46 protein-coding genes and 1 pseudogene (2 of these 47 cut by a window edge) are annotated in these 57,671 nt (G+C 61.8%); 22 read left to right on the forward strand and 25 right to left on the reverse strand.

Features of this window, described 5'->3' with window-relative positions; translation table 11 throughout:
• The 3 genes from FXN63_RS24300 to FXN63_RS24310 form a co-directional block, all read right to left on the reverse strand.
• Positions 1-202: the beginning of a Tim44 domain-containing protein gene (locus FXN63_RS24300; RefSeq protein ID WP_148818086.1), read on the reverse strand. Its footprint begins 806 nt before the window's first position; 202 of the gene's 1,008 nt are visible here — the first part of the coding sequence; its start codon is at positions 200-202; the stop codon falls past the left edge of the window.
• 167 nt (positions 203-369) lie between these two features.
• Positions 370-1,158, reverse strand: a complete 789-nt coding sequence (ubiE, locus tag FXN63_RS24305; RefSeq protein WP_148818087.1) for a bifunctional demethylmenaquinone methyltransferase/2-methoxy-6-polyprenyl-1,4-benzoquinol methylase UbiE — start codon at positions 1,156-1,158, stop codon at positions 370-372.
• A complete protein-coding gene (locus tag FXN63_RS24310) occupies positions 1,158-1,589 on the reverse strand; it encodes a gamma-butyrobetaine hydroxylase family protein (protein ID WP_148818088.1) in 432 nt (143 codons plus the stop codon). The genes ubiE and FXN63_RS24310 overlap by 1 nt, the downstream gene beginning before the upstream one ends.
• A gap of 343 nt (positions 1,590-1,932) precedes the next feature.
• Between FXN63_RS24310 and FXN63_RS24315 the strand changes: the two genes are divergently transcribed.
• The 4 genes from FXN63_RS24315 (at position 1,933) to FXN63_RS24330 (ending at position 9,066) form a co-directional block, all read left to right on the forward strand.
• Complete coding sequence (locus FXN63_RS24315) at positions 1,933-4,260, forward strand: DUF6311 domain-containing protein (RefSeq protein WP_148818089.1); 2,328 nt, start codon at positions 1,933-1,935, stop codon at positions 4,258-4,260.
• Between the two features lie 320 nt (positions 4,261-4,580).
• A complete protein-coding gene (locus FXN63_RS24320) occupies positions 4,581-6,893 on the forward strand; it encodes a glycosyltransferase (RefSeq protein ID WP_148818090.1) in 2,313 nt (770 codons plus the stop codon).
• 5 nt (positions 6,894-6,898) lie between these two features.
• Complete coding sequence (locus FXN63_RS24325; protein WP_148818091.1) at positions 6,899-7,690, forward strand: ABC transporter permease; 792 nt, start codon at positions 6,899-6,901, stop codon at positions 7,688-7,690.
• A complete protein-coding gene (locus FXN63_RS24330; RefSeq protein ID WP_148818092.1) occupies positions 7,690-9,066 on the forward strand; it encodes an ABC transporter ATP-binding protein in 1,377 nt (458 codons plus the stop codon). The genes FXN63_RS24325 and FXN63_RS24330 overlap by 1 nt, the downstream gene beginning before the upstream one ends.
• Here the strand turns inward: FXN63_RS24330 and FXN63_RS24335 are convergent.
• From FXN63_RS24335 to FXN63_RS24345, 3 genes are all read right to left on the reverse strand, one after another.
• Positions 8,975-12,055, reverse strand: coding sequence for a glycosyltransferase family 4 protein (locus FXN63_RS24335; protein WP_148818093.1), 3,081 nt, complete (start codon positions 12,053-12,055; stop codon positions 8,975-8,977). The genes FXN63_RS24330 and FXN63_RS24335 overlap by 92 nt on opposite strands.
• Positions 12,056-12,305: 250 nt before the next feature.
• Positions 12,306-13,478 carry a hypothetical protein gene (locus tag FXN63_RS24340; RefSeq protein WP_246164961.1) on the reverse strand — a complete coding sequence of 391 codons (1,173 nt, stop codon included), beginning with the start codon at positions 13,476-13,478 and terminating at the stop codon, positions 12,306-12,308.
• Between the two features lie 234 nt (positions 13,479-13,712).
• A complete protein-coding gene (locus FXN63_RS24345; protein WP_148818094.1) occupies positions 13,713-14,654 on the reverse strand; it encodes a GTP cyclohydrolase I FolE2 in 942 nt (313 codons plus the stop codon).
• Positions 14,655-14,913: 259 nt separating this feature from the next.
• Between FXN63_RS24345 and zigA the strand changes: the two genes are divergently transcribed.
• Entirely contained in the window at positions 14,914-16,197 is a 1,284-nt protein-coding gene (zigA, locus tag FXN63_RS24350; RefSeq protein WP_148819790.1) for a zinc metallochaperone GTPase ZigA, read from the forward strand.
• Here the strand turns inward: zigA and FXN63_RS24355 are convergent.
• The gene (locus FXN63_RS24355; RefSeq protein WP_246164962.1) at positions 16,130-17,338 is read right to left on the reverse strand and encodes an HPP family protein; all 1,209 of its coding nucleotides are present in this window, start codon (positions 17,336-17,338) and stop codon (positions 16,130-16,132) included. The two genes, zigA and FXN63_RS24355, sit on opposite strands and share 68 nt — an antisense overlap.
• A 251-nt stretch (positions 17,339-17,589) precedes the next feature.
• Positions 17,590-17,715: a type B 50S ribosomal protein L36 gene (gene ykgO, locus FXN63_RS24360; RefSeq protein ID WP_148818096.1), complete on the reverse strand. Its 126-nt coding sequence runs from the start codon at positions 17,713-17,715 to the stop codon at positions 17,590-17,592.
• A 190-nt stretch (positions 17,716-17,905) separates the two neighbouring features.
• Between ykgO and FXN63_RS24365 the strand changes: the two genes are divergently transcribed.
• Entirely contained in the window at positions 17,906-19,801 is a 1,896-nt protein-coding gene (locus tag FXN63_RS24365; protein ID WP_148819792.1) for a S9 family peptidase, read from the forward strand.
• A 112-nt stretch (positions 19,802-19,913) separates the two neighbouring features.
• Here the strand turns inward: FXN63_RS24365 and FXN63_RS24370 are convergent, their stop codons facing one another.
• The 5 genes from FXN63_RS24370 to FXN63_RS24390 are packed head-to-tail and all read right to left on the reverse strand — an operon-like array spanning position 19,914 to position 24,444.
• Positions 19,914-20,729: an ABC transporter permease gene (locus FXN63_RS24370; RefSeq protein WP_148818097.1), complete on the reverse strand. Its 816-nt coding sequence runs from the start codon at positions 20,727-20,729 to the stop codon at positions 19,914-19,916.
• Positions 20,726-21,742 carry an ABC transporter permease gene (locus tag FXN63_RS24375; RefSeq protein ID WP_187395018.1) on the reverse strand — a complete coding sequence of 339 codons (1,017 nt, stop codon included), beginning with the start codon at positions 21,740-21,742 and terminating at the stop codon, positions 20,726-20,728. Before FXN63_RS24375 ends, FXN63_RS24370 begins: the two co-directional genes overlap by 4 nt.
• Positions 21,735-22,820, reverse strand: a complete 1,086-nt coding sequence (locus FXN63_RS24380; protein ID WP_246165293.1) for an ABC transporter ATP-binding protein — start codon at positions 22,818-22,820, stop codon at positions 21,735-21,737. The genes FXN63_RS24375 and FXN63_RS24380 overlap by 8 nt, the downstream gene beginning before the upstream one ends.
• Before the next feature lie 5 nt (positions 22,821-22,825).
• Positions 22,826-23,857, reverse strand: a complete 1,032-nt coding sequence (locus FXN63_RS24385; protein ID WP_148818100.1) for an extracellular solute-binding protein — start codon at positions 23,855-23,857, stop codon at positions 22,826-22,828.
• A gap of 26 nt (positions 23,858-23,883) precedes the next feature.
• Positions 23,884-24,444 carry a carboxymuconolactone decarboxylase family protein gene (locus FXN63_RS24390; RefSeq protein ID WP_148818101.1) on the reverse strand — a complete coding sequence of 187 codons (561 nt, stop codon included), beginning with the start codon at positions 24,442-24,444 and terminating at the stop codon, positions 23,884-23,886.
• A gap of 177 nt (positions 24,445-24,621) precedes the next feature.
• On the opposite strand from FXN63_RS24390, the gene FXN63_RS24395 reads away from it, so the two are divergent.
• Entirely contained in the window at positions 24,622-25,566 is a 945-nt protein-coding gene (locus tag FXN63_RS24395) for a LysR substrate-binding domain-containing protein (protein WP_148818102.1), read from the forward strand.
• A 220-nt stretch (positions 25,567-25,786) separates the two neighbouring features.
• Here FXN63_RS24395 and FXN63_RS24400 read toward each other — a convergent pair.
• Both FXN63_RS24400 and FXN63_RS24405 read right to left on the reverse strand, forming a co-directional pair.
• Positions 25,787-26,653: pseudogene (locus FXN63_RS24400) on the reverse strand (manganese catalase family protein); the annotation flags it as partial.
• Between the two features lie 136 nt (positions 26,654-26,789).
• Positions 26,790-27,683: a LysR substrate-binding domain-containing protein gene (locus FXN63_RS24405; RefSeq protein ID WP_148818104.1), complete on the reverse strand. Its 894-nt coding sequence runs from the start codon at positions 27,681-27,683 to the stop codon at positions 26,790-26,792.
• Positions 27,684-27,898: 215 nt separating this feature from the next.
• Between FXN63_RS24405 and FXN63_RS24410 the strand changes: the two genes are divergently transcribed.
• On the forward strand, positions 27,899-28,768 hold the full coding sequence (locus FXN63_RS24410) for a class II aldolase/adducin family protein (RefSeq protein WP_148818105.1): 870 nt from the start codon (positions 27,899-27,901) through the stop codon (positions 28,766-28,768).
• A 169-nt stretch (positions 28,769-28,937) separates the two neighbouring features.
• On the opposite strand, the gene FXN63_RS24415 is transcribed toward FXN63_RS24410, so the two are convergent.
• Complete coding sequence (locus FXN63_RS24415) at positions 28,938-29,414, reverse strand: hemerythrin domain-containing protein (protein ID WP_148818106.1); 477 nt, start codon at positions 29,412-29,414, stop codon at positions 28,938-28,940.
• 311 nt (positions 29,415-29,725) lie between these two features.
• Here FXN63_RS24415 and FXN63_RS24420 point away from each other — a divergent pair, with 311 nt between their 5' ends.
• From FXN63_RS24420 to FXN63_RS24460, 9 genes are all read left to right on the forward strand, one after another.
• Entirely contained in the window at positions 29,726-30,415 is a 690-nt protein-coding gene (locus FXN63_RS24420; protein WP_246164963.1) for a GntR family transcriptional regulator, read from the forward strand.
• A gap of 62 nt (positions 30,416-30,477) precedes the next feature.
• Entirely contained in the window at positions 30,478-31,272 is a 795-nt protein-coding gene (locus FXN63_RS24425; protein ID WP_148818108.1) for a phytanoyl-CoA dioxygenase family protein, read from the forward strand.
• Positions 31,273-31,700: 428 nt separating this feature from the next.
• Positions 31,701-32,720, forward strand: coding sequence for a TRAP transporter substrate-binding protein (locus FXN63_RS24430; protein ID WP_148818109.1), 1,020 nt, complete (start codon positions 31,701-31,703; stop codon positions 32,718-32,720).
• 405 nt (positions 32,721-33,125) lie between these two features.
• Complete coding sequence (locus FXN63_RS24435; protein ID WP_148818110.1) at positions 33,126-34,130, forward strand: TRAP transporter substrate-binding protein; 1,005 nt, start codon at positions 33,126-33,128, stop codon at positions 34,128-34,130.
• A gap of 71 nt (positions 34,131-34,201) precedes the next feature.
• Positions 34,202-35,563, forward strand: coding sequence for an MATE family efflux transporter (locus tag FXN63_RS24440; protein WP_148818111.1), 1,362 nt, complete (start codon positions 34,202-34,204; stop codon positions 35,561-35,563).
• 137 nt (positions 35,564-35,700) lie between these two features.
• Entirely contained in the window at positions 35,701-36,228 is a 528-nt protein-coding gene (locus FXN63_RS24445; protein WP_148818112.1) for a DUF421 domain-containing protein, read from the forward strand.
• Positions 36,229-36,423: 195 nt separating this feature from the next.
• Complete coding sequence (locus FXN63_RS24450) at positions 36,424-37,362, forward strand: helix-turn-helix transcriptional regulator (protein WP_148818113.1); 939 nt, start codon at positions 36,424-36,426, stop codon at positions 37,360-37,362.
• Positions 37,359-38,597 carry an acyltransferase family protein gene (locus FXN63_RS24455; protein WP_148818114.1) on the forward strand — a complete coding sequence of 413 codons (1,239 nt, stop codon included), beginning with the start codon at positions 37,359-37,361 and terminating at the stop codon, positions 38,595-38,597. Before FXN63_RS24450 ends, FXN63_RS24455 begins: the two co-directional genes overlap by 4 nt.
• Before the next feature lie 163 nt (positions 38,598-38,760).
• Positions 38,761-42,882, forward strand: a complete 4,122-nt coding sequence (locus FXN63_RS24460) for a CheR family methyltransferase (protein ID WP_148818115.1) — start codon at positions 38,761-38,763, stop codon at positions 42,880-42,882.
• Positions 42,883-42,988: 106 nt separating this feature from the next.
• Here the strand turns inward: FXN63_RS24460 and FXN63_RS24465 are convergent, their stop codons facing one another.
• The 3 genes from FXN63_RS24465 to FXN63_RS24475 all read right to left on the reverse strand — a co-directional run bounded on the left by FXN63_RS24465 (position 42,989) and on the right by FXN63_RS24475 (position 44,871).
• A complete protein-coding gene (locus FXN63_RS24465; RefSeq protein WP_148818116.1) occupies positions 42,989-43,273 on the reverse strand; it encodes a KGG domain-containing protein in 285 nt (94 codons plus the stop codon).
• Positions 43,274-43,445: 172 nt separating this feature from the next.
• The gene (nadE, locus tag FXN63_RS24470) at positions 43,446-44,369 is read right to left on the reverse strand and encodes an ammonia-dependent NAD(+) synthetase (protein ID WP_148818117.1); all 924 of its coding nucleotides are present in this window, start codon (positions 44,367-44,369) and stop codon (positions 43,446-43,448) included.
• Positions 44,350-44,871, reverse strand: coding sequence for a CinA family protein (locus tag FXN63_RS24475; protein WP_148818118.1), 522 nt, complete (start codon positions 44,869-44,871; stop codon positions 44,350-44,352). The genes nadE and FXN63_RS24475 overlap by 20 nt, the downstream gene beginning before the upstream one ends.
• Positions 44,872-45,112: 241 nt before the next feature.
• Here FXN63_RS24475 and FXN63_RS24480 point away from each other — a divergent pair, with 241 nt between their 5' ends.
• Positions 45,113-48,079, forward strand: coding sequence for a bifunctional diguanylate cyclase/phosphodiesterase (locus tag FXN63_RS24480; protein WP_187395019.1), 2,967 nt, complete (start codon positions 45,113-45,115; stop codon positions 48,077-48,079).
• Positions 48,080-48,119: 40 nt separating this feature from the next.
• Positions 48,120-48,752: an imm11 family protein gene (locus FXN63_RS24485; RefSeq protein WP_148818120.1), complete on the forward strand. Its 633-nt coding sequence runs from the start codon at positions 48,120-48,122 to the stop codon at positions 48,750-48,752.
• A gap of 51 nt (positions 48,753-48,803) precedes the next feature.
• Here the strand turns inward: FXN63_RS24485 and FXN63_RS24490 are convergent, their stop codons facing one another.
• The 3 genes from FXN63_RS24490 to FXN63_RS24500 all read right to left on the reverse strand — a co-directional run bounded on the left by FXN63_RS24490 (position 48,804) and on the right by FXN63_RS24500 (position 51,484).
• Positions 48,804-50,195, reverse strand: a complete 1,392-nt coding sequence (locus FXN63_RS24490; protein ID WP_148818121.1) for a M20/M25/M40 family metallo-hydrolase — start codon at positions 50,193-50,195, stop codon at positions 48,804-48,806.
• Positions 50,196-50,243: 48 nt separating this feature from the next.
• Positions 50,244-50,738, reverse strand: coding sequence for a nucleoside 2-deoxyribosyltransferase (locus FXN63_RS24495; protein ID WP_148818122.1), 495 nt, complete (start codon positions 50,736-50,738; stop codon positions 50,244-50,246).
• A 134-nt stretch (positions 50,739-50,872) separates the two neighbouring features.
• A complete protein-coding gene (locus tag FXN63_RS24500) occupies positions 50,873-51,484 on the reverse strand; it encodes a hypothetical protein (RefSeq protein ID WP_148818123.1) in 612 nt (203 codons plus the stop codon).
• A 280-nt stretch (positions 51,485-51,764) separates the two neighbouring features.
• Here FXN63_RS24500 and FXN63_RS24505 point away from each other — a divergent pair, with 280 nt between their 5' ends.
• Positions 51,765-52,247 (forward strand): hypothetical protein, encoded by a 483-nt coding sequence (locus FXN63_RS24505; RefSeq protein ID WP_246164964.1) that lies wholly within the window; start codon positions 51,765-51,767, stop codon positions 52,245-52,247.
• 89 nt (positions 52,248-52,336) lie between these two features.
• Here FXN63_RS24505 and FXN63_RS24510 read toward each other — a convergent pair whose 3' ends face one another.
• Positions 52,337-54,439 carry a DUF4214 domain-containing protein gene (locus FXN63_RS24510; protein ID WP_187395020.1) on the reverse strand — a complete coding sequence of 701 codons (2,103 nt, stop codon included), beginning with the start codon at positions 54,437-54,439 and terminating at the stop codon, positions 52,337-52,339.
• Positions 54,440-54,566: 127 nt separating this feature from the next.
• Here FXN63_RS24510 and FXN63_RS24515 point away from each other — a divergent pair, with 127 nt between their 5' ends.
• Positions 54,567-55,412: a hypothetical protein gene (locus FXN63_RS24515; protein WP_187395021.1), complete on the forward strand. Its 846-nt coding sequence runs from the start codon at positions 54,567-54,569 to the stop codon at positions 55,410-55,412.
• Positions 55,413-55,421: 9 nt separating this feature from the next.
• On the opposite strand, the gene FXN63_RS24520 is transcribed toward FXN63_RS24515, so the two are convergent.
• Together FXN63_RS24520 and FXN63_RS24525 are read right to left on the reverse strand one after the other, a co-directional pair.
• Positions 55,422-56,756 (reverse strand): M10 family metallopeptidase C-terminal domain-containing protein, encoded by a 1,335-nt coding sequence (locus FXN63_RS24520; protein ID WP_148818126.1) that lies wholly within the window; start codon positions 56,754-56,756, stop codon positions 55,422-55,424.
• Complete coding sequence (locus FXN63_RS24525; protein ID WP_148818127.1) at positions 56,722-57,168, reverse strand: hypothetical protein; 447 nt, start codon at positions 57,166-57,168, stop codon at positions 56,722-56,724. Before FXN63_RS24525 ends, FXN63_RS24520 begins: the two co-directional genes overlap by 35 nt.
• 445 nt (positions 57,169-57,613) lie before the next feature.
• On the opposite strand from FXN63_RS24525, the gene FXN63_RS24530 reads away from it, so the two are divergent.
• Positions 57,614-57,671, forward strand: partial view of a hypothetical protein gene (locus FXN63_RS24530; RefSeq protein WP_148818128.1) — the start only. It continues 1,190 nt past the right edge of the window; 58 of the gene's 1,248 nt are visible here — the first part of the coding sequence; its start codon is at positions 57,614-57,616; its stop codon lies off the right edge, out of view.

Here is a 57,671-nt window from a genome sequence, read left to right on the forward strand (position 1 = left end):
GAGCGGCCGCCGAGCTTGCCGCGCCCGGTGCGCCTGCAGGCGGTGTGGCCTGACGCTGCATCACGTTGCTGGATTGACGGCCCGAACTGCCGCCACCGCCCAGGCGCTTGGCCTGAGCGTCGTAAGACACTGCGGTCATTGCGAGCGTGCTGACCACGATCAGCGCTGCCGGCAAGACGCGAGAAAAGAATCCGCGTGACATAAAAGGGTATCTCCTTTGATTTGACGTAACCCTGTCGGGCACTGTCTTTCCGTGATCCGGCTTCGCCCCCGCAGACGTCACCGGCGGCCAGCACTGCCCGCCTTGCACACACCCGGCACATGCCAGGCGCTTCTTGCTGCACTGCGCAATGACGCAGTGCCCTATTGTCAGAGCCGCACGCCTTCGTGAAGTGCCACGACGCCTGCGCTCAGATTGAAATATTGGACACGGGAAAGTCCCGCTTGTTCCAGCATACCTGCCAAGGTGTCCTGGTCGGGATGCATGCGGATCGATTCGGCCAGATAACGGTAGCTCGCCTCGTCGCCTGCAACTTTCGCGCCCAGCCACGGCAGTATTTTGAAAGAATACCAATCATAGGCAGGCTTCAGGGGCTTGGCGACCTGGGAAAACTCCAGCACCAACAATTTTCCGCCTGGTTTCAGCACCCGCTTCATCTCGGCGAGCGCACGATCCTTGTGTGTCATGTTGCGCAAACCAAAAGCCACCGACACCCGATCGAAATATCGATCCGGGAACGGAAGCTTTTCGGCGTCGCAGACCGCCACCGGGTTCAGAATGCCCTGATCCGTCAGGCGATCGCGCCCGACACGCAGCATCGAATCGTTGATATCCGTCAGCCAGACTTCGCCCGTCGGGCCAACTTTTTTTGCAAATGCCTTCGCCAGATCGCCCGTGCCACCGGCGATATCCAGCACCTTCATGCCCGGGCGAATGTTCGCACGCCCGACCGTGAACGCCTTCCAGGCGCGATGCAGGCCGACCGACATCAGGTCGTTCATCACGTCATAACGGCTGGCGACCGAGTGGAACACCTCAGCAACCTTGCGCGCCTTGTCGCGCTCGGCCACCGTCTGGAAGCCGAAATGGGTCTGGTCTGCGGCACCCGCTGCCGACGAAGCCGCGCTTTCAGGCGCAGGCGGAGGAAGTTCACTCATCAATGACAGCCTTTGCGATGGATTTCGGTCGCCTGCAAGGCAGGCGCACCCGACACCGTCGCGTCACGCGAAGCGCCGGCATCGGCCAGCGCCTTCAGATAATCGGCCCACAGCGCGTCCTGACGGTCGCCCAGGTGGTACAGGTAATCCCAGGAGTAGATACCACTGCTGTGCCCGTCGGAAAAAACCGGCTGCACAGCGTAGTTGCCGACCTGATCCAGCGCCGTCACCGTTACATCACGCTTGCCGACCTGCAGCACTTCCTGGCCCGGGCCGTGCCCCTTGACCTCGGCCGACGGACTGTACACGCGCAGCAGCTCGAACGGCAGCCGGAAATTGCGGCCATTGGCGAACGACACTTCCAGTACCCGCGACTGGGTATGCACCACGATACCGGTGGGCAGCGGCGTATTCTTGTCCAGACCAGCCATAGTCCACTCTCTGTTGAACCGTCAATGGTACTGGAACGGCGCGCGCGGTGGGGGCGACGGCGGCAGCGCAACCCTATATAGGTGCTCCAGCGCGAGCAATAATCCCGCTATACCAGGTAAATGGCGGCGTCGTCTCAGTATTCAAGCGGATGATATCCCTGGCCCTGGCCGCCAGGTTTGCAGTGAGGCCGGCAGACTCAAATGCGCCAATCACACTGCACAAAGCCAATTTCGGCACGTATCGCTGGATATAGGCCGTGAAAGCAGCACCGATGGCACCGCACCATTAAGATACGTTCCCTCGTCCGGCCCGTTCATCCGCGACTCGATCAGGACACTCAAAGTGTCCGCACCCTTTGCCAGCATGTCCCTACCTGCCCATTCAACGCGTTCTATCCGCCCCATCGAGCATGTGCTCGCTGACTGCTCGCCACTGCTGGCCTACTCATTGGCGCTGCTGACCGGCCTGGCCGTGGTCTGGCGGCTGTTTCCGGCCACCTTCCTGGCCGGTCACGGGCAGATGTTCGACATCGGCGACGCCGCGCAGCACGTGTCGGGCTGGTGGTTCTATGTGAAAGACAGCTGGCATCTGCCACTGTTGCATACCAGCCGCCTGAGTTTCCCGGAAGGCGTCAGCATTGCGTTCACCGACAGCATTCCGTTGGCGGCGCTGCTGTTCAAACCCTTTGCCGCGTGGTTGCCGGCGCATTTTCATTACATCGGCCTGTGGCATGCGGTGGCCTTCGTCACCCAGGCATTGGCCGCTGTCTTCCTGATCCGCAGCCTGGGCGTTCGCCACGCCTGGGGTGCCGTGGTGGCGGCGATTTTCGCGCTGACCTGGCCGGCGCTGCTGTTCCGGCTGGGGCACACCTCGCTGCTGACGCATGCAGTTGTGTTGATGGCGCTTGGTTTTTATGTACGCGGGCGCAGTGGGCAATGGGAGTCGGCATTGCAGGGTTTGGCCCGGCAACCGCCCAGACAGTCGCTCACCCCGTCCTCCCAATGGTCCATGCGCTGGACGCTGGCCGCGTTCACCGTGCTCCATCTGATTGCGCTGCTGCTGCACCCCTACCTCCTGGCGATGGCGTTTGCGATCTTCACGGCCTGGGTGCTGGATTTGGCTCTGACGCAGTCGGCAAACGCATCAACGCCCTGGCCGCGTCGGATCGCAGCCGCGTTGGCAACCTTGATTGCCTCGGTCGCGGTTGTCGTCCTGGCGGCCATGGCGGTCGGTTACGGGGGCGGTTCCACCGTTGCGGTGGGATACGGCATCTATTCGATGAATCTGGCCGCGCCCTTCTGCGGCGGGCGTTTCCTGGACTGCGTGCCTGCTGCGCTGTCCAGCCAGCCGCTGGCGGCCTATCACTTTGTTGACGCCACCACCGGCCAGTACGAGGGTTACAACTATCTGGGTCTGGGACTGGGGCTGATCCTGCTGATCGCCCTGCCCTTGTACGCACGCAAGCTGCCAGGCTTGGTGCGCCGTTCGCCCGCGCTGTTCCTGATCTTGCTGGCGATGGCGGTGTATTCGCTGTCGAACCGGATCTATTGGCAGCAGACCGAACTGCTCAGTTTCGATCTGCCAGCAAGCCTGCGCCGTCTGGCTGACACCTTCCGTTCCAGCGGGCGCTTCTTCTGGCCGGTCGGGTATGCGGTGCTTTTCCTGGGGCTGGCAGCCCTGTTGCGCCGTCGCAGTGCCTGGGCGGTGGCGGTAGTCGCGGCGGCCACGCTGCTGCAATGGGCCGATACCGGCCCGCTGCGGGCACGCATCCAGCATGCTGTTGCCGCCCCCCCGGTGGACGATCTGTCGGCCTGGGCACCGTTGATGGCGGGCGTGGATACGATCCGGCTGTACCCGCCCTATGACTGCGACAGAACCGAAGCGGCCACTTACTTGCACTGGCAGCGTATGGCGGGTTTTTACGGCAAGACCATTGATACCGGGTACATTTCGCGGCCCAGCACGGCTTGCCGCCTGCGTGCTCATGAACTCGACCAGGCTCCGGCCGACAAGACGCTGTATGTCACGGCGGCGTCGCGGGTATTCGATATGCCCCAGGGCTTCATCACCGCCGCGCAGCAGGGTCAGTGCATTCAGAAAGACAAGGTGGTGGCTTGCGGTCCGGCTGTTGCGAAGCTGGCGCAGGCAGGTGCTGGAAATACCGGCGTTCAGTCCCTGGGGAGCCAGAACACAGCCGTTCAACTTACGGGCGATCAGCAAGCCCATGCGCAAGTGGCGGGTGCAAAGCCAGTCCCCACGCTACCGCTGTCTGACCGCCTGAACTGGCCAGCAACGGACCTTCCGACCCTGATCGGCGTGTTGCAAGGCGATGCGCTGGTGCCCAGAAATCCTGCGGTCGCGGGCTTCCTGAGCTTTGGCCCGTATGCCGCAGTGCCCACCGAATTACCGCCCACCAACGTGCGCATCGATCTGGACTATTCCAGCCAGGCACCCGCCGGGCAGGTAGTGGGGCATTGGGACGTGGTCCTCGGCTCGACGGTGCTGGCCGAGGGTGACCTGAGCGGTTCGAACGGAGAACGGCGAACGATTTCCCAGGTGGTTTCACTGGCAGACCGGCAGCCCGGCAGACTGGAAGTGCGCACTCGCTTCGACGCAAAAGGTGATCTGCGCTTGTACGGCATTGCCGCTGCACCAGATCGGGCGAAGTAAGCGCGACGTCAGCGCAAGCTGAGTACACTGCCGGCCGGGCATTCCCCCGGCTGGATTCGATCCAGGCTGGCGTGACGCCTGAGCCGAACCTGACTCAAGCTTGCGCCAGGATCGCTTGCGCCAGGATCGACTTCAGCCCCCACTCCAGACCAGCGCCACACATCGTCCGCAGCACGACTGCCCGTATCCGGCACCGTGTTTTTGTATCCGAAACTTTCGTGCAACAAACGCGCTCGTCCTCCGGTGAGCGGTACTTGCAGAGTGGGTTAGATCCCGCTGCCGACCTATAATGGTCGATTCCTTTGGCATCAAGATGGTTCATGGCCTTCCACGCCCTTAGACGTCGGCTTCGGCCGCGAACGCGCCTCAAACAGGCGATTTTTGCAGCAGCCGCTGCCGTCAAGCGGCGCCCCGAGCTGACGCGGCAAGTCATCCGCCTCGTCAGGCTGGTGCCGCCGCTCGATGCCCGCCTGCGCCGCATTCTGATGCGCCCGCCCGAGCCGATCACGCCGCCGCGTGCGCCCGGCCCGCATCCCCGCGAACTCGCCCGCATGGTCACGCGCCTGACGCTGGCCCGTGAAGTGGCCCGCCACAGTGCGCCGCAAGGTGCTGGCGTGGCGCGCCTGTCGAACGGCCGCCGTCCGCGCATGGCCTACGTGTCGCCGCTGCCGCCGCAAAAAAGCGGCATTGCCGATTACAGCGGCGTGTTGCTGCAATCGCTGCGCGAGTTCTACGACATCACGCTGATCAACCCCGATGCCAGCAATATCGACCCGTGGCTGACGGCTGATTTCCCGCTGCATGACAGCGAATGGCTGGTCCGCAACGGCTACGCCTTTGACCGGGTGATGTATCACTTCGGCAATTCGACCTTCCACACGCACATGCTGGACCTGCTCCAGAAGGTGCCCGGCGTGGTCGTGCAGCACGACTTCTACCTGAGTGGCCTGCGGCTGTGGCTCTACAACACCGACGAAGACCGCACCGGTTGGTACGACGCGCTGCGCTATTCGCACGGCTGGCAGGCGCTGTCCGATGCCGCCAAGCTGGGCAACGATGAAGCACGCGTGATCTATCCGTGCAGCAAGGATGTGATCGATGCCTCGATGGGTGTGCTGACGCACTCGCTGTATTCGAAGCGTCTGGCGGCCCACTGGTACAGCCAGGATCACGCCGACCGCATGACGATCGTGCCCTTTGCACAGACCCGACTGGTCGAAGACCAGACAGCAGAAGCACGGTCTGCCGTTCGCGAAGAGCTTGGCCTGGCAGACGATGAATTCGTGGTCGCCAGCTTCGGCCACATTGCCTACACCAAGCGCAACGACGCGCTGCTCGACGCCTGGGTAGGCAGCGAGCTGGCCGCCGATCCCAAGGCACGACTGGTGTTCGTGGGTCAGGCAAACGACGGTGACTACGGCCACGGTCTGATCAAACGCGTGAAAGCGCTTGGCCCGGACGCACGCGTCAGCATCACCGGTTATGCCGACACCAAGACCTACGACAAGTGGTTGCAAGCGGTCGACCTGGCGGTTCAGTTGCGCACGCAATCGCGCGGCGAAACCTCGGGCACCATTTTCGATTGCCTGACCCAGGCTGTGCCGGTGGTGGTCAACGCCCACGGCTGGGCGGCTGAACTGCCGCATCAGGCGGTGATCCGCCTCCCCGACGATTTCACCGTCGAACAATTGCGCAACGCCATCGTGCACGCACGCCAAGACCCGGCTGCCTTGCGTGAACAAGGCCAGGCCGGACGCAGCTTCGTCCACGCCCAGCACGTACCTGCGGTTGCCGGGCCGGCATACCGTGACGCCATCGAACGCAACTACGCAGCGTACGGCGACGTGCACCGCGAAATTCTGGCCAGCACCGCCGCCGTGCCGCACGTCAACGACGACGAGCTGCGGGAAATCGCGCTGGGCCTGCTCGACCTGGTGCCGCGTCTGAGCAAGCCGCAGTGGCTGCTGGACGTGACGGCGCTGAACGATTCGTCCATGTCTTCCGAGCGCGCCGCCCGCTTCCACGCGCTGGCAGACAGCATGATCGCCAACGCCCCGGACGGCTGGCGCATCGAGCCGGTGTATTTCGACGGTGCCTACTACCGCTACGCCAACCAGAGCACGATGAAGCGCCTGGGGCTGCCGGCCGTGCTGCCCGACGAGGCGGTGGACGTCCACGCAGGGGATCGCTACCTGAGCCTGGGTCTGAGCGATGTCACCAGCGATGGCATCAACCTGACGCTGACCGCATGGCAACGACGCGGCGTGTCGCTCAACTGGTTGTTGGTCGATGCTGCCCCCTTGTGGGCACCTGTGCCCCCGCCGCCTGCCGAGCATGTTCCCACCGACCTGTTCGAAGTGCGCCTGGCTACCTTGCTGCCGCTGGCTGACCGGATCATTGCCGACACGCCTGCATTGGCACAGACCTTGATGAACAAGCTCGACGCTACCGGCCTGGTACGCCCGCATCGCATGGCCGTCGAGGTCTGCGAACTGGATGCACAAGCGCTGACGGCCCGCCTGGCTGATGCACAGCCCACGCACATCTGGCCGCGTGGATATGTGGAAACGCGGGCGGTGGCATTGGCAACCGCGCCGTCGACAAGCACCGCAGCCAAACACCCGGAACTCTGATCGACATGAATTCTCTGCTAGCAATATGGCGATTCCGCGGGCTTGCCCGCGCAATCACCGAGCGCGAGTTGCGCACCCGTTATACCGGCTCGTCGCTCGGCCCCTTGTGGCTGGTGCTGCAGCCGCTGGCCATGGTGTTGGTCTACACCCTGGTGTTCTCGCAGCTGATGCGTGCACGCCTGCCTGGCATCGATTCCAGCTTCGCGTACAGCGTTTACCTGCTGACCGGGGTGATCAGCTGGAACCTGTTCCTGGAAATCATCCAGAAGAGCAAGAACCTGTTTGTCGAACACGGCAATCTGATCAAGAAAGTGTCCTTCCCGCGCCTGGTGCTGTATGTGCCGGTGGTGGCGGTGGCGGGCTTCAACTTCCTGATCATGACGATACTGTTCCTGATCTTCACACTGCTGGTGGGCATGTTCCCGGGCAAGCTGATTCTTGCCGCCATTCCAAGCCTGGTGCTGCTGACCCTGATGGCGGTTGCCATGGGCGTGCTGCTGTCCAGCCTGCAAGTGTTCTTCCGCGACATCGGCCAGGTGATCGACATCCTGCTGCAGCTGCTGTTCTGGGCCACGCCTATCGTCTACCCGTCCAGCATCCTGCCCGCTGCCATCTTGCGCGCCATTCAGTGGAATCCGCTGGTGCCGCTGTTCAGCAGTTTGCAGACCATCTTCCTGGAACACCGCCTGCCCGACTTCTCGACCCTGTGGTATCCGGCAGCGGTGACCGTGGTGTTCGGTTTGTTGGCGACCTACGCCTATCGTCGCCTGTACGGCGCCATCCTGGATGAACTGTGATGACTACGACTTTGCTGCATGAAACGCCTACTGCCGACATAGAGGCGCGGCGGCTCACCCCGGTATTGCGTGCCATCGACCTTGGCAAGGCGTATGCGCCCGGCCGTGGCAAACAGGTGGCGATGGACCGCCTGCTGGGTCGCCGTGGCCCGCCGCAGGAACCGCGCTGGGTGTTCCGCAACATCTCGTTCGACATTGCGCGCGGTGAAGCCATCGGCATCATCGGCACCAACGGCGCGGGCAAGAGCACGCTGCTGAAGCTGCTGACCTCGACCTCGCTGCCCAGCGAAGGCAGCGTCGAATGCAATGGCGAAATCGCCGCGCTGCTGGAACTCGGCATGGGTTTCCATCCTGACTTCACCGGCCGGCAAAACGCCTACCTGGCGGGTCAGACACAAGGCCGCACCTACGGTCAGATCAACGAGGTGATCGACCACATCCGCGAATTCGCGGAACTGGGTGACTACTTCGACCTGCCGCTGCGCACCTATTCCAGCGGCATGGCCGTGCGTCTGGCATTCTCGGTGGCCACCGCCTTCCGCCCCGACATTCTGGTGGTGGACGAAGCACTGGCCGTGGGCGACGCCTACTTCCAGCACAAGTCGTTTGCCCGCATTCGCCAGTTCCTGGACGAAGGCACCACGCTGCTGTTCGTGTCGCACGACCCCAGCTCGATCAAGAGCCTGTGCACCCGCGCACTGCTGATCGGCGACGGCAAGCTGCTGCTCGACAGCACGCCAGACGACGTGCTCGACTTCTACAACGCGATGATTGCCGAGCGCACGCTGGCCAACGAGAAGCAGACCGCGCCCGAGGACTTCAACGGCCGCTCGGGCAATGGCCGTGCGCGTTATGACGCCGTTGACCTGATCGCACCGCGCACGGGGCTGGTAAACCAGGGCATCTTCCGCGTCGGTGAACCGATGACGGTACGCCTGACCTACACCGCCCACGAGCAGCTCGATGAACTGGTGGCCGGTGTGCTGATCAAGAACCGCGTGGGTGCCGATGCCTTCGGCACCAACACCTGGTTCTTGAACATCAAGGACCTGGGCAACAAGCCGGGCGTGCCACGCACGCTCGACTTCGTGTTCGACCAGCTGAACCTGGGCCCGGGCAGCTACAGCATCGCAACCGCCCTGCACCGCGATCTGGATCACCTGGGCGAGAGCTACGACTGGTGGGAACGCGCCGCGATCTTCACGGTGGTGTTGCCCAGCGTGGCCACGCACTTCATCGGCACGGCCGCGCTGCCCCTCAAGGTGGTGTTGGATCCGCCGGGTGTTATTCCTGCGGTGCCTGCGCCTGCTGACCCTGCTGCTGCGCAGCCCCTGCCGCCGGCAGACCCTGCCAGCGCTGATCAAGCACCAGGCTGATCAGTTCACGGGTACTTGCCGCCCAGCTCTGGGCGGCAAGTCCGGTCGATGCGGGTGCATCGGCATGCTTCACCCAGTGCGCCAAGGCGCGCGTCAGATCGGGCAATGCAGCCCCTTCCTGCCCTGAACCGAAGTAGGCAGCATGGTCGCCAGCCACTTCACGGAACACCGGAATGTCGCGCACCAGCAGCGGCAGACCTTGGCGGGCGCCTTCGATCAAGGGCAGGCCAAAACCTTCCCCTTGTGAGGCCACCAGCAGCAGATCGGCACGGCGATAGGCCTCGGCCAACACCGCATCACTGGCATTTTCCAGCCACAACAAACGGCGTCCGGACTGCGAATGCTCGCGCAGCTTGGCCGACAACGCCTCGGTCTGCCAACCCGGCTGACCGATCACCACCCAATTGACGTCCACGCCATCGGCCCACAGGCGCTCGAACGAGGCCAGCGCTTCGTCATGTCCCTTGCGCGGCTCGATGGTGCCCACGCTGAGCACGGTCTTGCCTGCTGCCAAGCCATCCAGCGAGGCCAGCGCAGCCGGGTCGGCTTCAGTCGTCGGCAAACTGGCAGCCAGGTCAGCCCCCAGATGGAACCAGCCAATCGCCGGCTGCTTCTTGTTCACAGCAGCCGGGTGAGCGGCATACCAGGCACGCAATTCGTCGGCCACTGCATTGGATATCGCCACCAGCCCGTCGGCACGGCTGCCGATCACCGACAACCACTCAGCGCTCAGCGCGGTTACATGCGCCGGGAAGAATTGCGGTGCCAGCACCGGCAACAGGTCATAGACCACAAAGGCAACACGCACGCCCTTGGCGCGCCAGGCATCCAGGTGGGCCTGCCCATCGACCGTCAGCTGCGGCACCCAGTCCAAGCCCAGGAACTGGTCATCGGCGGCGGGCACCACCGGCTGGCCTTCACGGGTACGGATGGAATCCGGCAGCGGCAGATCGAGCCAGTCGGCCAGCAGCGCATCGGCATGCACGTAACCATGCAGACCGTGCGCACACACCGGGGCCAGTATCCAGCCAGCCGGCAATTGTTCGGGCAGCGCAGCCAGCACGCTGCGCACCACGCGTTGAATGCCGGTGCGCAGGTCGTGGCGCGCCAGCATGGTGATGTCGACATAGAAGTGGTTCGGACGCCAGACTTCAGCCGCCGGGCCAACCAGCGCAGGGCGCGGCTCCAGCGCATCCAGCACGGCGTCAACACCGACCAGCGGCAGCACCGGCACGGCAGCCGCTGCACGCGCACCGAACCAGGTGACCAGTTGCTGATGCAACGTATTGTCAGCCGCGAACAGCGCCGATGCGCCGCTGAGCTGGGGCAAGGTCAGGGGCAGAATGGCCGCAGCCGATGCCAGACCCTGCTTCTTGACCAGACGCGATGCACGCCAGCCATGCGCGCGGAACAAGGCTTCGAAGTCCGGCTTGTTGAGCGCCGGATCACCCAGCGACTGCAACACGACCGGACCGGGGCGGCGTGCCACCGCGTCGGCCATTGCCGTGGGCGTGTCGTCCGTGCCCATCAAGTGCAGCGTGCGCACGTAACGCGATGCGTGCGCGTCGGCCCAGGCCGGGCTGCGCACGTCGAAGCGGTCGGCCAGGGGCCGGCCAGCCGGGTAGTCGCCCACCAGTTCCACTTCATGACGGCTGCGCAAGCCTTCGACCAGCGGGGTCAGCAGGCTGTCGGCAACCGGCGTCCCCAGCATGACCGCCAGGCGTCGGTTGTCTGCAGGCACCACCACACGGGTGCTGGCTTCGAACTGCTCGCGCGCGTAGGCCATCTCGAAAGCATCGAGCGCACGGTCGGCCGAGATGTCCCACGAGAACTTGCGGGATTGAATCAGGCCGTGTTCACGCAGGCTGGCCAGCTTGGCCGGGTCGGACAAGGTGTTGGCAATCGCGTCGCGAATCGATTCCGTGCGCTTCGGGTCGAACAAGGCATCGGGGCGGCCCAGCACTTCCGGCAAGCTGCTGGTGTCGGCCGCGATCACCGGTGCGCCGCACAGCATGGCTTCCAGCACCGGCAGACCAAAGCCTTCATGCAAAGACGGGAACACAAACAGCGCGCAGGCCGCGTATAGACTGCGCAGATCCTGGTCGGGAACAAAGGCACCCGGCAACACCAGCTCGTCAGGCCCCATGCCCAGCGAGGATGCGTATTGCTGCAGTTCAAGGCGGCGCACGTCGGACAGACGGCATACGATCAGCAGATGATGGCGCGTGCGCAATTCCGCAGGCACGGCAGCCCAGCCTGCGATCAGGCCCTTCAGATTCTTGCGCTCGTCATCGCCACCCGTGTACATCACGTAGGGACGCGTCAACGCGTAGGTGGCGCGCAGGGCTTCCTGCTCGCCAGGTTGCCAATCGACCGGTTTGAAGATCGGATCGGCACCGCAGCTGATCGACACGATCCGTTCCGGGTCGAGTTCCAGCGCGTCGATGGCCTCGGTCCGGGCGTAGTCCGAGATCGCCAGCAACAGACCGGCACGCTTGAGCGACGCCACCTTGCGGTAGTACCAGGAGCGCACGTCCGGGTTGACCAGGTACGGGTCGGGACGCAGCAGGGGGATCAGGTCATACAGCGTGGCCGAGGTCAGCGGCTGCACCAGGTCAGGCACATGGCCAATAGACGTGCGCGCAGCATCGCTCAGGCCTTCGAACAGACTGCACACGTGCACCAGGTCGGCATCGACCTTGGCAATGGCACGCTCGCGCAGGCGTTCGCCGATCTGAGTCAGACCGAGCACGCCGAATTCGGGGTTGGTCGGGGCGTTGAACCAGTGGAATCGATCTGCAGGCAGCGGGGCCAGGGCCATGCGCAGTGACAACTGCACATCGGCATACGCCTCGTTCAGAACGATATGGATGTCGTGGTTGCGCGAGAAGCGGACCATGGACTGAACCAGGGCGAGCGAGGCTCGGCCAATCCCGCGCTGGCGGCTGCTGGGCGTCTGCGCCGCTTGTAGATCGATTGCGATTTTCATGCGGCATTTTAGACGCACGGCGCGGTCGCGACCACGCAGCGCGCCAGACCGTCGCGCCGATACGTCGGCAGTTGCCGACTGGCACAGGAAGAAGCTTGAACCTTGGGCTGGACTGGGCTGGTTCGGATTTGACGACGACAGGGAAGGCAGCAGGCCGCCAGCTTGGGACACGCGCGCCGCTCAGATCGACACAAGTCGGCAGATTGGCTCCGGCACTGGGACTGTTCATGGCTCGTTCGTGATTCTTCCCCTATCTGCCGGTCGTCGGAAACAGTACCGGCGCAGCCTCGGCCGAGGGGAATACGCAAGACACGTTGTGCGCGCAGCCGGGCACCACGGTCAGACTGCGCTTCTTCTGTGGCGATAGCATGTGCTGGTCGTAGGCCAGGTAAGCCAGCCCGCGCTGCAAACGATATGGACCTTGAAGCTGTGCGCCGCAGGTCTTGTCCAGCAGCCGATACGCCGTGCCGGGGCCGTCGCCCATGTCCAACGCGCCTTGAAGATAGGCGACGTCTGCCTGTGCATAACGCTGACGTGCCTCGCTGGCGGTGCGACCCAGGGTGGCGGGCATGTCCGCAATGCCGTATTTCCAGCTTGCATAGTCGGGGCACTGCTGCGGCGTGGCCGGTGCTGCAAACACGTAAGAACACGCGCTCTCGCCGCTGGTCTGCGTGCAACTGCGCCAGTCCACCGGCTGACCATTGCGCTGCGGAGCAGGACGCACGTCATCGAAGTACAGCCAGGAACTTGGGTCGGCAACCACATAACGTACCGACAAACCCGCAGGCGGATTGGCAAAGGCGATGTAGCGCTGGACGAACTGAGCACCCGCCGAAAAGCCGGTAACAGTCACGGTCTGCAAGCGAGGCCAGCGCCGCTTCAGGTCGGCCAGCAATTGGTCCAGCGCGGCAAATGAAGTCACGCTGCTGCCCTTGGCGGTACCGCCAGCCATCCAGGAACTGCATGTCCACAGGGCATCGCCGGGTTGGGCCGCAGGCACACCCGCCGACTGGCAACGCTCGCTGGCCGGGCTGGCGACTTGAAACAAGGGAGCGACGATCAGCGTATCGGCAACACGCCCGGCCTGCCTGGCGGCAAGCTCGCCCGCCGCCAGGGTTCTGCCTGCATCGCGCGGGTGGCCGTGGAAGGCGACCAGTGCCGATACTGCTGTGTCGTCAGAAGACCCAGGTGCCCTGCGCGAAACGAAGTAGTTGAGCGCGCCCGCTTTCGCACCCAGCGAGATGGCGTAGGCGTCGGCGATGTCATTCAACACGGGGGTGGCGGCCGGGGTGGCAGCATTCACGCTTGACGCTGCGCAAGCCAGCAGCAAGGCACCCGCGCCGCTGCGCAGCACAGCACCGAAAACACCGCGGGTGCCCAAGGCGTCTGCGTAAAGATCACGAAACTTGCGATTGCCTGGCATCGTTTCTACCTTTGTGGCGATCAAGGCGCAGTGTTCACGCGCTGGGGTGTCAAAGCAGTCGGGGAGTCATTGGCAGCGGCGATCCACCGACTCGCACACACAGTCTACGGATCTGCGCGACTTCAGGCAGGCGTAAGCCCAGGCGTTTTTCTTGCCGTATTTGCATTGATGTTCATACGCCTGTCGTTGTTCCTGCTCTTGCCCCAGTTATTGCCTCCGCCGCCGCCTTATTTTTCATGCCCACCCACTGGCCACCGCATCATGCGGATGCAGACTCTCCAGGTGCCTGACCGACACATGCACGTGCTGATACGCACCGTCCAAGCTCGCCAGAATGCGACGCGTGGCGTCTTCCACGTACATCAGATTCTGGCCGTTGCGCTGCGCAAAAGCTTGTTCATCGGCGCGCTTCACCGCTGTCTGCACCGCAGTTCCCAACGCGGCTTCGATGCGTGCGATCAAGGTTTCGATCCCCAGCGCATCACTCGCGGCACGTCCCATTTCCAGGGGGTCATCGTCGTGTGACCCCACCGCATCCTCTACCACGCCCAAGACATCCACCGACACCTGAGCCACACTGCGCTGGCTGTGCGGCGTAGCCAGGCTGCCGTGTTCGGCAAGCCACGCTGCCACCGCCTGCGGCGACAGATTTGTACCGCCCGCGAAGTCACGCAAGAAGGCATCTTGCAAGACCTGTCGCGACAAGGCTGCCGAGCACGGGCAGGTGGATGAATACGTCACCTCTACACCCAGACGCAAAGACATCGCACCGTCGCGCCATTGCGCGGTCAGCGTCACGGGGTAGGCTTGCCAGCCACTCAGGCCCGGCGTCACCAAGGCGGGGCGAGCACGCAGCAGTTTGATCCGCCACACAGCACGTGCCGCCGTCGTGCCACAGTCAGCGTGACTGTCCACCATGTCTTGCAGCAGCATCGCCAACAGCTCGGGCGTCAGCTCACGATGCTCGGCCACCTCGTTAAGCAGGCGATGCAGGCGCGACATGTGAATGCCTTTGACGTCCGCGCGGGGCAGGTCCACGGCAACGTCCACTGAGGCCGGAATACGCATCCCGCCCAGTTGAATCGGCAGATCGATGCCGTCCATGCCCACCCAATCCAGGGGCAGCGCAACAGCGGGAGACTCGGTGGTGGCGACGTCGGGTAAGGGCTGGATCATCGTGGTGCTGCCTGAGTGGTGAAGAGATGCGGGCAAGGAAGGTGGATGTGATGCGGTAGATGCGAAAAGCGGTGGCCGTGAAAAACAGCAGAAGTGAAAAACGGCAGAAATGAAAACGCAGGCCGATGCTGCCATTTTCGCCGCCACACCTTAACGCAACACTGTTGCATTATACTGCGTGACTCCGCACATCATCCTGCATCCCCGGCGGTGGGCGATTGCCCTGCCGCCGCGCCTGCGTTCTTTCGTCGAGGTCCGCATGAATCAGCCCTTGAATCCGTCTTCAAATCCGTCTGTGAATCTGCCCCACAAACTCCCCGTCACCGTCCTGTCCGGTTTTCTGGGGGCCGGCAAAACCACCCTGCTCAACCACATCCTGAACAACCGCGACGGCCTGCGTGTGGCGGTCATCGTCAACGACATGTCGGACGTCAACATCGACGCGGCGCTGGTGCGCGAAGGCGGCGCTGAACTGTCACGCACCGACGAGAAGCTGGTGGAAATGAGCAACGGCTGTATCTGCTGCACGCTGCGCGAAGACCTGCTGCTGGAAGTCAGCCGCCTGGCACGCGACGGACGCTTCGACCATCTGGTAATTGAATCCACCGGAATTTCAGAACCGCTGCCGGTTGCCGAGACCTTCACTTTCGAAGATGAACAGGGCCAGAGCCTGTCGCAAGTGGCACGGCTGGACACCATGGTGACCGTGGTCGATGCCTTCAACTTCCTGCGCGATTACGGCTCGGTCGACAGTCTGCGTCAGCGCGGTGAATCGCTGGGCGAGGACGACCAGCGCAACGTGGTCGACCTGCTGATCGAACAGGTGGAATTCTGCGACGTGATCGTGCTGAACAAGATCGACACCATCGACGATGCCGCCCGTGACCGCCTGGTGGCGATTCTTACCCGCCTGAACCCGCGCGCAAAAATCGAATTCGCGCAGTTTGGCCGCATACCACTGGACCGCGTACTGAACACAGGCCTGTTCGATTTCGACGCAGCGTCCGCCGCCCCCGGCTGGCTGAAAGAACTGCGCGGCCAGCACGTGCCCGAAACCGAGGAATACGGCATCACGAGTTTTGTCTATCGTGCCCGCAAGCCCTTCCACCCCCAACGCTTCTGGGACTTCGCGCAATCCGAGTGGCCCGGCGTGCTGCGCTCCAAAGGCTACTTCTGGCTGGCCAGCCAACCCCAGGTTGCCTGCAACTGGTCACAGGCCGGAGCCATCAGCCGCCACGCAGCATCAGGCCACTGGTGGGTGTCAGTCCCCAAGGCGCAATGGCCGACCGACCCGGAATACCTTGCGGCAATCAAGCAGGTGTGGGCACCCGATGTGGGCGACTGCCGTCAGGAACTGGTGCTGATCGGCATCGACATGGACGAGGCGCAATTACGCGCCCAGCTGGATGCCTGCCTGCTGAGCGACACCGAAGTCACAGCCTTGCTGCGCGGTGACTTCGAGGCCGACGACCCGTTCACGACGTACTGGAAGGCGGAAGCGGCGGCGTCGATGGCGAAGCAGCCGGAGACGGTGTTGGCATGATTGACGACGTGGTGGACGACGCCACAGAAGACATAGCGGCCGGCGCAGCCACCACCCCATACAACGCCGCCACCAGATCAGACTGCGTCACCGTACCCACCACCTGACGCGCCTCATTCAGCACCGGAATCTGGTGCAGGCCGCCGTCAGACAGAGGGCGGATCAGCGTGCTCAAGGGCGTCGATTCCGTCACCGTCACCACCTCACGTGTCATGCACTGGGCCACACGCAAGTCGCGCCATTGCACGCCTGCTTCCCGGCCACCCTGGTGGGTGATCACATCGCGCAGCGAGATCACCCCTGCCAGCGCGCCCTTGGCGTCCAGCACCGGCAAAGCTTGCAATCGATGTCGGCCCAGCAGACGCCATGCTTGCTCAAGCGGTTCGTGCTGACCGATGCACACCATGTCGCGCGACATGATGTCGCCACAACGCAGATCCGCAAACCGGCGTTCGCTCGCATGCCGTTGCGCCTCGGCAGCGATATGCGTCAGATCGTCCTCATCGATGTCCAGAAAATCGCCCTGCTCATCCAGCGCCTGTCGCACATCGTCGGCGCGCAGGCCGGTACGTGCGCTGGGTGGTGGATCACGGGTCAGATGCACATTGGCAGGTGCTTCCTGGCGACGCAGATAATTGCGCCGCAGGATCCCGTTGAACAGGATCGCCACCAGCACCAGCACCACGGAATTGAATGCCACCGGCGACAACACAAATCCGAAACCCAGACTGGTGACGGCCGGCCCGCCCAGCACGGCGGTCAAGGCCACCGCGCCGCCAGGCGGATGCAGGCAACGCAGCGCGAACATCATGCCGATGGCCACCGCCACTGCGACCGGCGCGGCATAACCGGCCGGCAGAAATTTGAAGCAACACACGCCCACGATGGCGGACACGATGTTGCCACCCACAATCGACCAGGGCTGCGCGAGCGGACTGGCCGGTGCGGCAAACAGCAGCACGGCAGATGCACCCATCGGTGCGATAAACCACGGATTGAATCCGCCCAGGGTCTGCCGCCCGACCCATTCCGTGCACAACAACCCGATCCATGCCCCCAGGCTGCCATACAGACGTTCACGCCAGCTTGCATGCACCGGCGCGGGCTTGAGCGCGCGCAACCATCCCAGAACCCCGACCACGGTGGCCCCCTTGCAAAGGCATCCCGCAACCGGCACAACGCACGCGACAGAACGCGATGCGCAGGTGAGCGCCCAGCAACGGGATGCAATCCTTGACGTCCCTGCGCAGACCGGGTCTACGCAAATCGCCAATGTATGTGTAAGGGGAGAATTCTGGCACGACGCGCGCCATGCTGCTTGCAGACGAGCGAAATGGCCCCGGATAACGAGGGCCATCCGATGGTCGGCGCAACGCACCGACCAGGTTCACATCAGCCCTGGCGGGCCTTGAAACGCGGGTTGGACTTGCAGATGACGTAGACGCGGCCACGACGGCGCACGACCTTGCAATCACGGTGACGCGTCTTGGCGTCTTTCAGCGATGCGAGAACTTTCATGGAGCAGCTCCTGTCGGATGAACCCATGCAGTGTAGCGTTAATTGCAACTCAATTGCATTAACAAATTTTGGCATTCGTCCTGATTTGCCAACGCGCTACCATCGATGACCGCTTACAGAGGAACCAGACCACGTGAATACTCCGGTGACGACTTCGACGAACTTCCCCTCCACTGCCTCTTTTGCGCAAGTGCTCGCCACCGCCGGCCTGTCCGGACTGCTGCTGGCTACCGCCGCAGCACAGACGCCGCCGCAGTATCCGGTCGAACATTTCTTCCGCAATCCCGAGCGTGGCTTCTTCCGCCTGGCCGATGACGGCAAGACCCTGGGATTCATGCAACCGGTCGCCGTCGACGGTCATCCGGCCCGGTTGAACATCTTCGTGCAAGCCCTGGAAGGCTCGACCCCGGTCGGCACGCCGCGTCGCCTGACCGGCGAAACCGAACGCGACATCAGCAACTTCTTCTGGAAAGGCGGGCGTACCGTGCTGTTCCAGAAAGACTTCGGTGGCGATGAGAACTTCCACGTGCTGGCGGTCGATACCACCACTGGCCGCGTGACCGACCTGACGCCGTTCGACGGCGCGCGTGCGTCCATCGAAGACGATCTGGAAGATGATCCCGACCATGTGCTGATCAGCCACAACCAGCGCAACCCGGAAGTCTTCGACGTGTTCCGCGTAAACGTGCACACCGGTGAATCGGTGCAGGTGGCGGAGAATCCCGGCAACATCGTTGGCTGGCAGACCGACCACGCAGGCCGCGTGCGCGCCGCGGTGTCCAGTGACGGCCTGAACAACACCCTGCTGTATCGCGACGACGAATCGCAGCCCTTCCGCGAACTGCTGACCACCGACTACCAGACTTCGGTCAGCCCCGCCTTCTTCACCTTCGATGACCGCAAGCTGTACGCGCTCAGCAATCGCGGCCGCGACAAGCTGGCACTGGTCATCCTGGACCCGGCCAACCCGGACAAAGAAGAACTGGTGTTCGAACCCAGCGACGTAGACCTGGGCGGCGTGGCGTATTCACGCCTGCGCAAAGTGCTGACGGTAGCCGGCTTCGAGACCGACAAACCCCAGCGCAAGTACTTCGATCCACAGACCGAAGCCCTGTACCAACACCTGCACCGCGCCCTGCCCGGCTACGAAGTGCTGCTGCAAGGTGCCACCCGCAACGAAGACAAGTTCATCGTCGCCGCCTACAACGAACGCACGCCGGGTTCGCGTTATCTGTTCGATGCCGCCACCAAGGAATTGTCCAAGCTGGCGGACATCAACCCGCTGCTGCCAGAAGACCAGATGGCCCCCACGGTGCCGGTCAGCTACCGCAGCCGCGACGGCCTGACCATCCACGGCTACCTGACCGTGCCGCTGGGCCGCGACCCGAAGAACCTAGCATGCATCGTCAACCCGCACGGCGGCCCGTGGGTGCGCGACAGCTGGGGCTACAACCCGGAAATCCAGTTCCTGGCCAATCGCGGCTTCTGCGTGCTGCAAATGAACTATCGCGGCTCGACGGGCTACGGCCGTGAGTTCTGGAAAGCCAGCTTCGGCCAATGGGGCCTGAAGATGCAGGACGACGTCAGTGACGGCGTGCAGTGGCTGATCGACCAAGGCATTGCCGACCCCAAGCGCGTGGGCATCTATGGCGGCAGCTACGGGGGTTATGCCACCCTGGCTGGTGTGGCCTTCACGCCCGACCTGTACGCGGCAGCCGTGGACTACGTGGGCGTGTCGAACCTGTTCACCTTCATGAACACCATTCCGCCGTACTGGAAGCCCATGCTGGAAAAGATGTACGACATGGTGGGCCACCCGGAACGCGACAAAGAACGTTTGGCCGCGACCTCACCCGCGCTGCACGCAGACAAGATCAAGACACCGCTGTTCGTGGCCCAGGGTGCCCGCGACCCACGTGTGAACAAGGCCGAAAGCGACCAGATGGTCGAGGCCTTGAAAGCGCGTGGTGTGGACATCGAATACATGGTGCGCGACAACGAAGGCCACGGCTTCCACAACGACGAGAACAAGTTTGCGTTCTACGCCGCGATGGAAAAATTCCTGAGCCAACACTTGAAGCCGTAAGCAGCACTGGAAGACCAAGGGGCGGGGTCATGCACACTCGGCAATGCGGGTATTTGAATCTGGTCTTTGAATACCGCCGCTGAATTCCCGTCCCTGAGCTTCACGCAGAAATTCACGCGCCCTGCTGCACCATCGCCCGTGTAAATCCCACCGTCTTTTCCATCACCACCAGCAAGACCACAATGCCGACGATCACCACACTGGACACTGCTGCCAGCAAGGGATCGTCGGCATATTCCAGGTAGCCGTAGATCTCGACCGGCAAGGTCTTCATCCTCGGCCCGGACAGAAACAGCGACACCACCAGATTGTCGAAAGACATGATGAAGGCAAAGCAGGTGCCCGCCGCCACACCCGGCATCAACAGCCGCAGTGTGATCTGGAAAAACACCTGCAGCGGCCCGGCCCCGGCAATGCGCGCGGCACGCTCAATGTTCGGATCGACACGCGCCAGACTGACCAGCACCATGCGAATGACATACGGCGTGGTGACCACCACGTGCCCCAGCCACATGCCAACAAAACTCGCGCGCAATCCCAGGCGGGAGAAGTACATCAGCAGCGCAATCGCCAGCACCAATTGCGGCAGCATCAAGGGCGACAACAGGAAGGATTCAAGCGCGCCCCGACCGGGGAATTTGTGCGTGCGCAAGCCCACCGCAGCACTCGCGCCCAGCAACATGCTGGTGACGGCAGTGGCGGCAGCAAGCTGCAGACTGGTCACGATGGCGCGGCCGAATTCCAGGTTGTCGGCCAGGGCTGCGTACCAGCGCAAGGAGAACCCCTGCGGTGGGAAAGTCAGCATGGCGTTCGACGTGAAACTGATCGCGACCACCACTGCCAGCGGTGCCAGCAGAATGACCAAGGTGGCAATGGCGACGATGACGATCAAGGGGTGACTGGGTGAAGAACCTTCCGATCTGATCACGATGCCCCTCCTGGCAGGCGTCGCGACACGGCACGCTCCAAGGCCATCACGGCCCCGATCACCGCGAACAGCAGCACACCGATCGCTGCACCAAAGGGCCAGTTCAGACTGACCAGGAATTGATCGACCACCAGATTCGCAACCGTGGTGGTGCGACCGCCACCCAAGATGCGTGGCGTGACGAACGAACTCGCGGCCAGCGTGAACACCAGTACCGACCCTGCTGCCACACCCGGCAGACTCAGCGGAAGAGTCACCTTGAAAAAGCGCTGGCGCGGGGTGGCACCTGCGATTTCTGCCGCACGCAGCACATCGCGCGGAATCGCCTGCAAGGCCGTGAAAACGGCCAGAATCATGAAGGGCAACAGCGCTTCGATCAGGCCAAGCACCACGGCAAATTCGGTGTAGATCATGCGCACCGGGCCGGTCACGACACCGCTTAACGCAATCAGCGCATTGATCGGTCCGTTATCGGCCAGCAGCACGATCCACCCCAGCGTGCGGATCGATACCGTCACCATCAGCGGTGCCAGCGCGGCGAACAGCAAGGCCGCGCGCAACCAACCGCGCTGACGCAAGGTCCACCACGCAAACGGGTAGGCAAGCAGCAAGGAACATCCGGTGACCAGCGCGCCGATGCGCAGCGTTGTCAGCATCACGGATCGGTAATACGGATCGCTCAGGAAGCGGCCGAAATGCGCGAACGTCCAGCCGCGCCCCAGCTCGCCCGCCGGGCCTGTGGACACGCTGGTCAATGCGATCAGAATCAGCGGCCCGGCCAGCAAGGCCAGCATGACCACAACAGCAGGCAAGAGCATGGTCGGCGGCCACACGCGGCGGGCTTTGCTGGTGAAGGCGGGATCGATCATGCCGGCGTGATGGGTATCGACGTGATGGGTGCCTGCATGATGAGCACCTGCATGATGAGCACCCGCGTGGTGGCCCCCCACGTAACCGGCAGCAACGTGGCCGTCCTCTTCCTTCGCATCGACACCCGTCGCCGGTTTACGCATCGGCCAGCCAGCGTCCATCTTCGGGCAACCACGCCAGCACGACGTCTTGTCCTGCCACCACCTGCATCACATTGAATCCAGCCTGCGTCACCCGCCAGACCGCATCACCCACTTGCACGTCAATGCCCTGGCTGGCACCCCGAAAGTGCGTGCCTATCACCCGCCCGGAAACCTGATTGCGCGTACCTGCTTCACTTGCACTGCCGCACAGCGCAATGCGTTCGGGCCGCAACATCAGCGTGCCGGGTGCTGTCCCCACCGTCGAAGACACACGCCACGACCCTGCACTCCCCACCACCTGATGGTCTCCTTCGGAAGTGACCGGCAGGAAATTGGCCTCGCCCAGAAATTCGGCCACGAAGCGCGAATTAGGTCGGAAATAAACCTCATGGGGCGTGCCCTGCTGCGCCACACGCCCGGCCTGCATGACCACCACCCGGTCGGCCAATTGCATGGCCTCTTCCTGATCGTGGGTGACGAACAGCGCAGAAATGCCAAGACGTCGCTGAATCTGCTTCAACTCATCACGCAAGCTGATACGCAGGCGCGCGTCCAGACTGCTGAAGGGCTCATCCAGCAACAGCAATTCAGGCTGATACGCCAAGGCCCGCGCAATTGACACACGCTGCTGCTGACCACCAGACAACTGCTGCGGCATGCGCTGCGCATAGTCCGCAAGCTGTACCAGCGCCAAGGTGTCGAGCGCCTTGGCGCGCGCCTGACGACGCGGCATACCGCGCACGGTCAGTCCAAAGGCCGCGTTATCCAGCACTGACAGATGCGGGAACAGGGCATAACTTTGGAACACCATGCCGATCTGGCGACGATGCGGTGGCAGATCGTCGACCACCCGCCCGGCCAGGCGAACCTGCCCGCCATCCGGGCGCAGAAACCCGGCAACCAGATTCAGCGTAGTGGTCTTGCCGCAACCGGAAGGCCCCAGCAAACAGACAATCTCGCCAGGGGCCACCGACAGCGACACCCGATCCACCGCCAGCTGCGCATCGAAGCGTTTGACCAGGTCTTCGACCTCAACGGCGGCAGGTGCACCCGCCGCCGCGCGGGCCTGTGCGTGCACGAAACTCAACGCTGGATTTCGCGATTCCAACGCTCGATCCACGCGTCCTTCTTGTCCGCCACCTTCGACCAGTCGATGGTCATCACCTGTGCCACCTCGGGGCCGTCGATCACCCGTTCCGACACCTTGGGTGCCAGAGTGATGCCCTGCACAGTGGGGCCGAGACTGAGAATTTCGGCCATCTTGGCCTGCACACCCGGCGTCAGCAGGTAATCAACCAACTTGTACGCGTTGGGCGTGACCTTCGAGCCTTTGACCACCGAGGCACCCATGATGATCGGCGGAATGCCTTCGACCGCGTTCACGTAACCCACCGGGAAGCCGGTATCGGCCAAGGTATAGGCGCGCGAATCCCCCCACCAGCCCAGCCATGCGGTTTCCTGCTGCAAGGCACGTGTGGTGTCGGCCGGGTTGCGTGCGAACACCACCACGTTTTCGCGCAGCTGTTTTGCCAGCTCGAAGCCGGGTTCGATGTTGTCTGCACCACCGCCACCGGCCTTGGCCATCAGCACCAGCATGCCCATGCCATAGTTGCTGGATGCGCCCTCGACCACCACCCGGTTCTTGAACTCGGGCTTGAGCAGATCCTTCACCGAGGTCGGTGGCGTCATGCCCTTATCCGCGAACAATTTCTTGTTGTAGATCAGGCCACCGCCAATCAGGCCGGTATAGGCGCTGGTACCCACCGGGGCACGCAGATTCGGGTAGATCGATGCCAGATTCGGCACTTTGCTGGCGTCCAGCGGTTCAAACAAACCCAGCAGAGACCCTTCAACCTGCTGCAGATCGCCCGAATACATCACGTCGATTTCAGGATTGGCCTTGGTGGCAACAATGCGCGCCAAGGATTCATTGGACGTCGACGCCAGATACTGCACTTCACACGCACACTGCTGACGGAAAGGTGCAATCACCTCGGCCTCCATCAGTTTTTGCCAAGCACCGCCAGGACCGGCGAACACCAATGCCTGCGCATTGGTGGCACCTGCATAAACACCCACAAACATCGATGCCAACAGCAGAGTTTTCTTGAACATGGACAGTATTCCAGGGTCGGAGGGGATCAGAGCGTCAGGCCAAGTTTCTTGCCGGCGACGATATGGTCGTCATCCAGCGAAATGCCGAGTGCATTATTGAATCGATTGAAGAAACCCGCCAGTGCAATACGCAGCGTGAGTTCAACGATTTGCGCCTCGGAAAAATGCACGCGCAAACGATCGATCATGGCATCGTCGATATTGGCCGAATACTCGCTGACCGCGACCGCATAGTCGCGCACCAGACGTTCCTGATCCGACAGGTCCGGCACATCGACATCCAACAGACAGGAGACGGTGTCGGGCGACAAGCCGAGTTGCACCAGACGCACACTATGGCGGCCACTGCAGTGCCGACAGTCGTTTAAATGGGACACTGCCACCACGGCAATTTCGATCAGACGCTTCGGCACAATGCTGTCGGTGGCAAAGGTTCCCATCAGGGTTCCCATTGCTTTCAGTTGTGCGGGCAAGTGCGCCATCACAAGCTGCCACGTCAAAGACATGAACTGAGTCTTCTGAGCGGCGAGCGTTTCCTTCATGTCCGGGGTCATGTGTTCTGGCAGAACGTCCAAAATGCGTGACAAGCGGTTCTCCAGGGGCAGCTAAAAAAATTGGGGGGTAGCCCATTCTTCCATAGCACCACCTTCTGAAAACGAGATTAATCTAGCATTACGTGCCACGAAAAATAGCGGCTTCGATGTTATGATCGATTTACATTCAGTTACTTATTGAGGTTTACCCTCGCATGGAGCGCAGATTTCATGGCTGATGAGCTTGGCGGACGCGTGCTCAGCGCAAGGCAGGTAGAAGCGTTCCAGACGGTCATGGTCACACGCAGCATGACTGAAGCAGCCGAGCTGATGCATGTGTCGCAACCGGCAATCAGCCGGCTGATCCACGATATGGAAGCCGCGCTCGGCTTTGCCCTGTTCGAACGCAAGGGCCCGGTCATTTCGGCCACCCTTGAAGCCATTGAATTGGTTGACGTGGTGCACAAGCACTATGTCGGGCTGACGGCAATCCGGGAACGCGCCGATGACATCGCTGCGCGCCTGGATGGCGAGTTACGCATTGGCGTCACGCCTGCGCTGGCTTTGCATTACGTGCCCGAATTGCTGGCATCGCTCGCGTCCGAGATCGCGCCTGTGGGCATCGTGCTGGAAACCGGCACCTCGCTGGAAATGATTGCGCGTGCGGCAGCTGGTCAGGTCGACGTGGCGATTGCCGTGGTCAACAGCACACAGGAAGGCGTCGGCCTGATCCATCTACCACCGCTGGAAGCCGTGTGTGTGTTGCCCACCGGCCATCGCCTGGGCAATAAGGAATGGATCACCCCTGGCGATCTGGTTGGCGAGTCCTATGTGGCATTGGCGCGCAGCGCAGCCTTGCAGATCCAGATCGACCGGGTGCTGGCGGCCGATGGCGTGCAGCTTCAGCGACGCGTGCACACCACCATGTCGGCAACCGTGTGTTCCATGGTGCAGGCAGGCATGGGCGTGGGCATCATCGACCCACTGACTGCATTCTCGCTGGCTGGCAGCCTGATGGTGCGCCCCTTCAGACCCGCTGTGCCCTATCACCTGGAAGTCATCTTGCCGCCTTCGCCCCGCCGCCCGGCAGCAGCGCGGCGTTTGGCCGATGCCTTGTCGGCCAAACTGATGAAAGACTTCCGCGAGATTGCGCCGGGTTTGCGAAGCGTCGATTGAACGACAGCGCTTACTTCTTGCGCTGAGGCACCTTCTTCGGCGCACCGGCGGTCGTGCTACCTGTGGGCAGCGGCACACCCGTCAGATCCACGCCTTCCGTAAACGAGTTAGCCAGCGCCTTGCCAGCCTTGGCGCTGGATTTCGCCGCAGCGCTGCGCTTGCCCGGCGTGGCTGCCGGCGGCGTTGCGCCGCTTGCCGCAGCAGACGCACTGCCCGCATCGCCCGAGCCCATGTCGGCACCTGTGACCGGGTCGGTTTCCATGTCGGAACTCAGGCGTTCCACCATCGCCGTGACCACCACGGTTTCGTCTGCATCAAGCGCATCGTGAGCCAGGCCGTCATCCCCATCGACCGGGATCACGGACTCAGGTTCACCGACATAATTGAAGTGCGTATCGGTGTTCCACGGTCCACGCAGATCGCCATCACCTTGGGACATATTGAAGTACATGGTGTTGAAGCGTGGATCACCTGGAGCCTTGCCCGGCGGGAAGTTGGGCTGAATCGAATGCAGCGCCTTTTCGAAGGACTGCAAATGCGCGATTTCGCGCGACATCAGAAACTTCAAGGTGTCTTTCACACCCGGGTCGTCGGTCACATTGATCAGTCGTTCATAGACGATCTTGGCACGCGCTTCGGCGGCAATATTGGAACGCAGGTCAGCCGTCGGATCACCGATCGAATCGATGTAGCCGGCGTTCCATAACTGACCGCCCGAATTGGTCAGCGCCGGGCCGCCGCCATACAGAATCTGGGTCACATGAGATGAATTGCCGGCACCGTGAATCTTGCGGTACATCTCGGCTTCTTCATCGACGATTTCCGACAGTTCACCCTTTGCACCTTTGTTCAGCATGACCACCATGCTGCCAATGACTTCCAGGTGGCTGAGTTCTTCAGTGGCAATGTCGAGCAGCAAGTCCTTGCGGCCCGGATCGTCTTCGGCCAGGCCTTGCGTGAAGTAACGACAGGCTGCGGCCAACTCCCCTTGCGGGCCGCCGAATTGCTCCAGCATCAGGTTGGCCAAACCGGGATTCGTGCCAGAAACACGAACGGTATATTGCAGGCGTTTATTGTGAGCAAACATGGATTCCTCGAATGCGATTTGCGTGTTGAAGTGCCAGCAAATTCGCAAGCCATGTTCCCGCTCAAGCGTACTTATAAGTAGCGTTTTCCCAGTATCAGACGCAGGCGGAAACCCATCGCTTCAAACCCGTTGCAGACTATGGCGTGATACCGGCTTCTGCGAATAACCAAGCCCGAAATTGCATGACATTGGGCAGGCGTCGATCGACCGTTCGATAAGACAGAAAATGCGTTTCGCGCAGCACGGGTGTGTAAGTTCCGGCGCATGGGATAACCAGGGTGCCGCGTTGCAATTCCTGCTCGGCAAGACGGGTACTTTCCAAGGCCACCCCCAAGCCATCGACGGCGGCTGCAATGGCCAGTGATGCGCGGTCGAACGACGGCCGGCTGCGCCGTGATGGCCGCTCGGCCCCGTTCAACGCAAGCCAGTCGCGCCAGCGCACCGGGTTCAGCCGCGAGTCGATCAACACCGATTGTGCAAGCATCGCCATGTCGGGCACCTGGTTCTGCCATGCAGGCGCACACAAGGGGGCGATTTCTTCCTGGCCCAAGGCTTCGGTGGTCACGCCTTGGCTGCGCAAGGGGTTGCCATAGGCAATGGAAATGTCGACCTCAGGATGACGCAGCAAATCGATCGGTTCAGCCGCTGAAGACATCGACAGATCAATGTCGGGGTGGCTTGCCATGAAACGTGGCAAGCGCGGACCCAGCCACTGCGTGGCGAAGCTGGGCGAACTGTGCACGGCAAGCGTGCGGGCACTGCTGACGGGCCGCAGATCGGCACAGGCGCTTTCGATGGCATCGAAGGCATCGAACAGTTGCCCAGCCAGGCGCATGCCATCTGCGGTCAGCGCCACGCCACGGTTGCGGCGCAAAAACAGCGGCAAGCCGAAGTAGTCTTCCAGGCCACGAATCTGATGGCTGATCGCCGACGGCGTCAGGTGCAATTCGTCTGCGGCCAATGCAAAACTCTCCAGTCGGGCTGCTGCCTCGAATGCACGCAGAGCGAAAAAGCTGGGGAGTTTGCGCATGCTGGAATTCCGGCGAGACAGGCGGCATCAACGAACAGACAAGGCCGAACACGGCCAACCACATACATCGATCCGCATCGACAAACACGCTGCGGACGTGAGCCAGCCCCGCGTCTCAGATGAATTCAATTCACTCTATTGTGAAGACTCGTCGCTTGTCAACGCAGTGCACGGCTCCGATGATGACTGCATAAAAACAGTCCCCGGAGATCACCATGCTCGACACCCTTGACCGCCCCGCCACGCAGCCAAACCCTTTGCTGGAAACGGCCACGCCCGACGGCAAGCCGCGTGTGTCCATCTATCAGCCGGAACAGGCAGGGTTGATCTTTCCCGACATCCCCAGCTTTGCCACGCATGCAGAAGAACGCCTGTATCGGCAAAAACATCTGGTGGCGGCCTGTCGTGCGTTTGCCCAGCATGGCCTGGATTACGGCTTCGCCGGCCACCTGACCGTGCGCGATCCAGAGCATCCACATCTGTACTGGACCAACCCCATGGCAGTCCATTTCTCACAGGTGAAGCTGTCCAACCTGATCCTGGCCGATCACGATGGCCGGGTCGTCGAAGGCAAATACGCCATCAACCGTGCAGGTTTTGTATTGCATGCGGCTGTACACGAAGAGCACCCGGATATCGTCGCCATGTGCCATGCGCACACGGTCTACGGTACTGCGTGGGCATCTACCGGCAGGCCTTTGCCGCCAGTGTCGCAAGACGCGGCCGTGTTCTTTGAAGACCACGTGGTCATCACCGCCGAAGCGGGTGCAGTGGCGGTCGAAACCAAGGCAGGTCATTCGGTGGCAAGCGCCTTTGGCAAGAACCGCGCGGCCATTCACCAGAACCACGGGCTGTTGACGGCCAGCCGCCACAGCATCGATGAAGCCGCGTTCTGGTTCATTGCGTTGGAGCGCTGCTGCCAGGTGCAGTTGCTGATCGAGGCGAGTGGCATTACCCCGCAACTGGTGCCGCCCGAGCGCGCTCGCTACAGCCGTGAAAACGTCGGCAACGAGTTCATCGGCTGGCTGCATTTCCAGCCGATCTATGACCAACTGGTGGCTACGCAGCCGGATATGTTCGACTGACTATGAGAGCCGTACATAGTCCTGGTTCTGCCATTTGATCTGGCGGCGCGTACCGACTACCGGCACCCACGACAATCGCCCCGAGCGTCGGACAACGGTCCTGACACTCGGGGCGTTTTTGTTCCAGCAAGGGCTATCGGCTACACGCCAACAAACCGGGCATCAGCTATCAGGCCATGGCCTCGCTCATCAGCGCTTCCTTGCGTTCAACCATCATGGCACCGACCTCTTGCAGGTCAATCTTTTTGCGGATCACCTTCGGGAACAAGTCTTCCTCTTCTTCCTTCACGTGGTGCTCGATGTACTCAGCCAGGACCGTGAACTTGGCGTCGTACAAGTCATCGCCCGGCTTCATGCTTTCCAGCTCGGCGATCAGGTTCTTGGCACCAGCGTGTTCGACCACCGCTTCGTCAACCATGTCGCCAAATGCCTCGTGGTTGGCTTCCTGCAAAGCCGGGTAAAGCAATTCTTCCTCGATCTGCGTATGCACGGTGAGCTCCATACAGGCCTCACGCACGATGGCTTCCTTGCGTGTGTCGTCCTTGACGGATTCGAACTCGCGGAACAGCTTTTTCACTTTACGGTGATCGTCCAGCAGCAGGCTGAGGCAAGTTTTCTGGGCAGCGGGGATCGTGGCTTTGTTCATGATGAATTCCTGTTGAGCTGAATATTGAACTGACGATGGCGGCGGCAACCCGGCCGCGCGATCAAGGGTTGAGCAGGGTGAGCCGCACACCCACATGACTGGCAGCCAAGCACGAGCCGTGCCTATCTTCGACAATGCGGGCAATGACGGACTACCGCCCTGGCACCACGGCAATCGGTACATAGGCCGTTGCAAGCCAAGCCCCCGACAAATCAACTCATCCTGGGAAACCCCTTAGCAAAACTTCTTTGACAGGGGATCCCACGACATCCAAACTTCGCAAAATGGAATTCCGAATGCAGAATTCGAAAATGAACGATATCAAATCCAACCCGCTGTACATCGATCAGGTCTACGAACACCTGCTCAACGCCATTGCCCACGGGGTACTTGCCCCCGGATCACGCATTCGGCAGAGCGCCTTGTCGACCAGCCTGGGCGTGTCACGTCAGCCGGTCAGCCATGCCTTGCAGATGCTGAAAAAACAGGGGCTGGTACGCGATACCGGCAGGCAAGGCCTGGAAGTCAGCCCCATCGATCCGCACCACGTCTTGCAGCTGTACCAGGCACGTCAGTCACTCGAAGCGCTGGCCGCCACGCTGGCAGCCGAACGCGCTGCCAACGGTCTGGCTACTGCCGACGAACGCAAGACCTTGTCCGATGCGCTGGAAAGCGGTCGTGCACTGGCCTTGCAGGCCACCGACCTTGCCGGCCTGGTGCAGGCCGACGCGAGTTTCCATGTGGCGATGTATCGCTTCTCGGCCAACCCGGTCATTGGCGAAATGCTGAAGGACCAATGGCCGCACCTGACTCGCGCCATGGTCGGTGTGCTGGATGAACCCGGCGTGCCGCAGCGCGCCTGGGACGAGCACGTTCGCATCACCGCCACCGTGCTGGCCGGTGACGCAAAGACCGCCAACAGATTGATGCACGAGCATTTGCAGCGTGCCGGTGCCGATCTGTTTGCACGTCTGACCAAAAGAATTTCTCTCGCGGCCTGAGATGCAGTTGACGCGGTGGGCCGCGCATTTCTCATAGATCGTCAACGAATACGGAGACAGGCATGAAACTCACCCCGCAACAGCTCAAAGACTTCGACGAACTTGGCTATATCTTCCTGCCCGACTGTTTCCCGAAGGAAGAAGTCGCCGCCTTGCGCCAGGCATCCGCCGATATCTTTTCGCAGCAACGCGAGGAAATCTGGCGTGAAAAAAGCGGCGTGCCACGCACCGCATTCGCTTGCCACACCTACAACGAAGCCTGCCGTCTGGCTGCTTCCGACGCACGGCTGATCGATCCGCTTGAGCAGCTGTTCGGTGAACAGCTCTACATCCACCAGTTCAAGATCAATGCCAAGGCTGCCTTCACCGGCGACGTCTGGCAATGGCACCAGGACTTCCCCACCTGGCAGAAAGACGACGGCATGCCCGAGGCGCGCGCGATGAACATCGCCGTGTTCCTGGACGACGTGATGCCCATCAACGGCCCGCTGATGCTGGTGCCGCGCAGCCACAAGACAGGTGCCCTGCCCTCGTCGCACGACACGCAGACCACCGCCTACCCGCTCTGGACGCTGGACAACGACACGGTGGCAAAACTGGTGGAACAGAACGGCATCGTGGCCCCCACCGGCAAGGCTGGTGGCGTGCTGATGTTCCATGCAAACCTGGTGCACGGTTCGGCCGGCAACATCACACCCTTCCCGCGCAAGATCGTCTACCTGACCTTGTCAGCCGTATCGAACGCGATCACCAAGCCGACCCGCCCGGAGTTCATCGCACACCGCGACTTCACGCCGGTTGAACGTGCGCCCGAAGGTGCGCTGGCCGAACTTGCACAGCAACACGCCACGGCCTGAATTCGCCCGGAATCTGCCTGTTGCCGGCCGGCCAATTTGGCCTTAGCTTGTCTGCAGCGCTTTTCTGCAATGCTTGTCCGCAGTACTTGTCTGCAATAAAAGGCCGGGCACCGCGCCCGCCTTTGCCCTGCACGCCTGGTGCCGGCAACCCCGGCCCGACGTTTCATCCGGCAGCACACCCCGCTGCCGACGCGGCCTGATGCGACGCGCCCACGTCGCACTGGCCGGCTAGACGTTCGCACATTGCCCTTGCGGCACGCCGACTCACGTATCGGCGGCCCGCGCGATTTTGCACGTTCCTGACCGCACGTTCCTGATTGCAAGTTCCTGACCGCCACGCTCATAGCCACATTCGTCGCTACGTGCCTGGCTGCACGCCCCCCACGCAGTACGACCCATAACTATTCCAAGCACGCCAGGAGACCAGCATGTCCATGACACGACGCGCCTTGCTGAAGGCCTCGTTGACCGCTTCAGCAGCTACCCTGCTTACCGGCCGCGCCGGCTTTGCCATCGCGCAAGACAGAAAGTTCACCTACAAGTGCGCGATGAACACCCCGATGACGCACACCATCTACATTCGTCTGGCCGAAGCGGTGGAGCGCATCAAGACCCAGACCGATGGCAAGGTCATCATCAACCTCTTCCCCAGCAGTCAGCTCGGCTCAGACACGGACGTGCTGGGCCAGGTGCGTGCAGGCGCGCTGGAAACCGTGATCATGCCGGGGGTGGTGCTGGCCAACCTGGTGCCGCTGGCCTCGCTCAACAGCGTCGGCTTTGCGTTCAAGGACTACCCGGCCGTGTGGAAGGCCATGGACGGCGGCCTTGGCAATCACATCCGCAGCCAGATCTCGAAGACCAATCTGGTGGTGCAGGAAAAGATCTGGGACAACGGTTTCCGTCACCTCACTGGTTGGCAACCCGTCAATTCGCCGGCTGACCTGGTCGGGAAAAAAGTCCGTGTTCCGGTCAGCCCGGTACTGCTGTCGATGTTCAAAGCGCTGGGTGCCGCGCCGGCGCCGATCAACTTCAACGAGCTGTACAGCGCGCTGCAGACGCACGTGATCGATGCGCAGGAAAATCCGCTGACCATCATCTCCACCGGCAAGCTCTACGAAGTGCAGAAGTTCTGTGCGATGACCAGCCACGTGTGGGATGGCTACTGGTTCATGTCGAACAAGAAGTCCTGGGAAGCCTTGCCCGCCCCCTGGCGCACCATTGTCGAAAGCAACCTGGCGGAATCGGCTGTCGCCCAGCGGGCCGACAGCGAAAAACTCAACGAGACCTTGAAGCAGGAACTCGGTGCCAAGGGGCTGACCTTCAGCACGCCAGACACCGCCCCCTTCCGCGACGCGCTGCGCAAGAGCGGCTACTACAGCGAGTGGCAGAAAAAGTTCGGCGACGAAGCCTGGGGACATCTGGAGGCGGCGGTCGGCAAACTTGCGTGAGGCCTTGGGTAAGACGTGGCGCTGGGCAAGACGGGGTGAAAAAAACGATGCGCAATTTCTTCGTTCGTGCTTTTATCCACGTGTAAACCAGCATTAAAGACTTGAGCAAGTCAGCTTAAGCTCTGCGAAGGACCGGACGGCGAAACGCCCGACGGTCCTTCGGCACGTTGGTTGTTGGTTCGTTCTTTGGTCTGTGTTTTTTAGTTCGTTTTTTGTGTGTTTCTTGCCAGCTTATTTGCTGGATTCTTGTTCGTCTTTTCGTTCACCTTACGTCGCCAGACTCCGGCACGCTCCACGCGCGCCTTGTGTCGCCAATTTTGCGATCTGGTCGGTGCGCACTTGCCTCCAGGCAGCACCAGGCATGCATCCGGCCGAATCAGAAATTCGACTCTTCCGGAGATACGCATGCCCATTTCCCGTCGTGCCTTGCTGCAGACGTCCGCCCTCGCCATGCTGGGCGCAGCCCATACCGCCCGCGCCCAAAGCGGCCAGTTCACCTACAAATGTGCGATGAATGTGCCGGTCACGCATCCGGTCTATCTGCGGATGGTCGAAGCAGCCGACCGCATCAAGAAACAGACCGATGGCCAGGTGGTGCTCAGTCTGTTCCCGACCAACCAGCTTGGCTCGGACACCGACATGCTTGGCCAGGTACGCGCTGGCACCCTTGAAACCGTGATCATGCCGGGGGTGGTGCTGGCCAACCTGGTGCCCATGGCCTCGCTCAACAGCATCGGGTTTGCGTTCAAGGACTATCCCACCGTATGGAAGGCGATGGATGGCGGTGTGGGCGATCAGATCCGCGCACATATCCGCAAGACCAATCTATTGGTGCAGGACAAGGTCTGGGACAACGGCTTTCGACACATGACGTCCTGGCAGCCAGTCAGCAGTCCCGCCGACCTGACGGGCCGGCGCGTGCGCGTGCCAGTCAGCCCACTGCTTCAATCCCTGTTCAAGTCACTGGGTGCAGCCACTGCCCCGATCAATTTCAACGAGCTGTACAACGCGCTGCAGAACCGCGTGATCGATGCCCAGGAAAATCCACTGGCATTGATCTCCACCGCCAAGCTGTACGAAGTGCAGAAATACTGCGCACTGACCAGCCACGTGTGGGACGGCTACTGGTTCCTGTCGAACAGGAAAGCCTGGGAATCCATCCCCGAGGCCACCCGCAAGATCGTGGACCGGAACCTGGCCGAGTCTGCGTTGGCGCAACGTGCCGACAACGAACAGCTCGCCTCCACCTTGCAAGCGCAGCTGACAACGCAAGGGCTTACCTTCAGCACACCAGACACCACGCCGTTTCGAGAAACGCTGCGCAAAACGGGCTTCTACGTGGACTGGAAAAGGAAATTTGGCGAAGAGGCCTGGGCGGCGCTGGAGAAGGAAGTGGGCACGCTGGTCTGACGCGCGGGGCGCGGCGCAAACGCCCCGCAAGCCGGGGCCATTACAATGCGCTCCCCTTTGCGCGTCTTGTCATGTCCCCACGTCTTTCCCGCTGGCTCCCCGAGTTTCGCGCGTCCCTGGCCCTTGGCTGGCCGCTGATCCTGACCAATCTGGCGCAGCTTGCGCTCACCACCACCGACGTCTTGTTGCTGGCGCGCCTGAGTGCCGATGCACTCGCCGCAGCCACCTTGGCCACCGGCATGTACCACGTGTTGGCGATCTTCTGTCTGGGGTTGATCTCGGCCACCATTCCGCTGATCGCCACGGCGCTGGGCAAACGTCGCCACGCGATGCGAGACGTGCGCCGCACGGTCACGCAGGGCCTGTGGGCTGCCGTATTGATCTGTCTGCCGATGTGGCTGCTGATGTGGCATGCCGACGTGGTGCTGATCGCGCTGGGTCAGCGCCCCGAACTGGCCGCGCAGGCCTTCGAGTTGATGCACACGCTGCAATGGGCCTTGCTGCCCCACCTGGGTTACCTGGTGCTGCGCTCCTTCTTGTCGGCAATGGAACAGCCACGTTGGGCATTGCTGGTGGCCGCTATTGCAATCGTGTTCAACGCCGTGGCGGCATGGGTGCTGATCTTCGGGCACGCAGGTTTCCCGGCGCTGGGCCTGGCAGGTGCCGGCATTGCCAGCACGGCGTCGAGCACACTGATGTTCCTTGGACTGGTTGTGGTGGTGACACGCCAACACCGGTTCCGACGCTTCCACCTGTTCGGCAATCTGTTTGCGACGGATCGCGCGCGCCTCGCCGGCATCTTCAAGCTGGGTCTGCCGATTGGCGTCACCCTGGTGCTGGAAGCCCTGATCTTCTACGCCGCCGTTGTGATGATGGGGTGGATCGGTTCCCATGCCTTGGCGGCGCATGCGATTGCCATGCAACTGATCTCGCTGTGCTTCATGGTGCCACTGGGCCTTGGCCAGGTGGCCACCGTTCGAGTGGCGCGGGCCGGCACCGATGCCGTGGCCGCACGACGCGCAGGTTGGGCTGCCTGGATGCTTGGCGTGGGTTTCATGGCGGCCAGCGCACTCGCCATGCTGAGCATCCCTAGTGTGCTGATCAGCGCCTTCCTGGACATCAACGATCCCGTCAATCTTGCGGTGGTGGCACTGGCAGTGAAGTTGCTGGCCTGCGCCGCGCTGTTCCAGATTGCCGACGGTGCGCAGGCCGTCAGCGCCGGCATGCTGCGCGGCCTGCACGACACCCGTGTGCCAATGCTGCTGGCCGCCGTGGGCTACTGGGTGCTGGGCGTACCCTTCGGTGCCTTCCTGGCCTTTGTCGTGGGACTTGGCGGCGTGGGTGTATGGCTGGGCATGGCAACCGGCCTGACGATCGTGGCGGGCCTGCTCACGCGACGCTGGGTCAAGCTGTCGCGCCTGTCGAGGGCTTGAATGTTGGGCCAGATGCTGGCACCGGATGTCGGCACCGAATTTTGGCAACAGGTCCCAACGCCTGATCCCACCCTCTGATTTCGGGCACGGCCCATGCTCTGGTCGCCGTCAATCACGGCGACCTTGGAGCGTGTGACATGGGCATCGACTGGCACGAGATCTTCGTCTTCAACATTTCGCCATTCGAAATGATGGTGCGCGGCACCATCACCTACTGGTTCATTTTCATTCTGCTGCGGCTGGCGGGCCGACGCGATGCCGGCTCGCTGGGCGTCGCCGACCTGCTGGTGCTGGTGTTGATCGGCGATGCCGCCGGCAACGCGATGGCTGGGCAGTCGGCATCGGTCATGGACGGCATGATGGTGGTTGCCACGCTGATCTTCTGGAGTGTGGCGGTCGACCGCCTCGGTTACTTCTTCCCATTCATGCGAAACCTGCTGGAACCCAGCAAGGTTTGTCTGGTGAAAGACGGCGTGTTACAGCGCAAAGGCATGCGTCGCGAGTACATTACGGTCGAGGAACTGATGGAGTCGATCCGCCTGGCCGGACTGGAACGCGTTGACCAGGTGAAACGGGCCTACATGGAATCCAACGGCGAGATCAGCATAATTAGTCAATCAAATGACTTAATTCAAAGGAACGACTTGCGATCGAAGCCGGAATGAAGGACATTCTCAATTAACGAATCAAAATTCCGGCCCTAGGTCACTACAAGCCGCGAACCGGGCGATTCCGCCCACTGAAGAAAACCGAACGTATCCCTCCCATGCCAGTCATCTGTTACCCCAATGTGGTACCTGTGCCCGGTTGCTTTGCGGCCCTCGCCGATTTCGTGAGTACGCTCACCAGGATGCAAACGCATGCCCGTCGCACATGAATATTTGCTGCGTCTGTCCACGCAGCTCAATGAAGGTATCGTCCACCCCCAGCGCTGGAACGAAGCGCTTGGCAGTGTCGCTGAACTGATGGATGCCGAAAGCGCGGTAGTCACCGAAGACTCGCCTCACGGTGCCGGTGCCAACGATCTGTGCCTGCCTATCGAGACCGACGACGGCGACGTGATGTACCTGTCGCTGCATCGCAGTCCCGATAGCTTCGCCTTCCAGCCGGCAGACGTGGCGCGCGCCCAGGGCCTGCTGCCCTACTTCCGCACCGCGCTGCGACTGCGGCACCATGTGCGCTCGCTCCAGGCCCGTCATCACCAGGCTGCATGCATGCTCGACAGCTTCGACATGCCAGCACTGCTGCTCGATCCGAACGGCCAGGTGCTGCTCAGCAACGTGGCAGGACAGGCGTGGGTGCACAGCTCGTCGTCCATCGTTGGTTCGCGTCGTGTGCAAGACGCTGACGGCATTCGTTTCCGTCAGTGCCTGCGTGCGGCCTGCGGTCAGGGCATGGCGCCGCAAGGCGCAGCCATGCAATTGCGCGCCACGGAAAACCGGCCTGCGCAATACCTGGTGCTGAGCCCGGTGCAAACCGAGACCGGCACCTTGGCCGATGCCGCTGGCGTCGCGTCTGCCACCCCAATGGCCATGCTGGTTGTGCGCAGCACCGCGTCTTACGACAATCGTGCGGGTCGCCTGTTTGCGGAACTGTTCGATCTGACGCCTGCCGAAACCCGGCTGCTGCGCCGCCTGGTCGGTGGTGATTCGCTGGCCGATGCCGCGCGTCACCTGAACGTGCAGATGCCCACGGTGCGCACGCACCTGCAAGCCATCTTCCGCAAGACCGACACCTCGCGCCAGAGCGAGTTGCTGTCTCTGGCCGCCACCCTGGTGGACACGCCCTACGCAGAGTGAGTCTGTCGCCTGCCTCGACGCCAGCCGCCACGCGGCTGGCATTTCTCGAAGGCATGCGCGGCCTGGCCGCAATGCAGGTATTGCTGCTGCACTACTGTGCAATGGTCTTGCCCTACGCTGCGCGCGTCGACGATGTGCGTCATGTCGATGCGGAAAACTGGATCGCCGCCACACCCTTGTTCTTCCTGATCAATGGCCATGTGGCGGTACAGCTGTTTTTCCTGATCAGCGGCACCGTGCTGGCTGCGTCGTTTCTGCGCAGCGACGCCCCGGTTCCGGCGCAAATTCTCAAACGTTTTCTGCGCCTGCTGCTGCCGGCGCTGGCCGCCATCGGATTTGCGGTGGCCTTGCTGCATTGGCTACCGATGGACCGCGCCGGGCTGGTCGAACTCGTGAAGTCGGACTGGACGACGCGGTACATGAACACGCCGCTGCAACTTGCAGCCGTTGCACGCGACAGCCTGCTTGACAGCATCTTGCTGGGCTACCAGGACGTGTCGCTGTTCGATGGCATCCTGGCGAAAGAACCGTGGCTGTCTTCAATCGGCAGCGCAGCCGTGCCCCCGCTGTGGACCTTGCATGTGGAGTTCTGGGGGTCGATGCTGGTTCTGGCATTGGCCACTGCGTACCGTCGCCTGGGCTCGCGTGGATTCGGTGTTGTGCTGGCCTTGGTGCTGGTGTTGACCGGCAGCAGTGCCTACACGCTGTTCGTCGTAGGCTTTTTGCTGCACCTGTTCTGGCGGCAACGGCTGCGCGTGAAAACCGCATCACCCAGCTTGTTGACCGTGCCCCTGATCATGGCCGGTGTCCTGCTTGCCACCATGCCCGCCCTGTCCGTCATGAATGCCCTGCTGGGGCTGATGGACAAGCTGTCTGTGCTGCGTGCGCAAAGCGCCACGATGCTGCAATCGCAGATCGGTGCGGTCCTCATCTTCATCGGTGTGATCAGCTCGACGCGGGTGCGGCAATACCTGTCGGTGCCACCGCTTACGTGGCTGGGGCAGCTGTCCTTCAGCATCTACCTGCTGCATTTTGCGGTCATGGCCTTGATCGGCTCGCGTATCTTGCTTGCGCTTGCTGACCAAGGCATTGGGTATCTCTGGGCAGGGTCGATCTCGCTGTTTGCAGGTACCGTCATCACCTTCCTGCTGGCGCTGGGATTCGAACGGTTCATCGACCGACCGGCGATTGCGCTGGCGGCGCGGTTCAGCACACCCACTGCCAAGGTTCCGTAACCGAGCGCTACCCCCTACTCGATCACTGCGGACGCTGAGCTATCATCGGCAGTGCCTGCGTCCGTTACGACTCAGACGCATGGCCGGCGTTTCCACTGAACGGATACGACACTTCCAGGGCAATGGCGATTGGCGCGTTTTTGCGCGCCACAAGGAATCCGCAGTGAACCAGTCTGATGAAGCCTCCGTGCCCGACAATACCCCGGGCCTGTACAAGAGCAAGCTTAAATTCCCCGTGGTTGGCATCGGGGCGTCGGCGGGCGGCCTGACGGCGCTGCGCAGCTTCTTCGAACACATGCCGGCCGACTGTGGCATGGCCTTTGTCGTCATCATGCATTTGTCGCCCAAGCATGAAAGCAGCGTAGACCGAATCCTGCAGCAGGTGACCGCGATGCCGGTCATGCAGGTGATCGAGCCAGTCCCCGTCGAGAAGAACCACATCTACGTCATCCCGCCCGCCCTGGACCTGACCATGAATGACGGGTATCTGCGGCTGAAGACACCCACGCGTGAACGTGGGGCCCATGTGGCCATCGACCTATTCATGCGCACCCTGGCCGATGTGCACGGGACCCATGCCGCTGCCGTGATTCTGTCCGGTACCGGTGCCGATGGTTCAGTGGGCTTGTCTCGCATCAAGGAGCAAGGGGGGGTCACCTTTGCGCAGCAACCGGAAGATGCCGAACACGAGGGCATGCCGCGCAGTGCCATTACTACCGGCATGGTCGACATCGTGCTGCCCGTGGCCGACCTGCCCGCAAAGCTGGTCGAAATATGGAGCAATGCGACCGCCAGGCGTCGTCTGGCGCAGCCGACCGACAGCGTGACGACCACTGCCCAGCAGGCACCCGATGCGAAGGCCGCCGAAGTGGCCTTGCGCGACATTCTGTCTGTGCTGCATGCACGCACCGGCCACGATTTCAGGCATTACAAACGCGCAACCGTGCTGCGTCGGATCGAACGGCGCATGCAGGTCAACGCCTTGCCCGACATGGTGTCGTATCGCCATTATCTGCACGACCATGTCGAGGAAACGCCCGCGTTGCTGAGCGATATGCTGATCGGCGTGACCAATTTCTTCCGCGACCGTGAAGCGTATGAGTCGCTGGAGCGCGAGGTCATCTCGCAGCTGTTCCAGCGTGCCCGCCCGGAAGACGAGGTGGAGGTAAGGGTATGGTCAGTGGGGTGTTCCACCGGCGAGGAAGCCTACTCGACCGCCATGTTGTTATGCGAGCAGGCCGAACAAGATCCTGCGCCGGTGAAGATCCAGGTGTTTGCCACCGACATCGACGAACACGCGCTGGCGGTGGGTCGTTCCGGCAGCTACCCGGAAGCTATTGTTGCCGACGTGCCTGCGGCTCGCCTGCGTGAGTTCTTCACCAAGGAACCGAACCATTTCCGCATCAAGAAAGAAGTGCGCGAGAAGGTGCTGTTCGCGTTGCACAACGTCATGCGCGACCCGCCGTTTTCGCGCCTGAACCTGATCACTTGCCGCAATCTGCTGATCTATCTGGACCGTGAAGTGCAGGCAGAAGTGCTGCGCATGTTCCATTTCGCGCTGAACCCGGGTGGTTTCCTCTTCCTGGGCAGTTCCGAGTCGGCGGATATCTGCAGCAATCTTTTCAGCGTCGTCGACAAAAAAAATCGCATTTACCGCGCGCGTGAAGTGCCAGGGTCGGTGCGACAAGCCCCCATGCTTGCATCGGCGAGCTTCCGAGGACACTTGGCACAGCCTACACACAGCCACACACGACGCCACAAGAAAGTGTCGTTTGCCGACGTGCACCAGCGCGTGCTTGAACAATATGCGCCGCCCAGCGTAATCGTCGATCACGATTCGAACATCGTGCACATGTCCGATCGCGCTGGCCGCTTCCTGCGTTATGTGGGCGGCGAACCGTCGCACAATCTGCCTTCTCTGGTGTATCCCGAGCTTCGTCTGGAACTGCGTACTGCACTTTTCCAGGGCATTCATTCGGGCAAGAGCGTCGAGGCCAGGCGTGTGCAGATCAAGCGCGACGACCGGTTGTTCTACGTGACCATGGTCGTGCGCCCTTTCCGCGACGCGGAAGCCGAATCCGACTTCATGCTCGTGTTGTTCGACGAGGTCGAAGATGTCATGAGCGGCGACAACAAACAGCCAGGAGACACGGGCCGCGACAGCGTGTTGTCGCAGCTGGAAGCCGAGTTGCAGCGCACCAAGGAACAACTGCAGCTGACCATCGAGCAGTCGGAAACCTCGACCGAAGAGCTGAAGGCGTCGAACGAGGAACTGCAGGCCATCAACGAAGAATTGCGATCGGCCACCGAGGAGCTTGAAACCAGCAAGGAAGAACTGCAGTCGATCAACGAAGAGCTGATCACGGTCAACTTTGAACTGAAGGTGAAGGTCGAGGAAACCAGCAAGATCAACGACGACTTGCAGAACCTGATCACGTCCACCGACATTGCCACGGTGTTCGTCGATCGAGCCATGCGCATCAAATGGTTCACGCCGCGCGCGGCCGACATTTTCAGCATCATTGCCAACGATGCCGGCCGTTCGTTGCTGGACATCACGCATCGCCTGAACTACAGCGATCTGGCTGACGATGCCTCGCAGGCATTCGAGTCTTTGCGCACCATGGAACGCGAGGTGGCGGGCAACGACGGACGCTGGTACATGGCGCGCATTCTGCCGTACCGCACCGCCGAAGATCGCATCGAAGGGGCTGTGCTGACGTTCATCGATGTGACGGCACGTCGTAGCGCTGAGCAGCGCCTGCGCACGGGCGAAGCACACCTGCGCTTGCTGGCGCGCAGCACCAAGGATTACGCGATCATCACGCTCGACCAGGAAGGCCTCATCACATCCTGGAACAGCGGTGCCGAAATCATCTTCGGCTTCAGTGAACGTGAAGCGATCGGACAACCCTCGGCACTGATCTTCACAGAAGCCGACATCGCAGCCGGTGAGCCCGAAAAGGAACTGAGCCTGGCCCGCGAAGCCGGTTATGCCGCCGATGTGCGCTGGCATCGCCGCAAGGACGGCCGCCTGATCTATTGCAGTGGCGGCGTGAACCCGATTCAAGATACTGACTTGCGTGGTTACGCGAAAATTGCGCGCGACATCACGCGTGAAAAACTCGACGAAGCCGAGCAGCAGCATCAACTTGAACTCAGCCAGGCAACCAGCCAGCAAAAGGACGAGTTCTTTGCGGTGATGTCGCACGAACTCAAGCATCCGCTTAACCTGATCCAGCTCAATGCCGATCTGCTGGTACGCCTGCCCGCCGTGCAACGCGTGCCGGTTGCACGCAAGGCCACCGAGGCCATTCAACACTCAGTGCGCAGCCAGGCACGCATCATCGACGACTTGCTCGACCTGTCACGGGTACGTACTGGCAAGCTGGCACTGACGCGCAACAGCATCGATCTGCGCGCCACCATCAAGAGCATTCTCGACGTGGTGATGCCGGTTGCATTGGGCAAGGGGGTTGAGCTGCGCGGACCGACGGATCAGTCAGATGCCATCTACATCGACGCCGACACCATTCGTGTCGAGCAGATCGTTTGGAATCTGCTGAACAATGCCATCAAATTCACGCCTGCCGAGGGCGTGGTTACCGTCACAGTCACCGCCGAGGGAGACATGGCACGACTGGACGTGGTCGATACCGGCGAGGGCATCGAACCCAGCTTCCTGGATCGGGTCTTCGAGATGTTCAGCCAAGCCGAGGCACGTCATGCATCGATGGGTACCCATGGCCTGGGTATTGGACTGGCACTGGTAAAACATCTGGTCGATGCACACAGCGGCCGTATCGAGGCAAGCTCCGACGGCCCCGGCCGCGGCTCGCGCTTCAGCGTGTGGCTGCCGCTTGCGTCTTCAGAACCCGACGCGCAGGCGGGCGTACCGAACAGCGGCGGTCAGCTGGAAGGCTTGCGCATCCTGCTGGTGGACGATTCCCAGGACATTCTGGATGCGACCCAGTTCCTGCTGGAAACTGAAGGCGCGTTGGTGACGACAGCGGCAAGCGGTGAAGCCGGGCTGGAACAGGCAACCCGCGAAACGTATGACCTGATCCTGTCGGACATCGGCATGAGTGGCATGAGCGGTCATCAGATGCTGCAGGAATTGCGCAGGCGCGATCCGCGCTTCAAGACACCTGCCATTGCCTTGACCGGTTATGGCAGCAAATCCGATATCGATCAGGCGCTGGAAGCGGGGTTCACCCTGCATCTGAGCAAACCGATTGCGTTCGATACCTTGATCGACGCTGCCAGGCAGGCAATCAGGCGCTGAAAAACCGATCCCCCGGCGGCGTTCTGCGCGCCATCTTTTACCGGGGGGAAACTTGTCCGTATCGGTGGCAGGTCACCCCTGTTCACCGGCTCGGACCAGCGTTGCCTTAATGTTCACGGCTGGGGTTCTTGGTGTCAGCCTGCTGAACATCATTGCCTTGTTGCTGCGGCTTTGTTGCGGTCTGGTTCTCGGCATCTGCCGGGATTGCCGCCTGTTGCTGCTGCTGACGACGACTGCGGCTCTTGGCACCCGCCAAGGCTGCTTCGCGCGAATCGAACTCGTGCGCATTGCCGGAGCGATGCGCAGCACGTCCGCCTTGTGCCGAGATTTCACGCTGTCGTTGAGGATCCATGGACGCGAAACCGCGCCCGGAACGAGTGGTAGTTGCCATGTCTGCTCTCCGAGGGTGCCAACCCGGATTGGTTGGCGGTACAAGGTACTAATGTGTGCACCCACTATCGATTCTGAGCCTTGTCATCCTTACACAAGGCTAAACGGACGACCAACGGTAGACCTGATTATTGACATACCGTAACGGACCAGTGTGGGCGCGGTGAGTACGCTCATCCGTGGGGTGGCAAAGAACGTGCCGGCTTGCCAGATAGCGAGTGCTCATGCACAGGCGGCTTGGCAGCCAGTCCGCGCTTGTGTGCACTGGCATGGTAGGTACGTAAAACAATCTCGAACGCGGCAGCGCTTACTGGCTTTCCTTCCAGGAAATCGTCGATTTCTGCATAGGTGACACCAAATGCAGTCTCATCCGGCAATTGCGGGCGCAAGGTTTCCAGGTCGGCGGTCGGCACTTTGTAGGCCAGCGACATGGGTGCGCCCAGCGCCTTGGCCATTGCCTGCACGTGTCGTTTGGGCAGGCCGTTCAGCGGCACGACATCGGCTGCGCCATCGCCATGCTTGGTGAAAAAGCCCATCAAGGCTTCGGCTGCCTGATCGGTGCCGATGACCAGCCCGTCGTAAGCGCCCGCCACTGCGTACTGCGCAATCATGCGCTGACGCGCCTTGATGTTGCCGAGCACGAAATCTTCGTGGGCTGCGTCCCTGAAGTTGGTCTGCACCAATGCGGCGCGCATGGCATCCGCAGCGGGCTGAATATCCACCGTCAACACTTCATCGGCGTCGATGGTCTCCAGGGAAAGCTGCGCATCGGCCTCGTCGGCCTGCTTGCCATAGGGCAGGCGCATGGCAATGAAACGCGCATTGCCGCCCTGGCTGCGCACCCGGCGCACGGCCGCCTGCGCCAGCAGGCCCGCCACCAACGAATCCACACCACCACTGATGCCCAGCACATAACACTGTCTGCCCGCCCCCATCAGATACTGCGCGAGGAATGCGATGCGTCGTGCAATCTGCTGCTCGGCATCGAAGACGGGATCGACATCCAGCTCACGGGCAATCTGCCGCTGCACGGCAAGCGGATCCGACGATGCAGGCGGAACCGGAATACGGGCGGGATCAATCAGCGGATTGTTCATTCGGGCATGCCTCTTCTGAAAATTTGCGGTGATAGTGGGGAATGCGTGCCAACGCATAACGCGCGGCGGCATCACGAATGGTGTTTCTGTCCCCACTGAAACGTCTGGTCTCGGCAAATACGGTGGGGGCTACACCCTCGCCTGCCTGGAACGCCCAGGCGAAGCACTGGGTGCCGGCCGGAATATCGTCGTCCGTACAATCGGCCACGCCCGTATTCGATACGGCCAAGTTGGCTTCGCAACGTGTCAGGGCACCGAGCGCCATTTCCGTGGCAACCGGTTCGCTGGTCAGATTGAAATTCGCCAAGGTCTCTGGGCTTACGCCAAGCATGTGTTGCTTGGCCTGCGGTGAATACACGACAAACGCGCATGCCAATACGCTGCCCGCCCCCGGCATATCGACCAGCAGCGAGGAAATCAGGCCGCCGGTACACGACTCGGCGGTCGTCAGCACCAGTTCCCTGGCTTTCATGAATTCGACGACGGCTTCGATCTTGTCCATGGTGAGCTCGGCGTTGGGACGACGCCACAATGTCAGCAAAGCATGCGCCTGGGAAGTGCACCATCGCATAACCAGAATGGGTCTTGCGACATGTCTGCGCACGAAATGTCTGCGAAATATCTTGCCTACGGTTGACTTGTGTCGATACCGTTCGTCCACCACCTTGCGCCGCCCTGCCCCCGTTCCAGCCTACATGCCGATATCGAAGCTTCCTGGCCGCCTTCTGCTTTTTGCCCTGTTGTTGACACTCGCGATCGGCAGTCTGTTCGGCAGCGTCGTCTACAACTCGCGCATTGAAAGCCTGCAGCGTGCAAAGGAAACCAACTACAACGTGCTGACCAGCGTCGAACGGGCGCTCGACCGGTCGATCTTCTTCGGTGACATGGCATTGCGCGACATGGTCAGCCTGCTCGGCGAACCCATGGTGGCCAATCTGCCGCCTCGCGTGCGGCAACTGATCTTGTTCAGTGGTGCTGCCAGCACCGAAGGTTTCGGGCCGACCACGGTACTGGACACGCAGGGTTACATCACGGCGTCGAATACCGGCACTTGGTGGGCCGAGAATTTTGCCGACCTGGAAGACTTCAAGTTTCATCGAGAGACCTCGACAAACCTGCTGTACATCAGCGCACCCCTGGTGTCGCGACTGACTGGCGAGCCCAGCATTTCGCTCAGCCGACGCCTGAACAAACCCGATGGCAGTTTTGCTGGCGTGGTCAGCACCACGTTCAAGCTTTCGTACATCCGCGAACTGCTGAGCGCCGTGTCACTGGGCCCCGACAGCGGCCTGAACCTGTTCCGCGAAGACGGCATAGTGATCAACCGCTTCACCGTCGAAGGTGCCGGGATTGGCACCAGCGTGGCCGGCACCCCGATTTTCGAGCGTTTCAGAAATGGCGACGACGGGTTCATGGCGCGCAGCAGCGCTGACGGCAAAGAGCGTCTCTACAGTTTCCGCCGCCTGTCGGGGTATCCGCTTTTCCTGGGCGTGGCCCAGTCCAGCGACCGCGTATACGGCGACTGGGCACGCCGCGCCATTCCGCTGGGTGCCATCACCCTGAGCCTGATGGCGGGCTGTCTGGCGCTTACCTGGTTGTTCGCACGCGAAATCCGGCGTGGACAACTGACCGCGCAACGGCTGCGGCGCGCCCAACGCGACATTGGTGCGGTGCTGGACAGCGTGCCGTCGATGATTGCGTACTGGGACGTGCAACTGACCAACCGCTTTGCCAACCGGGCCTACCTGGAGTGTTTCGGCTTCAAGGCCGCCGACATCGAGGGCCGGGCGATGCGCGATGTGATCGGCGGCCATCTGCTCGAAAAAAACCTGCCGTTTGCTCAGAAAGCCCTGGCAGGACATCGGCAGATGTTCGACCGGACCTTGATCGACGCAAGCGGCAAGGAACGCCACACCATCACCAGCTACATTCCCGACATCGAAGACGGAGAGGTGCAAGGCTTCTTTGTCCAGCTGTCGGACATCACCAAGCGCAAACGCGCCGAAGATGCCTTGCTGGCCGAAAAAGAGAAGCTGCGCGTCACCTTGAATTCGATCGGGGATGCAGTCATCACGACCGATACCGCCAGCGTCGTCGACTACCTCAACCCGATTGCCGAGGCGATTACCGGGTGGATCTTGGAAGAAGCACGCGGACGCGGCATTGACGAAGTACTGGACATCCGCAATCTGGCTGACGATGCGCCAGTGGAGAACCCCTTGCACGTGGCCTTGCGCGAAAAGAGCATCGTTGGCCTGACGACCAACAGCGTGCTCGTCAATCGTGATGGCCATCGTTATCACATTGAAGATTCTGCCGCACCGATCATGGCGGCAGACGGCGAACTGATCGGTGCCGTCATGGTGTTCCACGACGTCAGCGCCACGCGCGAGATGTCGCTGAAAATGGCGCACCTGGCCCAGTACGACGCGCTGACCGATCTGCCCAACCGGGTGCTGCTGCTGGACCGTTCGCTGGAAGCACTGGCACGCGCCGCGCGCGACGGCACCCGGGTAGCCGTGCTGTACATCGACCTGGACCGGTTCAAGAACATCAATGACTCGCTTGGTCACGACGTGGGCGACAAGCTGCTGATCGAGTTCGCGCAGCGTATGGCCGAACACCTGAGCAGCGCTGACACCTTGAGCCGCCAGGGCGGCGACGAATTCGTGCTGCTTGCCTGTGGCATACGTGATCTGAAGGAAGTGGGCAATCTGGCCCAGCGCATCGTGCAGTTGTGCAGCGAGCCTTTTCTGGTGGGCGGCCACAGCCTGTCGCTGTCGGTGAGCATTGGCGTGAGCGTCTTCCCCGACGACGGGCTGTCGTTCGGTGAATTGGCCAAGAACGCCGATACCGCGATGTATATCGCCAAGCAGGCTGGGCGCAACCGCTTCCACTTCTTTGCCAAGGAATACGGTCGTCAGGCCGACCGACGGCTGTGGCTGGAACACGCCATGAAGCACGCGTTGTCACACCGCGAGTTCTTCCTGGAATACCAGCCGAAGATCGACAGCAAGACCCGTGCGGTAGTGGGGCTGGAAGCCCTGGTGCGCTGGCGCAAGGACGGCAAGGTGATTCCGCCGGGCGAGTTCATTTCGCTGGCCGAGGAAACCGGCCTGATCATTCCCCTGGGCAAGTACATCATCGAGGCCACCATCCGCGACTTGGCCATTCTTCGAGCCAGCCGCTTCCCGGCGGTGCCGGTGGCGGTCAACATCTCGGCAGGTCAGTTCACCGACCCGTCGTTCTCGCGTTATGTGGCCAATACCTTGGCCGAGGGCGGGCTGACCTCGGCCGCCATTGAATTGGAGATCACCGAAAGCCTGTTGATGCAGAACCTGGCACCGACGATCAGCGCGCTGCGGGAAATGCGGGAGGCTGGGGTGCGCATCGCCATCGATGACTTCGGCACCGGTTATTCCAGCATGTCTTACCTGCGCGATTTGCCGGTGGATACGCTGAAGATCGACAAGTCCTTCATCGACGACATTGCCAAGGGCGAGCGCGGTCGCGGGATTGTGCACGCCATCATCATCCTTGGGCATCACCTGGGGTTGACGGTAACCGCCGAGGGGGTCGAGGTCGAAGAACAGGCAAACATTCTGCGCACGCTGGGCTGCGACCAGATGCAGGGTTATCTGTACTGCAAACCCTTGGGGGTGGAACAACTTCTGACCTGGCATGCGCACACCGAGACGAGCTTGCGCTGAGGGTCGGGCAAATCTGGACGACAGGACTGGAGGCAGGAATTTGAGTGAAATCGAGAACGGGGAAATGACTTCAAACGCGGCTGAGGCGTCGAGGTACTACATACTTCACCACCGTTACGAAGATGGCATATATATCGATGGCGACGTGACGTTTTCTCCGCCGCTTGCCGGCTACTACTACGTCGGCCAAGACGTCATACCGCCAGACACCCAGGTCAGGCTGAAACTGGAACGGCGATCCCAGAAAATGGACCGCCATTTCTTCTTGACCACCTGCGGCGCATTCTTCGTCTCAGAAGCGCTGAAAGACGTGCTGACGCAGCACCACACGGCGCTGGATTTCATTGCGACAGACGCTGTCCACGCCAACAAAACGCCAACCAAGAAGACGTATTTTCTGGCTCACGCCAAGAAAATGGTGAAGTGCTTCGATTACGCCAATTCCGACTACGCCGGCAAAAACATGGTGCTGAGAAGACGCACCGAAGGCACGTTTTCCACCGACTACAAGGTCAGAGGCATCACGAAGCTCTGCATTGACCATGAGCAGGCTGCCGGGCTCGATTTTCTGTTTATCGACGATACGATCTGGATCGACCCGGTGGTGTCGCGAGCGGTCGTGGACAGCGCAAACAGCCTGGGGCTTCAGCTCAATGTCGAGGCATGTGGTTGAACATGCGGCTGAAGACATATTGCTGAAGCTCAGTGCGCGATAGCTTGGCGGCTAGCGGTGAAAATCTGCCGGTTCGTACTTGGCCAATTCTCGCAACAGCAGCGGCCAGGCACGCAGGCCCTTGGCAATCGACTCGATGCGGAAGAACTCGTTGGGTGCATGCACCGGTTCGTCGGGCAGGTTGAAGCCGAACATCAGCGTGTCGATGCCCAGCATTTCCTTGAAGATGGCGGTGATCGGCACGGTTGCGCCTAAACGCACGTGGATGGGTCGCTGACCCGTCTCAGCGTGCAGCACCTGCTCGGCACCCAGCACCAGGGGATGATCGGCTGCCAGGGTGGATGCAGGCGACCCGCCACCGATGTTCTGGAAAGACAGGGTCACGCCTGCCGGGCAATGCGCCTTCAGGTGCGCACGCACGGCCTCGATGACCCGTGCCGGGTCCTGGCCCGGCACGATGCGTACCGACAACTTGGCGTGTGCCTCGCTGGCCACCACGGTCTTCGATCCAGGGCCGGTGTAGCCGCCCCACATGCCGTTGATGTCCAGCGCGGGGCGCAGCGTCAATTGTTCACGCGTGTTGTACGCCGGATCGCCATGCGAATGCGCGCCCACGTCACTGAAGAACGCAGCAGCATCGAAGGGGAAGGCAGCGGTGTCGGCAATCTGGCGTTCGGTCAGCGGCGTAGCGTCGATGTCGAAGTCCTTCACTGCCACGCGCCCTTGGCTGTCGTGCAGTGATGCGACCAGGGTAGCCATCTCGTGCAGCGCATTGCGCACGGCACCGCCGTAGCGGCCCGAGTGCAGGTCCAGGGCGGCGGTACGCACCGAGAAGCCCAGCTTGTTGTTGCCACGTGCACCCGTGTTGATGGTGGGCACCACGCGGCTTGCGCGACCGCCATCGGCCGACAACACGGCGTCGGCTTGCAGCAAGCTGCAGTACTTGTTGACGATGGCGCGCAGTGACGGACTGCCGGTTTCTTCCTCGCCTTCCAGGAACACCTTGATGTTGATCGGGCAACCGCCTTCGACCGCCAGGAAGGCCGCTACGGTTTCCAGCGCGATGGTGGTCGAGCCTTTGACGTCCGAGGACCCACGCGCGTACAGGCAACCGTCACGAATGGTGGGTTCGAAGGGCGGAGAGATCCACTGGTCCAGCGGGTCGGCGGGCTGCACGTCGTAGTGGCCGTAGATGATGATGGTGGGCTTGCCCGGTGCGCCCATCCACTCGCCATAGACCGCAGCCTGGCCACCGCCGTCCAGCAACTGCACTTCATTCAGACCAATGTCACCCAGCCGTCCCACCAGCAGTTCACGCGCTTGCTGCATGCCGGCGGCGTAGGCCGGATCGGCACTGACGCTGGGGATGGTCAGGAAGTGTGTCAACCAGTCCAGGATGTCGTCGTGCCGGCTCAGCAAGTGTGCAATGACGCGGTCGTTCATCAAAAGGCTCCAAGGGGCGAATGGTGAGAGAGTGGGCAACCCGGCGCATCAATCCGCTTGGCGAATCGCCGTCAGGCAGTCGCGGGCATCGCCTTCGACGATTGTGGCCGAGCAGGCCAGCATCAGGTTGCGCGACAGGCCGAAGTCTTCCACGATCTGGCCGTCGGCATCGACCTCCAGGCCGTCGGGGCGCTGCACCTGCGGCACCTGGTCACGCAGGCTGCCCATCGGGTCGTGATAGCCCCACACGGGCTTGCCCAGCGCGGCCGCGAAGCCGACTTCGAAGGCGGTGCCGGAATCGGGTTCGTATCCCCGGAAAGCCTGAAGATTGGCCATCACCAGGTCACACTGGCGGATCAGCACAATATTGGCCTCAAAGATCCAGGTGGCCAGCGCGGGGCCGCTCAAGCCTGCGGGGGCCGCGTTGTCCAGTGGGTACAGCCCCTCGAAACCAAATTCCCGGCACAGGGCTTTCAGAGAATGCCCCCAGGCAAGCGCATCGGGACGGAACACATCCGGCCCGGCCAAATAGATTTTTTTCATGGGCATGTCCTTGGTGAAGGCGGCTGCACGGCATGGGCAGCGCGATGCCCCGGCCGCGCACATTGCGTGCCGGGTGCAGGCAGTGTCGACCCGAACATGCCTGATGCAGCAAAGACACTCTGCAGCGAAGACGCTCAGTGAACCGGGCGCAGCACCACACCGGGCACGGCGGCCGACGCATCGTAGATCTTGAGCGTGCCTTCCAGGGCGCTGGGCAAGGTCAGGTTCGGATAACCGCGACTCATGCCCAGCATGGCCAGGCCCGAGATCGAGACGCGGAAATGCCGGGTGCCAACCGTCAGTGTCGTGCCAAGCGGATCATCTTCACCTTTGGGCATCGCCGCCATATAGGCCACGATCTCACGCTCGGCCAAACGAGGGTCGTCGACACGCGGCGATTGCTGCAATCGCGCCAGCCAGTCAACTTCCTCTTCCACCGGCTTGCTGACCTTCACCGTCAGGCCCTTGTTCATCAGCACCGGTTCGCGCCAGGTACACGACAGCTCGGGCCACGGCGGCGGAGCCAGATCACGTTCGACGTCGGGGTTGAGTGTCATGCCCTGCAACAGGCCACTGAGCGCCTTTTCCACCTCGGCACAGTTAGGCAGCGGCATGGGGCGCGCGGCTTCCAGCAAGGGCGTGTCTGGCTGCGGCGAATCGCGCCAGGCGGCAAGGGCTACGACCATCAAGGACAGCGCCAGCAAAAGCCAGCGTGAGGCGGCGCGGAAAAACGTCGGGGACTGCAACCTGCTTCCTTACTTCATGCTTGGGCCGGAACGCCGCACGGGGCTGGAATAGTGAAGGCTGAGGCCCCTGTGTGTCCATCGTATGAACGAATCAGAAACAACCCCATACGGAAAACAGGAAAAACCGTGCGTTCCGGCACGGTTGAGCGTGCTTTTGCAGGCAAAAAGCGCGGTTACAGACAGCCACGAGTCAGTTTGACCACGCCATAGGTCGACTGATCGTCTTTGCGCAGGCACGTAGTAGAGTCAGCGCTGGCCGACGTCAAGATCGGCACTTTTCATGAAGGAGCAAGACATGGTGGACAAGACCAAACTGGCCGAACTCTATCAACGCGTGGTGCAGGAAGAGCTGGGCCTGGTGGCTACCATCGACGAAGACGACGACGTGGTGTTCAAGCATCCTGACGTGGGCACGATGTTCTTCAGCCTGGATGCCGACCGCGACCCGGAATTCCTGCGTCTGGTGTTCCCGCGCTTTGTCGACGCCGAAGAGCTGGGCATCACGCCGGAACAGCTGTATCAGGTGTTGAACACCGTCAACACCTGCAACAAGGCAGCCAAGGTCTACATCAACCACCAAGGCAGCGAGGCCGATGCCGCGCCGCGTGTGTCGGCATCGATCGAAGCCTTCGTCGCTGCCCCGGACAACATGCCCGATGAGGCCCTGCTGCGCGCCATCGTCGGCCGCACGGTGGCGGCGCTGCGCTCGGGTGCGAATGAGGTGATCGATGTGGCCTCAGACATGGCGCAGCCGAAGCATTGAAAGCGCGTTGACGTTCAAACGGTCCGGATGGCCAGCACGCCGGACCTGCTATCGGCCAATCACGCGCAGCAGAAATGCTGCATGCATGCTCAGGCCATGGTCAGCAAACCGTATTCGTCGTAGCTGACGCCCGCCAGATCAACGATGCCGCTCAGCCGAACGAGCGTGTCACCCGCCCCTACCACGTTGTCACCGCCGCGGTCGGCGAAGATGTAGCTGTCACCGGCATACACGAAGCCGACATAGGGAGCCGTGGGATACACCACGCGCAGGCCATTCAGGGCGGAGATGGTCGCGGCAAACAGCGAGGCGGGACTGCTACCCCAGCTTATGACCGGCAAGTGACCCGGCGTGTCGGTGAGCTCAGAGTAGATTTGCAGCCGATCCCCAGAGGCGAAGTTGGTGATCGTCGCCGTCTTCGCCAACAGCCCGGCATTGTCCACGGGACCCGTCAATGCCACACCCGCATTCAGGGCAAAGATGTCTGCACTCGCACCGCCCGTCAACGTGGCGGCATTGTTCACAATCAAGGTATTGCTGCCGCTGCCGCCCGTGACCGACTGCACCGGGGCCGCGAATTTCACCGCCAGCGTACCGCCGAAGCCGCTCGCACTGAAGGTCGACACGGTCGAGTTGATGGTCGAGATGCCCATCGTGCCCGACCCGGCGACCGTAATCGCCACGCCACTTGCCGCCCCACCAGAAAGCGCCGTGATACCGATGTCGCCTTGCGAGCTCAGGAGGAAGTTGGTGATGCCTGTCGACAGCTCAATCCCCTCCACCGAGCTTGCCGCCCCCGTCTTCTGCACCGAGGCGGTCGTCACATCGGTGCCGCGCAGCGAGATCGACTTTGCATTGGCACCACTTTGCAAGACCACCCCTGCCGCGGTGGCACCAGCGGCATAGGTCACGTCAAACTCGCTGTCACCGGCAGTGCCCTGCAACCGAAGGGAGGCACCAGCGGCCATGTTGCTGATGGTGAGGCTGCCCGCCACGCCGGCAGCCAGCGCGCTCACCTGAACCAGGCTCACATCGGCAAACGAGTTCAGCGTGGCAGCACCGTTGATGGCCAGGCGAAGTGTTTCGATCGTGCTGAGTGTGGCGCCGTTGAGCGCATCGACAGCAACGGCAGGCACGCCGACCGGGGGAGGAATGCTGGTGACGTTGATCTGCAGCACGTCCGTGCCTGCATTCCCGACCAGGGTGTGATGCGCAGTGAGCGTGGTGTTGGCAGGCGTGGTGGCATCCACCACACCCACGAACTGATCATTGCCGTCACCCGCATCGATACGAGTGCTGTGGGCGAAGTCCCTCAGTGCGATCGTGTCGGCCGACGCGGTACCCGTCACGTTCAGGCTCGCACTGGCAGACAATTTCGGGGCCAGGGTTGCCACGGTGGCGCTGGCGTAGCCGGCCAAGTCCAGTGACATCACCCCGTCGATGCCGGCAGCGGCGATCTTTGCAATACCGCCTGCCACGGCCACCAACTGGCCGATGTCCATGTTTGTCACATTCACTGTGGCAGTGTTGGCCGCATACGCATTGAGCTTGGTCGTGATAGCGGCCGCCAGATCCGCCGAGGTGATATCCCAGATGGGCACCGGCGGTTCGGGCGGTTGCGGCACCACCCCGCCATTGGCCGCAAAGACTTTGGCCGTCGCTACCGACGCAGGGTCGACGGTAACCAGCGCCAACGTGTTCCTGGCCAGGCTGACATTGTCGATGCCCAGGCTCACCACATACTCAGCGACCTCGACTTTGTGGGCGAACGTGGTGCGGTCTGCAACGGTCTGCGCATAAGCGGCGTCGCTCAGGCCATCGGGGCGAGTGACAAGCGGTTGGCCGACCACCGCCAATATCTGGCCGACCAAGGTGGCGCGTGCGGCATCGGACCCACCGCCACCTGCGTTATCCAGCACGCCTGTCCAGAAGGCCAGACCGCCTGCATCGGGCGCGCGACCGAATACCGTCTGGTAGAAGGCCGTGACGAACTGCCCGGACGCTGCCGACGCCGCATACGTGCTGCGCCCTTCAGGCGTGCTCAGGAACATCTGGGTGATGCCAGCTATCGAGGCGCCATCAGCCAGGGCCTGGGCCCAGAACGCCAGGCCTGACGCATCGGGTGCCCGGTTGAACATGGCGATGTACAGCGTGGAGATGGCGGTTTTCTGCACGGGAGTAGGTGTGCTCATCTGTATGTCCAAAAGTGCGTCTATACCGACATTGGTAACCATCTGGCCAAAATGATTCCATATGCCTGAGCCTCTTGAAACAGAGCCGCTACACTCGACTGCACTTTCACCGCCCAACGCGTTCCCAATGGACTTCCTGACCCAAGAAATCCGCCCCATCACCGCCCAGCAGGAACGCCTCACGGCCAAGCACCTGCTGCCGGCGCTGAAGGAAATCGAACAATTGCTGCTGCGCATGCGGCGCGAGATCGACGCCGAGCTGCAACCGCGCTTCCCCATGCATCAGGGCAAGGCTTACCCCTACGGACGTTGTCTGGAAATCTCGCAGCTGTTCATGGACAAGCTGCGTGCCGCGCTGAACACCAATATCCCCACCCGAGGTTTGCGCGCGCTGCGCGATTTCGTGCGGGCAGGCGGCCGTATCGATTGGGTGTGGGGTGCACTGCGCGAACAGTTCTTCCAGAATGCGTTTCAAGTGGGCGGGCTGTATGTCGATGTCTCCAACGACACAGTCACGGTGACCAAGCCGCCGGTCGAGATACTGCCGTTCAAACAGGCGGATTTTCTGGCGATCCAGGGGATCGAGCACTTCATCAAGGTGGCGCGCATTTACTGGAACGTGGAGGTCTACATCAACGACGTAGTGCCTTCACTGGCACCGATACTGCCGATGATTGCGGTGCCGCAGCAGGGGCTGCCGGCGCTTGCGTCCGCCACCGATTACATGATCGATTACTTCCGGCGTGATCGGTTTGTGCAGGCCGAAACCTATTTGCGCGAAGGTCCTTCCTTGCCACCCGAGCATCGGGCAGCCATGCTGGTCGGCGTCCCTGACGAACTGCGCGCAAGCGATGCGACACAAGGGCGTGAAGCGGCAATTGCTGCCGTCATCGCCGCCCGTGACACCAGTGTCGATCTCGACCCGCAATGGCGGGCCGCACGCCTTCAGGATTACTTGCGTGTGCCGCACTGACAATGCGCGTCAGGCGTAGACCACATCCCCCGCCACCAGCGCATTGACCCCGTTCAATTTCACGACCAAGTCCGTCGTCGCATTGAACACGCCGTCGCCGTTGGCATCGACCACCAGGTACGTATCTCCGAGCACGCGGGCAACTACCGCGCCGCGTGCCACGCCGTTATCCAGATAGAAGTCCGCCAGTGCCTCATCGGCCAGCAACAGTTCAGGCGTTACATAGCTCTTGATCACAAAGGACTGAAGCGCCGCGTCTAGCGCCAGTGCCTTCAAGTCGATCTTGTCGACGCCCACCGCGAAGTTGCTGATGGCATCCTGCGTGCTCGCAGCGGTGCCTGCCGCGTTGACGAAATCTTGCCTGGAATCGGCAGCGCGTTGGTAGGCCACGGTGTCTGCACCGCCACCTTGATACAGCGTGATCAGGTCGCCCCCCGCACCGCCAATGATCCGCCCGCCTGCCTGGCCACCCAGGATCGTGTCGGACGCCGCGCCACCGGTGACATCCAATACCTGAGTCGCGGCGGCACCCTGTACGTCCAAGCTGGCGGCAAGAGCACTGGCGTCGACCGTCAGAGCCTGCGCAACGGCCTGCAACTGCAGGCTTAACGCCTGGGTGCCATCGATCACGAGTGTGGACAAGGTGGTGTTGGTGCCAGCGTCGTCCACAAACGTATTGACACCCGTACCGCCTGCTGTGCCCACCGAGTGCAGGTTGATGGTTTCAACGCCCGGCGCGATCAGTGTCACCTGGACACCGTCGGTCAATGCGCCGTTGCTGGCGACGGCATTGCCAAGCGTGACGTTCAGTGAATCGCTGGTGCCAGCCGTATTAGCCAGGTTCAAGGTGGCATTGCCGTGATTGCCGAGGAATGCAATGGATGCGCCGTCGGCAAGTTGGTCCAGGGTCACGCTGCTGGTGCCGGGGACAGCGGCGGCGGCGGCGATTTGATATGACTGAATGCCGGACAGCAGGCTCGTGTCGAAGGTCTGTGCGTCGCCTGCATTATTCGAGGCCAGCCGCAGAATGTCGAAGTTGGTGAAACGCGGACCGGTTGCCCCTTGGGTGCCTTGCGTCAAGGAGGTGTACGCACTCGTTGCACCGCTGCCCTCGACCACCAGGTCAGGCTTGTTGCCGGGCGTGACGGCAGTGAAGAATATGGAGAAATCAGATGCGCTCACTTGGTAGCCCGCGTCGAGCACACCGGACACCACGGCGTTTCCTACGGTAGTACCTGTCTGGAACGCGCTTGCTATGTCCTCGGCCGATGCAAAATCGGCTCCGCCAGTGACCGTCAGGCCCGCAATGCTAAGCGTCCGTCCGGGGATGAGCATGGAATTCATCGTCACTGAAAGACGCTCGTGCCCAAAATCCGCCGTGTTCACATTGCGAATATTGATGATCTCGACGTTCTGCACCTGCGCAGTCGGAAAGGGGGTTCAAGGTAGTGGATGCATCCACATACTCGAAGGTGTCGATGCCCGCCCCGCCGTCGATGCTGTCCAGCGTACTCAAGGTCAGGTGGGTGGCGGTGAACCTGTCGTCGCCCGACGTGCCGACCAAGGTATCGGTGTCTGTTGTGGCCGCCAGATTCAGCGGCAGCACCGCTGGGGCGGCGGGGGCCGCAGGCGTGGAAGCAGTGCCGTTGGCAATTGAACGTGCTGCATCAACCGAGGCGCTGGCACTGTTCACCCCCGCAAGCACCTGCTTGTCCAATTCCACATTCGTGCCACCCAATTCGATCGCGTAGTACACACCCGCCGCGAGAGTGCGGTGTACAGGTTGGTGATCGCCAACTGTTGCGCGGAGGCGATGATGGCCATGTCGTCTGATCCGGTAGAGGTTTGCAGAAGGTCTGAAAAAATAACGACAGAGACATCGCCATTGACCGTATATCGGCTGAAATTAACTGTGGAAAACCTCACTGTCTGCCGTTATCGCCGTCATCACCCCGGCACCAAAACACGTCGGCCGCGCAAGCAGACAAACACCTGGCATCTGAGCAGCGAAGCGGTTTCCAGGCAGCATCGCCGTCATCTCGGCGGCACTCATATTGGCCAAGAAAAATGCGTGAACGCATGCCATTCATGAACAACGTTGAGCGACTGTAAACACCCTGCCCTGTACACCACGCTGCCACGCTTGAGCCACCTATATTCCGGTGACCAGCACGACAGACCTTCCAGGGTGAGCAGCGCTTATGTTCCGACACATGGGGCCGGTCACCGGCAACGATATCCGCGCAGAACGCGCGTGGG

It is taken from the genome of Pigmentiphaga aceris (genome assembly GCF_008119665.1).
GTDB lineage: Bacteria > Pseudomonadota > Gammaproteobacteria > Burkholderiales > Burkholderiaceae_B > Pigmentiphaga > Pigmentiphaga aceris.

Excerpts from the sequence above, each read along its gene's own strand:
- ubiE (WP_148818087.1), bottom strand. The coding sequence starts at position 1,158 with ATGAGTGAACTTCCTCCGCCTGCGCCTGAAAGCGCGGCTTCGTCGGCA.
- FXN63_RS24310 (WP_148818088.1), bottom strand. The coding sequence starts at position 1,589 with ATGGCTGGTCTGGACAAGAATACGCCGCTGCCCACCGGTATCGTGGTG.
- FXN63_RS24320 (WP_148818090.1), top strand. The coding sequence starts at position 4,581 with ATGGCCTTCCACGCCCTTAGACGTCGGCTTCGGCCGCGAACGCGCCTC.
- FXN63_RS24325 (WP_148818091.1), top strand. The coding sequence starts at position 6,899 with ATGAATTCTCTGCTAGCAATATGGCGATTCCGCGGGCTTGCCCGCGCA.
- FXN63_RS24330 (WP_148818092.1), top strand. The coding sequence starts at position 7,690 with ATGACTACGACTTTGCTGCATGAAACGCCTACTGCCGACATAGAGGCG.
- FXN63_RS24335 (WP_148818093.1), bottom strand. The coding sequence starts at position 12,055 with ATGAAAATCGCAATCGATCTACAAGCGGCGCAGACGCCCAGCAGCCGC.
- FXN63_RS24340 (WP_246164961.1), bottom strand. The coding sequence starts at position 13,478 with ATGCCAGGCAATCGCAAGTTTCGTGATCTTTACGCAGACGCCTTGGGC.
- FXN63_RS24345 (WP_148818094.1), bottom strand. The coding sequence starts at position 14,654 with ATGATCCAGCCCTTACCCGACGTCGCCACCACCGAGTCTCCCGCTGTT.
- zigA (WP_148819790.1), top strand. The coding sequence starts at position 14,914 with ATGAATCAGCCCTTGAATCCGTCTTCAAATCCGTCTGTGAATCTGCCC.
- ykgO (WP_148818096.1), bottom strand. The coding sequence starts at position 17,715 with ATGAAAGTTCTCGCATCGCTGAAAGACGCCAAGACGCGTCACCGTGAT.
- FXN63_RS24375 (WP_187395018.1), bottom strand. The coding sequence starts at position 21,742 with ATGCGTAAACCGGCGACGGGTGTCGATGCGAAGGAAGAGGACGGCCAC.
- FXN63_RS24385 (WP_148818100.1), bottom strand. The coding sequence starts at position 23,857 with ATGTTCAAGAAAACTCTGCTGTTGGCATCGATGTTTGTGGGTGTTTAT.
- FXN63_RS24395 (WP_148818102.1), top strand. The coding sequence starts at position 24,622 with ATGGCTGATGAGCTTGGCGGACGCGTGCTCAGCGCAAGGCAGGTAGAA.
- FXN63_RS24405 (WP_148818104.1), bottom strand. The coding sequence starts at position 27,683 with ATGCGCAAACTCCCCAGCTTTTTCGCTCTGCGTGCATTCGAGGCAGCA.
- FXN63_RS24410 (WP_148818105.1), top strand. The coding sequence starts at position 27,899 with ATGCTCGACACCCTTGACCGCCCCGCCACGCAGCCAAACCCTTTGCTG.
- FXN63_RS24415 (WP_148818106.1), bottom strand. The coding sequence starts at position 29,414 with ATGAACAAAGCCACGATCCCCGCTGCCCAGAAAACTTGCCTCAGCCTG.
- FXN63_RS24420 (WP_246164963.1), top strand. The coding sequence starts at position 29,726 with ATGAACGATATCAAATCCAACCCGCTGTACATCGATCAGGTCTACGAA.
- FXN63_RS24425 (WP_148818108.1), top strand. The coding sequence starts at position 30,478 with ATGAAACTCACCCCGCAACAGCTCAAAGACTTCGACGAACTTGGCTAT.
- FXN63_RS24430 (WP_148818109.1), top strand. The coding sequence starts at position 31,701 with ATGTCCATGACACGACGCGCCTTGCTGAAGGCCTCGTTGACCGCTTCA.
- FXN63_RS24435 (WP_148818110.1), top strand. The coding sequence starts at position 33,126 with ATGCCCATTTCCCGTCGTGCCTTGCTGCAGACGTCCGCCCTCGCCATG.
- FXN63_RS24440 (WP_148818111.1), top strand. The coding sequence starts at position 34,202 with ATGTCCCCACGTCTTTCCCGCTGGCTCCCCGAGTTTCGCGCGTCCCTG.
- FXN63_RS24445 (WP_148818112.1), top strand. The coding sequence starts at position 35,701 with ATGGGCATCGACTGGCACGAGATCTTCGTCTTCAACATTTCGCCATTC.
- FXN63_RS24450 (WP_148818113.1), top strand. The coding sequence starts at position 36,424 with ATGCCCGTCGCACATGAATATTTGCTGCGTCTGTCCACGCAGCTCAAT.
- FXN63_RS24465 (WP_148818116.1), bottom strand. The coding sequence starts at position 43,273 with ATGGCAACTACCACTCGTTCCGGGCGCGGTTTCGCGTCCATGGATCCT.
- nadE (WP_148818117.1), bottom strand. The coding sequence starts at position 44,369 with ATGAACAATCCGCTGATTGATCCCGCCCGTATTCCGGTTCCGCCTGCA.
- FXN63_RS24475 (WP_148818118.1), bottom strand. The coding sequence starts at position 44,871 with ATGGACAAGATCGAAGCCGTCGTCGAATTCATGAAAGCCAGGGAACTG.
- FXN63_RS24490 (WP_148818121.1), bottom strand. The coding sequence starts at position 50,195 with ATGAACGACCGCGTCATTGCACACTTGCTGAGCCGGCACGACGACATC.
- FXN63_RS24495 (WP_148818122.1), bottom strand. The coding sequence starts at position 50,738 with ATGAAAAAAATCTATTTGGCCGGGCCGGATGTGTTCCGTCCCGATGCG.
- FXN63_RS24505 (WP_246164964.1), top strand. The coding sequence starts at position 51,765 with ATGAAGGAGCAAGACATGGTGGACAAGACCAAACTGGCCGAACTCTAT.
- FXN63_RS24510 (WP_187395020.1), bottom strand. The coding sequence starts at position 54,439 with ATGAGCACACCTACTCCCGTGCAGAAAACCGCCATCTCCACGCTGTAC.
- FXN63_RS24515 (WP_187395021.1), top strand. The coding sequence starts at position 54,567 with ATGGACTTCCTGACCCAAGAAATCCGCCCCATCACCGCCCAGCAGGAA.
- FXN63_RS24520 (WP_148818126.1), bottom strand. The coding sequence starts at position 56,756 with ATGAATTCCATGCTCATCCCCGGACGGACGCTTAGCATTGCGGGCCTG.